Here is a 57,671-nt window from a genome sequence, read left to right on the forward strand (position 1 = left end):
ACTGGTCACTGGTCACTGGTCACTGGTCACTGGTCACTGGTCACTGGTCACTGGTTAGTCAAATCCTAGTTTAAAATAATTGAGAGCGAGACCACCGAATTTAACGACTGAACAGATCCATGGACAATCCAATGCTAGTCAAGTCCACAACTCGGCACATCAGGATTTTTGCTGCTGAGATAGATCCGGATGGAGAGCTGGTTCCCAGCAGTCAGGTTTTAACCCTAGATGTTGACCCAGACAATGAATTTAATTGGAACGAAGATGCTCTCCAAAGAGTGTATCGGAAATTTGATGAATTGGTGGAAACATATAGTGGTGCAGACCTGACAGATTATAACCTACGTCGCATTGGTTCGGATTTGGAACACTTTGTACGAGGTCTTCTGCAAAAAGGCGAAATCAGCTACAGTCTCACCGGACGTGTTGTTAACTACAGCATGGGGCTTCCTCAAGTCGCTACAGAATAGAGGGATTGGGGATTGGCGATTGGCGATTGGCGATTGGCGATTGGCGATTGGCGATTGGCGATTGGCGATTGGCGATTGGCGATTGGCGATTATTATGACCTGTTTCTCTTGTCGTCCCAGTCCTCAGTCCCCAGTCCTCAGTCCCCAGTCCTCAGTCCCCAGTCCCCATCCCCAATGCCCAAAATTCTCAGATTTGTAATTGTCCTGTTAGTATTACAGCCTGCATGGATATTTGTTGTTTTGCTTCACTCTTCGGCAAATGCGGCTGAACTTATAGGACGTGCGATTTTGAGTGCTGATACTTTTGCTCCAGGACCGACGACGGGTTTGTTTAAGAAAACGAACCGCACGACTCCTTTTGTTAATGCACAACCAGTACAGGGTTTTTCAGCAGCGATCGCTCATGTCAAAAAAGGGGTATATCAAGTCATTTCAGATAACGGTTTTGGAGCCAAAGCAAATTCTCCCGACTACGTGTTGCGTATGTATGCTGTGGAACCCAATTTCTCCACAGGTAAAGTTTTTCCCGTTAATATACAAACAGGCGAAAGACTTCAAAGCTTTAATCGTCAGAGTTTTATAGAACTCAATGACAGAAATAGAAAAGTTAACTTCTCTATTGTTGCCGATTTAACGTCGTATCCCGGCAGTACAAATTTAGTTAGTTCAGTTATCAAAGATAATCGCTTGCTAACTGGGGGAGATTTTGACATTGAGTCTTTCCGGCAAATTAACGACGGTACTTTCTGGATTGGAGATGAGTTCGGTCCGTTTTTGTTACACGTGGGAAAAAATGGAGAACTCTTAGACTCGCCGATTCCTTTGCCCATGTTTTTGAAAAATGATAAGTTAAATTTTGTAAAATCTCCAGACCATCCCGATTTTACGAATCTATCTGATGAGAAAGCACGAGTGGCTGCTGCTACCCTTCCTGGTTCCAGGGGGTTTGAAGGTTTGGCGAGCGATAGTAGCGGGACAAAACTTTATGCGATGTTAGAAGGGGCATTAGTGCAAGAGCCGCAAAAAAAACGCTTGTCGATCTATGAATTCGATCTGGCTAGCAAACAGTATACTGGGAGAATTTTTCCTTATCTTTTGGAAAATTCCAGTCACGCCATAGGAGAACTGACAGCTATAAACGATGTGGAATTTATTGTTATAGAACGGGATAACGCTCAAGGAGATCCTAATAAACCAGTATTTAAAACACCTGCTCAATTCAAACGCATTTACAAAATCAATATTACGAAAATGAACAAAGAAGGATTTGTAGAGAAAGAGTTATTAGTAGATTTCTTAAAAATTCGAGACCCTAAAGGAATCGGTGGTGAAGACACTGTAAATGGTATATTTACATTTCCCTTTGTGACTATCGAAACTGTGCTACCCATAGACGACACAACATTGTTAGTCGTAAATGACAATAATTATGCTGATACCAAGGGTCGGAATCCCGATCGGATAGATAACACAGAATTTATCTTAATCAAACTTGACAAGTAAGCTTGTTAATTTTTGATGAAGCTTATTGAATTGGTATCATTTGCTGAAGAAAATTTAGATAAACTTTCGTTAAGATGACTTACCACAGAAATGCTAAGGTTTTGATAATCTAGTAACAATAGCTTAATATCTTGATATTTTTCAACCTACAATCATCACTGGAGAGGTGTCGAAATTAACTTTATGCCTCAGACAACAGGGGTTATGCGAGTAAACTCAGTTCATATTATTGCATACAGTCATGCAGACAGGGTACCTATTCCCATAGTTGGGCAAATTTTTCAGAACACTTTGCACCCTAGTTTTGTCCATAAGTTAAAATCGCGATCCAAAATTGGATATATCAAAAGTGGTAAAAAGTACCGCTATATATGCTGTTGAGAAAATGCCAATAGAGCCGATCGGTGCGAAGACTATGGAAAATGACGCGGCAATGGTCTGCCCAAATGAATCCTGTCAGACTCCAAACTCCCTGACATCAAAGTTCTGCCAAAAATGCTGTACGCTACTGCCTAAGCGCTATCTTTGGGTAGTAGCAGATGATACAAGCTGGGCTCAGCCAAAAGAGTTACTAGCCGATCGCTATTTAGTCATCAGCAAATCGGTTCTTTTGGACACTAAGCCTGGATTACCACCTCACACACCAGATGTAGAAAGTGTACCGGCAGTTAGACCATACTTAAGATTATTTCCCTATAGATTATACGTCCCTCAAGTGTATGGAGTCTTACAAAGAGAAGGAACGCCAAATCAAGAAATCTTACTGCTAGAAAAACCACCACTGTATATTAAAGATACAGCTGATTTGGATGTGCAATTAGAAAGCGAGCTGGTTGCGGCTTGGCAAAATGCAACATCAATGCGCCAACTGAATTGGTTGTGGCAAATAGCTCATTTATGGCAACCCTTAGCTAGCGAGGGCGTAGCCTCAAGTTTACTGACTCCATTCGTGCTGAGAGCAGAAGGTCCGTTGGTAAGGTTACTAGAACTGCGCCATGACAAAAAGACCCCCAGTTTGTCAGAATTAGGGCAATTTTGGCAACAGCAATTGCTCCACAAAGTAAAACCAGCGCTCGCGGAATTTTTCAAGGAAGTCATTCGCTCTTTAATATCCCAAGAGATAAAATCGGGAGAGCAACTCGTTGCTGTTTTAGACAAAGGGCTAGCAGAAGTTGGCAAGTGGCAAAAACCCACAATCAAAATTTCCACAAAAAGCGACATCGGACCCAATCGTCCGCGAAACGAAGATGCTTGCTACCCACCGAGTGGAACAGTTGTCAGCAAACCACCACAACAAACAGCAATCGCGATCGTTTGCGATGGGATTGGCGGACACGAGGGAGGAAGTGTAGCATCCAATTTGGCAATTGAAACAATCCACCAGCAGATGCACGATCTGGTCAATATTCCTCCCGACCACATCAGCCCCGCCAGCCTGCTAGAAGATTTAGAACGAGCAGCAGCAGTCGCTAACGACAAAATTAGCCAACGAAATGACAGCGAACACCGACAAGGGCGTCAGCGCATGGGTACAACCCTAGTGATGGCATTGCCTGTAGCTCACGAAATGTACATTGCTCACGTTGGTGACAGCCGCGCTTATTGGATTACACGAGCTGGCTGCTACCAAGTAACGCTAGACGATGATGTTGCTTCGCGAGAAGTGCGATTGGGCTATGCTACATACCGAGATGCCGTACAACAGGGAGCATCAGGCTCATTGGTACAAGCTTTAGGCATGAGTGCCAGCAGTTCGCTACATCCAACAGCCCAACGGTTTATTATTGATGAAGATAGCGTTTTCTTATTGTGTTCGGATGGGTTGAGCGATTTTGACCGTGTAGAGCAGTACTGGGAAACAGAAATTTTACCAATTTTAGATAGGAATTTGGATATAGCCACTGCGACAGAGAAATTAGTAGAAATCGCCAACAATCAAAATGGACACGATAATGTCACGATTGCTCTAGTCCACTGTCAAGTTCAATACTCAGAGCCACAATCGGCGATTAAACCCACAAGCGTAGACCTCTCTACCATGGGAGTCCACAGTCGCCCAACTGTTTTGCCACAAGAGCGCGATCGCAATCAAAAAACTGAAGTAGCAACTGCCGAGCAGCCTCCTTCATTTAATATTTCACCACATTTGATAGTTCTGCCAATACTACTCTCAGTCGCTGCTTTATTAGGGTTACTGGCATGGCAGCAAAATTGGTTGTCTCTTCTTGCAGGAAAAGTAAACATATCCACACCAGGGGAACCATTGTCTTCTGACTCCAACAGCTCCCTAGATAATGCAACAGTTATTGTGACCAACCGCCAAGAATCTTTTAGGACAAATACACAGCCACAGAGGAATATATCGATTCCCGCTGGCAGTATTTTGCTAGAAATTCCGCCACCCGCAACAACGAACAATCCAGTAGCTCGAGGTTCTACGTTAGTTTATCTAAAAGTTTGTTCTGTTGGGGGAACATCGGATTTGTCAAATTCAGAACCATTACCAGCCGATCCCGATATAGTGGCGAACTCCCCATCCCCACGTCCGAAAAATCCTCTTTTGAAAGGGCAAACCATCAAAATTGATGCCTCCAAATATAAAGATTTAAATTTTCCCAAAGCGACACTAACTGACAAGAAACAATGCCAGCCTCAGTCATCCAAAGCAAAAGCATCCCCGACTGGAGATCTACCAGATGAAACGAAAGCTCCTGTACCTACCGCGTCTGTTCGACCAAAACCAACTACAGGTAATTAGAATTCAACAGAACAGTAGCGCTGAGTCAAAAAATCGATAAACTGGTAGAAGCCTGAAAAATAAGGGTAATAACTTTAGATAAAAAACTTGAAAGGCATTCAGAAATTGCCTTTTAAAATTGTTATTTGAAATTATTGGACTTGACCTGTTTAGATTAACTAAGATAAACGAATCCATGCCATCTTTAAACCTGGCGATCGCCCGCCTCGTTAGTACCGGCACCGACAGTTTTGCCATTTGGGTGGTAAATGCTCCCAACCCAAGTGGCTATGTTTTGCGCGACTGTCTGTGGCCTCCTGTTCTCTCGCAAGCGTGGCAAGAGTGGCAGGCGATGTTTTCCGGTCATAGTCGCTTGGATATTTCCCCAGGAACAACACCGCCACCAAAAACTCCACTTCCTCTAGAGGGGATGACACTGCCAAGCGGTCAAAGTGCCAGTTACAGCAGTCGTTTGATGCAATTCTTGGGCATTAACTTATGGAGTTGGGTGTTTGACGGAGCTATTCTCAATAGCTTTGAACATAGTCGTGGTTTGGCAGCAGGTCAACATACCAGGCTGCACGTCCGGTTGGAAATTCGCGACCCGGATTTGATTGCCTTGCCTTGGGAAATTATGCAGCGAGAAGCAGGTCAATCAGCTATTTCACTTTCGCAACAAATACTCTTTAGCCGCACCACCAGTCAAGTTGAAGCTCTACCATATTTAAAAGCCGATCAAGCTCTTAACATACTTTTAGTTTTAGGTCAAGATGAAAAGCTAGAATTGGAAAAGGAAGCAGCCATTCTAGAACAAACCCTTTCTAATGGTTCTCTCATAGGTAGTCATTACAGTGGCTTTGCACCTTGTATGGTGACAACACTCCTGCAACCAACTCCCCAAGAGTTGATACAAAAACTAGAAACAAGAGCATACAATATCTTGTTTTATGCAGGACACGGGTTACCAGGACCAGATGGAGGATTGCTTTTTTTACAACGACAACCAGATTTAACTCTCAATGGTATGGAGTTGGCACAGGTTCTCAATAGTACAGGAGTAAAATTAGCAGTTTTTAATTCCTGTTGGGGAGCGCAACCCGCTCAAAGCGATCGCCGAGCTATTCCTTACAGCAGTCTAGCAGAAGTCCTCATCCGTCAAGGGGTACCAGCTGTGTTGGCAATGCGCGATGAAATCGCAGACCGCGAAAGTCACACCTTCATTCAAGCATTTGCCCATGCACTGCGATCGCGAAAACTCATTGATGAAGCCGTTGCTGAAGCCAGACAACAATTGCTAACCATATACAAATTTAATCAACCCGCTTGGACTTTACCAGTACTTTACCTACATCCAGACTACAATGGCGAACTCATTAGAAGTTTTGACGAAAGTATTACAGAACTTCCAGAAACTTCTATCCCCGGTATAGCTTCTCTGCTTCCCAATGCTTCTTTGCGATCTCTTTCTCCGGGAGGAAAAAGTTGGTCGCTGCGACCGGGAGTGACTCGTATCGGTCGTACCACAGAAAATGATATTGTAATACCAGAACCTTCGGTTTCTAAAAGGCACGCCGAAATTTTGAGTCGTAATACTTTTACAGGTGCTACCCCAGTACGGACGTATTATCTGCAAGATTTATCCACCTACGGTACAACTTGGATTCTACGTGCCAATGGTTGGCAACAAATCCACCGTCAGGAAGTCCCTTTACAATCCGGGATGCAGTTAAAGTTTGGAAGTACCAAAAGTCAACCTTGGGAATTTACGATTGACAATACTTAAACTCAATGTGAAGTAAGTAAGTCAGCACAATTAAAGTTAACTTACATATTTTCAGTACAGCCAATCACAGGAAAATTCCACAACCGCTCGTGCAAATGTTTTTTCCCAGTCCCCAATCACTAATCCCCAGTCCCCATTCTCAACACAGCATCATTTGCCGGAAAAAAATTCATTTTTTGGTAAATGCTAATTCCTTTTGCGGAAAACACACTGAGGCAGCTGTAGCTCTCATTAACACAACAAAACAACAAGGAAGGCGACAAATGGTTAACAATATCAACGGATCTAACACTTTCAAAACTTCTCAAGTAGAATTAGAACTCCTCCATACACTCCTAGAAGATGAAGATGATACATATCCTTGGAACCCATGTGACGAACAATCAGATGACTACTATTTGCAACTAGAACAGCAGTTCCAAATGGAGGATGTCCTCGATGAAGAACTAGCAATGCGTTCAAAAACTTTTTATAAAAAATTAGATACACTCTGGTCTGGCTTATTTAATACAGAAGACTACAAACATAATACAAAAATTGCCTTTCTGTCAGAACTTCAACAAACTTTACAAGCAAGTTTTGCTAATCGCGTACCTCAAGACTGGCTCAAGAGCATTGCCCAAAAAGCAACCGAGATATTTAATTCCCAACAAACCATTGGCGAACAACTCGTACAATGCGTTCAAACTGTATTACCTCAATGGGATTCTGACGATTTATTTGTTATGGCACGTCCTCTAGCATTTGCAATGAGAAGCGGCGAAACTCAAACTGAAGATTCTGTAATTGATATGGTTGGCAATCGCGAATGGACACAACTCGCGGAAGTAGAAAAAGCCAAAGTTAGTATGGCGATCGCGTATTATGCAATTGGTCAACTCAACAGCATTTCAGTGACCAGTGACCAGTAACCAGTGACCGCTAAGTCGGTTGGCTAAGAGAAGAGTATTATTTTCCGAGAAAACGTGTAGCAAAGTTTTGCGATCGAGTTGGTGACAGTGCGCGAGCTTTAAGAATTGCTGCCATTAAGAAGGCATAAGACAGCACCCCAACAACGACTAATAGAAAACCATTGAGCACGCCTGTTGCATTCCATAAAGCGTGCAATCCAGATGCAGTTAAATAACCAACGAGTAAAATTTGCCAACTTTTAGAGGGTTTGAGAACTGCCAATCCAATAAAGTATCCAAAATAACCGCTATAAGCCATATGTCCGGCAATAGAACCGAGAATCCTTGGAATCAGTAGTTGTAAACCTACGAGTTGACCGGCATCTTGTCCTGATTCTTCTAGAAAAGTTTGAGTAATTTGAGGCACGTATTGTCTGAGAGTTTCTGTCATAGTGAAACCAACAGCTGAAGCTGTCCCCAGTAAAATCCCATCAAGAGGTTCTGAAACACCTACTCTCTCGCGCCATGGTGAAGGTAAAACTTTGCCAATAAAATACGCTCCAAAAATTGGGATTGCTTTGAGCAACTCTTCCATCAAGCCAGCACCAAAAAACATTCGTACTAGCAATTCTGTAAAAGTGACAGATTCTTGTTCTGTTGGCAGATTACCAGGTAAGATACTGCGAAATACAAATATAAATAAATCTAATATAGGAGTTCCCAAATTTCTCAAGGGATATCCCAAAACTTGTGCAGTCGTTAATGACGAAAGCATCAATACCCACCAAGGCTTTTGCTTACCACACAACTGGTAAATAAAGTAGTAAGCAACAAAAGCGATGTAAGTTGCTACGACTTTTTGGTTCATGTTGTTTGGTTGACCGACAGTCGCAAACATCAATACCACGAATACAACCGTGATGATTCCGGGTATGAGATAAGCTTTACGAGTCAGATCTTTACCAGTAGAAATAATAGGAAACAGTTGCGTGAAACTAAGATAGTCTTGGCTTGATGGCGGACTAGGAGGGTTGTAATGAGTCGTTGGCGATTGGTGTTGACTAGCAGGAGGAAGCGGGCTTGCACTTGTTTGAAAAACGACTGTCGATGGGTAGTTAAGTTCGTACTCAAAAAAGAATTCCGGACCGTCTGGTCCCAATGTGATCCGGTCTCCCGACATCAATTGCTGGCAACCCTGCAGCCGTTGTCCGTTAAGATAAGTACCGTTAGCACTATTTAGATCGCAGATAACCCAGTTACATTCTGTATCTGGAGATGAAGAGAGAGGACGAACAACTGCATGGCGACGGGATACCATGCGATAGGTCATGGCATCTAGAACAAGCTGGCAACTTGGGTCTCGTCCAATCACTACTTCTTGGGTGGGAAATAGCGAGTGTTGAACTTCTGACACAAAAGCAGCTCCCTTGCCAGTTACTTGCCGCAGAATTGCTTTCTGTCTTGCATTTTTGCCTGTCATCGAGGAGTTACAGGGTATTTTAATCTATTATCTAAAATAATTCGGCAGTAAAACGAAATTATATCCACATGAATACCAAAAATTCTAAATACAATTTGGCTTACTTCATACAAAGATACTTACCATTAAGTAAGTCATGAAAATTAAAGTGAACTAGTTAGGAGCGTCATTGGTTATTTGTGAGTGAGTAGGTAGGGCTAAAGCCCACCATTCACTATTGGTGGGCTTTAGCCCTACCTACGTGTAATGGTAGTCTTATAACAGTAAGGGAGTAGTCAGGAGCGTTATCGATCGTTTATAAGAGTTTCAACCTAATCCACAGATACGAGTTCTAAATGCTCGACTTTTGTACCCAAAACCTTAAGAAATGCCGCTAACCAACGTGGATGAGCGGGCCAAGCTGGGGCTGTCACTAAATTACCATCAACAACTACTTCATCAACTGGGACATTTACGTAAGTCCCACCAGCAAGGCGTACATCCGGGCTGCAAGCTGGGTATGCAGTGCAATTCTTACCTTGTAAAACATCAGCCGCCGCTAATAACTGTAAACCGTGACAGATAGCAGCAATGGGTTTATTTGTTTCAGCAAAGTGACGGGTGATGGCGATCGCCATAGAATTGAGGCGAACATACTCCGGTGCGCGTCCTCCAGGAATGACCAAGGCATCATACGTGCTAGGATCTACTTCTGCAAAAGTGGCATTTAAGGTAAAGTTATGACCGGGTTTTTCACTGTAAGTTTGGTCTCCTTCAAAATCATGAACAGCCGTCCTAACTTTCTCACCAGCTTTCTTATCGGGGCAAACTGCATGAACCACGTGTCCCACCATTTGCAATGCTTGGAAGGGAACCATTACCTCGTAGTCCTCCACGTAGTCTCCCACTAGCATCAGAAGTTTTTTGGCTGCCATTGTCGGTTTCCCCTGTGTCTGTGTTATTTGTCAATACTATGCTAAATTACATTTAACTGACAACTTGACAAATTGCTCAATCTCTTGCAGGGTATGCATCCTGTTCGCCCAAGTTATGCAGGTTTAATTTCTCTGCTTATTGCTGGCACGAATTATCCAATAACTGATAGACAAAGCCAGAACAGCAAGTCCCAAACCTATAATATCGATACCCGTAACTTTTTCTAAATCGAGAATAATAATCTTTCTGGATACGGCAATTAAAGAAGTCACAATAACTAATTCAACTTGAAAAACGTGCTTCCGAAGATAAGCAGTGATATTCTCTAAAATTTCTAAAGCAATTAAAATATTTAAGAATAACCCAAATATCTTAAATAATGTAGTATTAAACTTTCCGTAAGGAGTATCAAATAGTTCTTTGATAAGAAATACAGCCAAATCTCCAATTGCTACCAGAACAACTACTACCATTAAAAGAGACAAAGCTTTAGAAACTAGCACCTCTATATCTTCAATGAAGTGCATAAAGCTCTCATCTCTTAACGCTTCTTTGATCCGTTTAATAGTTCTCCTCATGTACAGTACCTATTTATATGTGGGGTAAGCTTTAGCGCAGCAATGGTGTATGGTCAGTATTGCCTACTCCATGGTTGTGAAAATTTTATAAAAAATTTAGGATTCCTCTAAGATTCTACGTTGTGTTTTGTCAAAAGCGATCGCAATGCTGACAACTAATCAGCAATGTTATTCATAGAAATAGTTGATGGCAAGACTGCTGAAATTCGTATAGCATCGCTTCAACGGGTGGAAACCAGATCCCCCTCACCTCGATCTGGTGTCAAGGCTTGTGAATGGCTTTGAGCGAGGCTCCGCCTCCCGATAGCCCATAGTGAAGCAGAGCCTCGTAGTCTGCATTCCCAGGCTCCGCCTGAGAACGAGAGACGAGAGAGTATTGAGTTAGAGGTGTTAACTCCCATTTGCAACTTTATATCCTAAAACCGGAAAAGGTGTTGGGAGCGTGAGGTGTACTCGTGTAAGAAACACCCCAGCCACCGCCAAATACAAAGGTATCAGACCCAGCACCACCAACTAAGGTATCAACAACCGAAGTATCCAATTCTTGAAAAGCACCAATCAGGCGATCGCACATTACCACCAGAAAGGTAGTCACTGCCAGTACTTCCGTACAGAGCGTCGTTGCCATCCCCACCATAAAGCTGGTCGTTGCCCGCGCCGCCTAGAATGTAGTAATGTAACCATGAATGTGTTTGCCCAACGGTCGATAGAAATGTCAAATCCATAAACTAACTCTCCTTGCCCTCCTTTGGAACAACTTCAAACAACTCACCCATTCCACACCCAAAAAAATCACATAAAACTGCTAAAGTATCGGCATCATAGCGCTTTGCAATGTTCTCGCACAGTCCTCTAATAGCTGCATTTGTAAGCCCTGTTACCTGAGCCAGTGCAGATCTCGTCATGCCTTGAGCATCAATTAAATCTTGCAAGCGGCAACGAATTTTTACTTTAGACTGCTGCACGGCTCTTCTTTCGTCTCTTTTTGTAAATTTGGGTGGAACGGGAGGGTTCATTAGTACTGCTGTCATACAAAAATCCTTCGTTCCTATTGTCGATTACTAATTTAACATTTTTTTTGATTAATTGTTAAGCCGTTTTAGCGATTAATCGGTAAAATAGAGAAAATGACAAAGGCGATTGCCTGTTCTACTAAGAAGTACGCGATCGCCTTTCAAACAACATATAACTATCTCTTATCATGCCACAACTACAAGCTTTTGCACCAGATGCACAAATTTCTGCTCAACGAGAATTCAACCAATACATCTTCGCCCAAGCCAATGTCATAGCGCCAGAAGCCCCTAGTGATTCTTTTGATAATCTCGCTAGGGCCAGTCAAGATATCCTGACTCATGCCATAATGCTTGCCCAACAAAAGGAGCACTTATCTAAAAAAGAGTATAAAAAATTGCTTAAAAAGTACGGATGGAAAAATGAAGACCGAAAGTATTTGAAAGTAGCTGAAGCCTTCAAGCACTTTGCTGCTCGAGATTTAGCCCAAATCGAGCCAGCAACACTTTTCCGTTTGGCAAATAATCCTCAAAAATATCAAAGCGTTATCGACCAACTGCTATCTGCACCAGAAATTAATCAATCTACCGTGCGGGAACTCATTGCTCAGCAGCGACAACCTAAGGAACCAAAACCAGAACAACCGAGCATCTGGCGACGGACGAAGAATGGGGGGCGTTACTGCCAAATACCACCAATTCACGAAACTGACGATCGCACTGGAACGACCTTGCAAAAGATGATAGATGAGGAAGGGTTGACCGCACAGCAAATTATTGCTGAAGCAGTAGCTCTAAGACAAGCGTACAAGGAAGGGCGGTTGGTGTTGGTGGAGAGTACTGAGCCATCTGATGAAGAAGTTTGGGTTGAGGACTTTAACACGGACGCTCACACTGAGGTGAATGAGGAAAATACGGAAGGTGAATGGACTTTCGAGCCAGAACCGGAAAAAGATGATTTTATGGAAGATGATGATGCCGTCGTTGAACCCGAACTAGAACACAGTACCCAGTCTCCCGTTGAGTTGTTAATTGAAACGTTTCAAACTGCCAACACTTGGGAAGAAATAAGAGTTGCTGTGGATGTTTGTGAAGATTACAAGCAAGAGGCATGGTCGGCTCTAACACCCGTGGAGAAGAAGCGCTTAAGAGGGTTGATGCCAATTGAGGTGAAGAAACTGTCAGAGGCAAAGAAGGCAGGTTTGATTGTTAGTTTTAAAGAATTGAGAGAAGGAGTTTATCAGGTGCGACGAATGGGGAACTTGTTGGGGGAAGTGGTGAGTGCATCGAGGTTGGATGCTTTTTTAAGGCGGTTGCAAGCTGAATAGGAACGCGGCTAAAAAATTTATAATTCTTAATTTTTGACTTCAATGACAAATGGCCAACATCGCTGTAGTAACGATAAAGCATGAATTGTACCAACGCTAGCCATGGCTCAAGCTTATGACCATAAGAAGTAGTGGTAAGTGCATCAAGGTTGGATGCTTTTTTGGCACAATTGAGAAGCAACGGGCAAAGCTTTGCTCTAAGCTGAAACAAAAGTAAAGATGAAGACGATAATAATTGCAACTATTCGTTCGATCGTACATATTTATTCGGCGGTAAAAAATTGACCCGATCTGGAATTAAAAATTAGCGTTTTTGCATGACTCGACAGTCTTGTTTGGATTTTCATTGTAAATCTTACAGCGCTTAGCATCCAAATGAGGTACACCCCCCTTTCATCCCCCCAAGGTATCGGGGGGACAGAGGGGGGTAATTTTTGTACCTCACCAAGTTGAAATTTGCTGTAATATTTCCAGTGGACAATATAGTTGTATGAAAAATCGCATCATTGTAATTCCAATTCCAATTAGCATTTGTAATAAGATGATTTGTTAGCGTATAGAATGAAAGTAAAATAAACCAAAATCAACAAACCTATGCCTTCCCCTACTTTCAGTGATGAAGAAATTGTTCAACGTGGCAAAGAGATTTACGAGAAGCAAATCCGTACCCACGTAGAAACAACAGAAAACATTGGTAAAATTATTTCGATTGATGTTGAATCAGGTGATTACGAAATTGATGATGATTTGCTGACAACGTGTCGTCGCTTGCAGGTTCGACATAATAACGCTGTCCTCTGGACAGAGAGAATTGAATTTAACGCGGTTTATGCAATTGGTGGCACGTTGACAAGGACGACATCGTAATGCATGGAACTGTTGTCGGACTTCAGGCAAGAATCAATATTATTCTCCGTTCTTCAGGGCGATCGGATGTAGAAATAGAGTGCGTTGTCGATACTGGTTTTGAAGGAACTTTAACCTTACCACCTCACATCATTGCATATTCCTCTATTGAAGAAAAACTGTATTTATATTCTAAACGATCTCTCAAGATACACTCTCAGTAAATCTCACTGACTGTGAATCCTGGCTATTGTTGTTTTTTCCCAAGCTTCTCTTGATGCTTAGTTTACTCTTGCTCAGCAACTTTCCGAAAATCTATATAAGCTGAAAAAATTTGCTGTAGACACTCTGCTGGATTTACATCAGGGGCGATCTCGCTCTCCAAAGTATAAAACTTGTATGGAAGATTATAGTTTTATCGTTGAAACCGAACTAGAACAAGGAGCGTTTTATGCTGAACCAGATAGTTGTTGCTGTTTTACTTTTTTCGGCAGTAGCGCAGGCTGCTCCTGTCAATAAAGTTGACTATCGACAGATGTACAGCACGTGCTTGAAAGCGGCTGGTGTTACGAATAATAGTTCAGTGGAGCAATGTTCGCGCCAAACGTTTAAGGCAACGGATCTGGAAATGAATCGCCTCTACGATAAAATTTATCGCCAAATTGTATCTCGGCAGGCAGAAGACGCAAAAAAGTTTGAACTTTCGCAAAAGTTTTGGTTGAGCTATCGAGATACTCATTGCAAATTGGCTGGAGCTTATGTTGGTTCGCCAATGTACTCATACTGTCCAATGCAGTTAAATATTTCACGGGTTGCTGAATTAAGAGAGTTTGCTGGAGAGTGATGGAGGCTCACTCGTCATGAGAGTTTTTTGAGCAAGCGTTCGCCCGATCGCGATTGTGCCGTGCCACTACAAATGAGCAGCAGCTCCTCAAGCAGTGAATGCAATTATTGAATGCTGAGGCTAAAAGGTTCCAAGCAATGGAAACACTTTTTTCTTCAACAACTCCACCAGAGCAGGGTCTATATACTCGTACTCATCAGGAATATCCAGACAAATTACTCGCTTGTTCTTAAGCCAAGGTTGAAATTTGTTTGATAGTTTTCTACTATGGGACTTTTCCATCACAAAAATAATATCTGCCCACTGAATTGCTTCACTGCATAAAGGGATTTCTGCTTCCCGATCCAATCCGGCTGATTCTACTTCTAATCCTTCATATTCACAGAACACTGCTTCGGCTGTCGGACTACGTAAACGATTCTAGCTACAAATAAATAGTAATTTTTTCATTAAATAATTTTAAGACTATTTCATAGTATCTCAAAAAGTGCAATGCTACTCTTAAATAGAACTGGGAAATTGCGATCGCCACGTTCAGCAACAGTGCCGCAGACATTCCCTTTGCCCTGCTCTATTTGCTTGAGCAAGATGGCAAGCATTTACATCAATGTGGAACAACGGGATGGGAGCAAGACTGGTTTGCCCTGTCTGAAAGGATTGATTTAAGTGCTTTAGAGGAACTGGAGAAATTTCCGTTTCCCCAAGCCATTCATACTAAGAAGATTGAGCAAGTCAATGCATTAGCAAGCTACTTTAATCTGTCCAGTCCTGGATTAGAGACGCAACTGCCTGAGACTGCTTTGGTTCTGCCTTACGGCGCTTGGGTGAGAGAATTTCTAGAAACTTGGGCAAAATCTCGAATTACTTAAGGAAACCCAAATTTTACCTAACCTTACCTAACTTTACCTAACTTTTAGCTGTACTGCCCACACCCGATCGCACTCTACAATATCTATAAATTATAAGACCGCACCACTTTTTAAGCAGTGCGGTCTGGTTTACTATAAAGAGTTTTAAATTAGATTTAATTGAGGCTTCACTTGTTATCAGTTAACCTCGGTTTTATTTGTCTGTAAAAAACTACAACACCAAATTCCACCATTCCAGATTTGGCTTAAACATTTCTGAATTAGGCCCTGTTCCAACTGTTGCCTTGGGTTTCTTTGCACCGGAATGAAGAACTTTACGTTGCAACTACAAGTTTGCAGATTGGTGCGATGGCTGAAGTTGATAACTAGCGACTGTTAGATCGACAGTCACTGGAACGATCTGTACTGCACAAGCTTTTAACTCTGGTTGTAAGGAGTCAGGGCAAGATTCTGGATGAGTCAGAGCATTGGCTTCGGCATTATCCGCCCACAATGCACCCCAGTGCATGGGAACGAAGACTGTACCGGGTGCGATCGCACGAGTCACTTTCACTGGAAATTTGGCTTTGCCACGACGCGATCGCACTTCAACAAATTGATTATCGCTTACGTGGAGAGTCGCTGCATCGCGAGGATGAATCTCAATAAACGGTTCGGGATGCATTTGACGAGTTTTTTCAATCCGACCTGTACGGGTTTGGGTATGCCAGTGTCCGTAAAGCCTTCCGGTTGTTAATACAAAAGGATAATTCGGATCTGGGGGTTCTGCCAAACCTCGCGAATGATATGCTCCAAATCGGGCGCGTCCATCTGGGGTAGGGAAACGTAAATCGGTGTAGAGCCTTTTGGAAGGAGTAGGGTTAGTACTAGAACATGGCCATTGAAGTGGACCGTCCGCTTGAAGTCGTTCGTGACTGATAGCTGTCATATCACAAGGGCGATCGCAAGTCAATTTGACAAACTCAGAATAAACTTCACTTGAGTTAGCAAAAGCAAACTCTTTCTTGAAGCCTAGCCTACGTCCAACTTCTGCAAAAATTTCCCAATCTGCTTTGGCTTGTCCCGGTGGCTGACGAAATGCCGCACATAAAGTGACTCTCCGTTCGGAATTGGTCATGACACCAGTTTTCTCACTCCACTGAGCAGCTGGTAACAAGACATGAGCATAAGCTGCAGTTTCTGTTGGATAGTAAGCGTCCTGGTAAACAGTGAAAGGCGATCGCAATAAGGCTGCTTTTGTTCGCTCTAAATCTGGCATACTCACAGCTGGATTGGTAGCAGCAATCCACAATAGCCCGACCACACCATTTTCCAACCCAGTTATCATATCCCAAGCTGTTAAACCGGGTGTTGGAGAAATTCGTCCTGATGGAAGTCCCCACAGTTCCTCAACTTCTGCTCGGTGTTGAGGATTTTTCACCAATCGATAACCCGGTAATAAATGCGCTAAACCTCCCGCTTCGCGCCCCCCCATTGCGTTGGGTTGACCTGTCAGAGAAAACGGTCCCGCCCCTGGCTTACCAATTTGACCTGTCATTAAGTGGAGGTTAATAATTGTTCTAACCTTAGCCGTTCCTTCAGAGGATTGGTTCACACCCATTGACCACAAAGACAGAACTCTCTGAGATTCACCCCAGTAACGCGCTGCTGTTTCTAAATCTTCAACACTAATCCCGCATTGATGAGAAACGATTTCTGGGGAATAATGGCGAATCACTTCTGCGTATGAAGGAAAGTTACTCGTACAATCTTCTATAAATCCGGGATCGATATAGCCCCAACGCATCAATAAATGAGCAATTCCGTTCAATAAGTCGATATCTGTTCCTGGGCGAATCGCTAAATGTAAGTCGGCGGCTTCTGCTGTTGGAGTGCGACGCGGATCGACTACAACCATCTTGACTTTGCGATTCTTTTTGTGGTACTTCTCTAGCCTGTTGAAAATAATGGGGTGGCATTCAGCTGTATTAGTGCCAATTAAAAATGCACAGTCAGTTAATTCTAAATCTTCGTAACAACAGGGAGGACCATCCGAACCAAAGCTTTGAATGTACCCAGCTACCGCACTGGACATACATAAGCGGGAGTTAGCATCCAAGTTATTGCTCCCCAAACATCCTTTTAAAAGTTTTTGGGCAATGTAGTAGTCTTCGGTTTGAAACTGACCGGAACCATACATACAAATAGCTTCTGGTCCTTGAGTGAAGCGTACTGTTTGAATGCGTTTGACGATGAGATCGAATGCTTCATCCCAGGTAGCACGACGAAACTTTTGGTCTAATGATTCTCGCACCATTGGGTAGTGGAGTCTATTTTTATCTAAGGATTCTGCTATGGTGGCTCCTTTAACACATACCATTCCCTGGCTTGATGGGTGTGCTTTATCTCCTCGCACTCGCCACGTAGGATTTCCTTGGCTATCTCTATTAGTTGATTTCCCAAGTTGTGCTGGTGGTGATACTTCTAATCCACAGCCAACACCACAGTAAGGACAAAGAGTTTTGGTAAATTCAGTCATGATAAAAATGAAAATGAACGCTGACGCACGCAGATGGAGTCTACTTATGTTTTCATAAAGTGTATGTTTATATACACTCTATGAAGCCCATCTGCTGGCGGTAAGATAGTACCAATTTGAACAAAGAATGGGACAGATGGTTGGTTGAAATCAAGTCTAGACATGACTTTCTCAATCCAAAATCTAAAATCCACTCATGGTATAACTTCGTTCGTGAAGGGATTTTATTCTTTTGCTAAAGTTCCGGGATTGTGGGCAGTATTTTGAGTTTCTCTCTCTGGAGATTCTCCTTCATAAGCAGCAGCAAAGGAGCCTTTTGGTTCTTTTAAGAAGAACGCACACAGACAAGCGCATATCATCGCTGCTATACCCATTGTGGCAAATAGTGTTGATGGGTTGGTTAAACTGTAAATCGTGAGATAAACTACGCCACCAAAATTACCGTATGCTCCTACATTGCCAGCAATTTGTCCAGTAGCTTCTTTTTTAATCAAGGGGACAATACCGTAGGTTGCACCGCATCCTGCTTGGGCAAAGTATGCTGCAAACATTGTAGCTGCGATCGCAAGTGGTAAAGGCCAACTGCTGTTGATGGAGTGTGCCATCAAATATCCTACAGCAATGCCAACACTAATAAAAGTCATCGTCCATTTGCGAGAGCCAAATTTATCGGAAATTAACCCTCCACTAGGACGAGAAATCAAGTTTAAGAAGGGATAACTAGCAGCTATCATTCCTGCAACTACGTGCTCTAAACCAAAGGTTCTTTCAAAAAATGCAGGGAGCATGGAAACAGCCGCAAGTTCGGAACCAAAGTTTGTAACGTAAGTAAATTCAAGTAAAGCTACTTGACTAAATTGATACCTTTGTGAAGGAGCGTAAGTTTTCTTACCAGCAAGAAGCTCTTTATTCACTTGCCAAGCTTTGTAAGTTTGGTATGCAAATAATCCACCTAAGAGCACCCAAATCATATACATTTGAGCTTGATTGAAAAAGTGAATATTCTTTTGTGTCAAACGCCAAGCAAGTAAACCCAAGGCAAAAATCAAACCAAAATTTGAGAGAATCATTGCCCAGAAGCTTTTCACACTGGTCACTTCTAGAGCACCATTCTTCTTAGGAGTCTTATAGACTTTACCGGGAGGCGTATCTTGGACACTGTTGTAATAGATTGCGCCATAGATAGCAGCGACAATACCTGTTAGGGCGATCGTAAAGCGCCAGTTAGAAGCACCACCAGTCATAAAGCTAGCAGCAACAGCAATCAGAGGTAAGCTAAACTCTGCCCCAAAAGCTCCAAAGTTACCCCAACCACCATAAATACCTTGAGCAATTCCAATCTCTTTAGGAGGGAACCATTCCGACACCATCCGAATACCCACAACAAAGCCTGCACCAACAATACCCATCAGTAGGCGGCTAATAACGAGATGGTGAAAATTCTGTGAGAATGCAGTTGCAAGACAAGGAACAGCCGCAAACATCAGCAGCATTGTGTAGGTAATTTTAGGACCAAAACGATCCAGAAGCATACCAATAATAATGCGTGCTGGAATTGTCAGAGCAAGGTTACAGATACCCAACGTTTTAATTTGCTCTGGTGCAAGATGAAGTTCCTTTCCAATAGTTGTAGCAAAGGGAGCAAAGTTAAACCAACAAACAAAAGTCAGAAAGAAAGCAAACCAAGTTTGGTGTAGGATGCGGTAACGCCCTTGAAACGAAAATAATCCTTTCAGCATGGTAAGAAAATTGTTATGAAAAGTTCTTAGTCACTGGTCACTGGTCACTGGTCACTGATTTAAACTGTTACGGCTTCTAGCAGGCGTGCGTCGAAGTGTTCGATAATGAGTTCGCGTAAAACTGGTAACAAATCTTCGCAGGGAATCCCTTTAGCTACACACGATCCCAGGCGAGCATCTTTGCCCACTGTGCCACCCATATAGATGTCAACGCCTTCCACTGCTTTGCCATTTTTACGAGCTTTGGTTCCCATCAAACCAATATCTGCTACTTGAGGTTGTCCGCAAGAGTTAGGACAGCCTGTCCAATGGATTCGCACGGGATGAGTAACTTCTAACTGCTTTTCGAGTTCTTGAATCATTGCTAATGCACGATTTTTGGTTTCGATAAGAGCAAAGTTACAAAATTGTGCGCCCGTGCAAGATACTAATGCTCTTGTCAGAGGTGCTGGGTTAACACTAAATTTCTCCAGCAGAGGCTCAGTTAATAGGGTTTCCAACCGCGAATCAGAAACGTCTGGGATAATGAAGTTCTCTTCTACTGTCAGGCGAATTTCTCCACTGCCATAAACTTCTGCCAAACGAGCCATTTCAAACATATCTTCGGCATACAACCGACCAACAGGAACGTGCAAGCCTAGATAGTTTAATCCTGGTTGTTTCTGCTTGTAGACTCCGATGTGGTCGCGTTTTTCCCAGTCAATTTCATCCTTTGCTGCTGCACTCACCAATGGTTTGCCTAATTTGCGTTCAACTTCGTCACGGAATTTTTCTATACCCCACTCGTCAATTAACCACATCAAGCGGGATTTTAGACGGTTTGCACGCGAGCCATTGTCGCGAAAAACTTCTAAAACGGCTCTACAAACAGCGACAACATCTTCAGGTGGAACCCAAGCATTTAGCGGAATTGCGGCTTCACAACGTTTGGCAGAGAAAAAGCCTCCAACTAGGATGTTAAAGCCAAAGGCTGGCGATTGCGGACTGGCGATTGGCGATTGGGTTGTTTCTTCCCCAGTCCCCAATCCCCAATCCCTAGTCCCTTCCTGAAAAGCAGGCACAAAAGCCAAATCGTTGATTTCAGCGTGAACTGAGTTATCGCGTCCGCCAGTGATGGCAATGTTGAACTTGCGTGGAAGGTTGGTAAATTCAGGGTTCCCTTCGCCATTGTTGGTGACCATATCTTGAATTTGTTGCACCAACTCTCGGGTATCGAACAATTCCTCTGCATCTAGCCCCGCAACGGGATCGCCAGTGATGTTGCGGACGTTATCCATTCCTGATTGTACGCTGGTTAAGCCGACTGCATGGAACTTGTCAAATATGTCTGGAAGGTCTTCAATCCGAATACCTCTGAGTTGAATATTCTGTCTGGTTGTAATATCTGCACTACCATCGTCACCGTAACGTTGTATGACTTCTGCTAAAACACGCAATTGGTCGCTTGTAATAATACCGTTGGGCATTCGCATCCGCATCATAAACTTGCCTGGAGTGACAGGGCGAAAAAATACGCCTACCCACTTAAGTCTATGATCGCGGTCGGTTTCATCCATTGCTTCCCAACCTAGAGATGCAAATTTCTCGATTTCTGCCTTGACAGCAAGTCCGTCTTTTTCAGCTTTGAATTTTTCAAATTTATTTAAGCTGGCTGTGGAGGTAGATACTTTGTCAGTCATGGTTTCACCCTAATCTATTCAATCAGATACAGTATTAGTCTTGAAAATGCGTACAATAAATATCTATGGATTTTGGTCATTAAATCATGACAAATTCGTCATTTCATACATCTTATATATTTGCCGATTGACTTCAATTATTTATTTCGCTAACTATTTATACCCCCTAATCTAATCGCATCCGAATGTGCAAATCGTATACATTGTTACGGAATTAAAAAAAAAATGAGCAAATTGTATCAATATGATGCAATATATACATCATGCAAGATTTGCATAAAAAGAAGTAGAGAATCAAAGCCCTCCTGAGAAACTCAGTATTTAGGAAATACTGATTTTTTGTCTCACGAGTCATTAAGTTAGATCCCCGAATTCTTAGATAATTCGGGGATCTGAGCCTCAATTGTCACAAATCAAATACAATTGTTTTATCTCATTGATAATTTTTTTTTATCACTAATTATTTTCCAATGCGAAATTTAAAATTCCACTGTTATTCTGCTGCATCATCATGGGCAAATTTGTTGTACAAAAAGTCAAGAGCGTAGTTTCTCAACTCGTAGAATTTAGGATATCTCGACCGATGTCGAGGAAACCAAGTTCGCGTGCTGCTACACCAAATACATTTGTACGACAAACTCTTTCAACGATTTGCAACCAGTTTTTGGGGAATGGAATTAAGTTCCAACGAGCTAACTGGGTCATAATCCACAGCATCTCGCTGGGTTAGGGGTAGTTACTTGTATTAAACTTGAATTGATTGTAGGTTGTCAGTTGTTGGGGTTTTGGGAAATGATTAAAATCGTATACTTGGTTACCAAATCGCTCTTGAGTTGTAAATATAGTATAAATTTAATGCGTTTTTTACATAGTTAAAATTTATAGGTGATGTAAAACAATTAATTTAAACTCAAGCACGTTTAATTAATAGAGTTTCTAGGTCACCCGGTTTCTTATAAGAAATCGGGTTTTGTAATTCTGTATGCAAATGATTACAATAAATCTATTAAATGTATTTGGAAAGTATGGTAATTGTGAATAATATTAATCAGCTAGTGTTACAGGCAGAGGAGGCATATGAAGCAGCAGATTGGTCTTTACTAATTCAAAGTTTGCAACAGTTGACTCTAATAGAAAATTCAGAATATCCTGGAGAAGAGAAAAATCAAGAATATTTGTTAGAACTTGCACTTTCAGCTCTAGAGGGTGGGGACTTTCAGCAACGATGGGAAATTGCTAAAGTATTTTCCCGCTTGGGCAAAATCGCGATCCCCAAACTCATTGCTATTTTACAAGATGAAGATGCAGAGGAAGAATTGCGCTGGTACGCAGCAAGAATTTTAGGCGATTTGAAAAGTCGAGATGCGATCGCGCCTTTGATGGAATTGCTAAAGAACCATGAAAATGAGGAGATAAAGGAAGTAGCTGCAACAGCACTGGGGCAAATAGGTACAATCTCGATCGCTACCTTGACAGAACTGTTAGTAAAAGAAGACATTGGTGAGAATAGTTCCTATCACAATCCAATTCTTACTGAAGAAACCCGTCTTTTAGCGATGAAAGCACTTGCTTGTATTCGACACAAAGAAATTATTCCATCTTTATTAAGTGTGGTACAAGATCCACAGGTGACAATACGAGTGGTAGCGATTGAAGCACTCAGCAGCTTTCACGATCCTCGCGTCCCACCCGTGCTTTTAAATGCTTTGGATGATGTAGCCGCCTCAGTGAGAAAAGAGGCTGTGCTGGGTTTGGGTTTTCGTCGCGATTTGTGTTCGGAGTTAGACTTGGTAGCAAAACTCCAACCAAGGCTGTATGATTTTAACTTGGACGTATGTTGTGCAACAGCGAGCGCTCTTTCTAAAATGGGTGGTGACAGTGCAGCACAACCCTTATTTCAGGTGCTTATATCACCTCATACACCAATCCGGTTGCAATTGGAAGCCATCCGAGCTTTAAGTTGGGTCGGAACATTATCGGGTATAAAGTGTTTGCAACAAGCATTCTATCACTTGGAAGTACCGACTTTGTGGCAAGAAATCGTTACTGTTCTAGGGAGAGTCAGCCATTCAGCACTTAAGGATAAAGCGACAGAAATTTTACTAGAGATTGTTCGAGAAAATCATCCAGCAGTTGAAATTTCGAGTATTAGAAGTGCGATCGCTTTATCTTTAGGTCAATTAGGAAACAAGCAAGCAATTAGTACATTAACACAGATGCAAGCAGATCGAGATGCACAAGTTAGATTGCATGCAATTGCCGCACTGAAAAATTTATCTCTCGACAGTTATGGAGAAAGTCAGGGACAAGATAGAAAGTTATCATAATATAGCCATACTTTATGGAGATCCTGATGAACTCGATTGTCGAAGTTAATGAAGATGGTACGTTATCTTTGCCCAAAGAGATTTTAGAAGCAGTTAAACCTCACAAGCGCTTTGCCATTGAAATCAGAAACGGAAATTTGATTTTATCACCGCAGAATTTATCAGAACCATTTTGGGCAACTGCTACCCCTCAAGAGCGAGCAGAGTACTTGATGCAATGGGTACAGAGCCATAGAGATGGTTCAAACCTACCTGATGAAGCATTACGCCGAGAAAATATGTACGATTGATGGCAACCTATCTTTTAGACACCAATATCTTAATTAAGGATGAGCGATAGTAGTTCTCCTGTTCATCTATTGGCAGGTAGAGCGACTGCAAATCTTCTCTTGCAAGGACATCATGTTTACATCACTAGCCAAAACATTATAGAATTTTGGGCAGTTGCGACTCGTCCCCTTACAGTAAATGGTTTCGGCTGGAGTGTCGAACAAACTAGTACAGAAATAGAGCATATTTTGAATCAATTTCCACTTCTTGAGGAGACTCCACAGGTATTTGCTTATTGGTTAAATTGTGTAACAGCTAACAAAATATCAGGTAAGCGCGTCCACGATGTAAGGCTGATGGCTATCATGCTAGCTCATGGAATAACTCATCTGCTGACTTTTAACGTAGATGATTTTATAAGTGTGGAAGGGATAGCGATCGTACATCCTCAATCAGTCTAAAAATTTCTCGTGAAAAAATTCTTGTAACACACTGTACCAATTCATGCTAAAAAGTACGTTAATTTAATGACAGCCATAAGTGTAATTCAGGCTACATAAAAATGCGACTAGAGCAGTTGCAAGCCTTTCTGGCGATCGCAGAATCTGGCAGTTTCCAAGCAGCAGCACGAAAATGTGGTGTGACCCAATCGACAATCAGTCGTCAAATCCAGGCACTAGAGGAAGATGTGGGATTGGAACTGTTCCATAGAACGAGTCAAGCAAAGTTAACCCTAGCAGGTGAGCGCTTACTTCCCCGCGCTCGTAAAATCTGTCAGGAGTGGCAAAGTGCTACACAAGAGATAAGCGATTTGCTGGCTGGAAAACAGCCAGAACTTTGTGTTGCAGCAATTCACTCATTATGTGCTTATTACTTGCCACCAGTTTTGCAAAAATTCTGTCATGAATATCCAGAAGTGCAATTGCGGGTAACCTCACTAGGGAGTGACCGAGCATTAAAAGTCCTGAAAGATGGATTGGTGGATTTGGCGATTGTTATGAATAATCGCTTTTTGACTGCTGGTAAAGAAATGGTGGTTGAAGTCCTTTATGATGAACCAATAGAAGTTTTAACAGCAACAAGTCATCCCCTAGCACAATATGAAAGTATTCCCTGGTCAGAACTTGTTCGTTACCCGCAAGTCGTCTTTAAGGACGGTTATGGGATGCAACGTTTAGTACAAGATAGATTTGAGAGATTGGAAGCTCGGCTACAAGCAGCTTTAGAAGTTAATACCCTCGATGCTTTCAGGGGAGTGGTGCGTCAAGGAGAACTTGTAGCGTTGCTACCTTATTCAGCCCTTGTTGAAGCTCGCAATGACCCAACTCTTGCTGTACGAACTCTAACCTCCAATACTAATAATGGTTCTGCACCTGACAGTTCTAGTTTTACTCGCCGAGTGGTTATGGTAACAACTCACGATCGCCTGCAAATACCTCCAATCAAAGATTTTTGGCAACTAGTCAAAGAAAGTATTCCCCCACAAGCAGAATCTATCTTGTGGTCTGCTTCGTAACAGTGACCAGTGACCAGTGACCAGTGACCAGTGACCAGTGACCAGTGACCAGTGACAAATGAGTACAGTATTCAGGGAATTACTAAAAAAGGTAGGCAGTGGCGAACATACTTCTGAGAGTTTAACTCGTGCTGAAGCAGCCACGGCAACAAGGATGATGCTACTAGGAGAAGCAACTCCAGCCCAAATAGGAGCGTTTCTGATTGCTCACCGGATTAAACGTCCTACAGCAGAAGAGATAGCGGGTATGTTGGACACATACCATGAATTGGGACCAAAATTACAACCAGTTACTAGCGATAAGCCGGGTACGGCTTGCGCCAAGGGCGAACGCAAAGCGATTGTTTTGGGCATACCTTATGATGGTAGAACTCGCACTGCTCCTATTAGCCCTGTAACAGCTTTGCTACTCGCAGTCTCCGGACAGCCAACAGTCATGCATGGCGGCGATCGCAAACCAACTAAATATGGCTTACCATTGATTGATATTTGGCAAAGATTGGGTGTCGATTGGACTGAGTTGTCATTAGAAAAAACTCAGCACATATTTGAGCAAACGGGAATAGGATTTATTTATACTCCTCATCATTTTCCCTTAACTGAAAGTCTTTGGGAATATCGCGATCAGTTGGGTAAGCGCCCTCCGTTTGCGACGATGGAATTGATTTGGTGTCCTTATGCGGGGAATGCTCATATTATTACCGGATTCGTTCATCCACCTACAGAAGGTTTATTCCAAACAGCGCTAGCGTTACAAGGAATTACTGATTTTACAACAGTAAAGGGTTTGGAAGGGAGTTGTGACTTACCACGCGATCGCACAGCTATCATTGGTTTGGGAGCAACACCCAAAGAAGCGGATACAGTACCCATAGAACGATTGCATTTAACTGCTCGTGATTATGGCTTTGCTATGAAAAATGTACCTTTGGGTTCTTTGGAAGAACTGATTGCGAACATCAAAGAAGTCTTGGATGGTAAACCTTCGGAACTTATGGACACAGCTTTATGGAATGGAGGATTTTACCTCTGGCGTTCTGGAATTTGCTCGGATATGCAAGAGGGTATAGCTAAGGCAAAAAAATTATTAACAAGTGGTGCAGTTGCTGAGAAACTTCAAGAACTTTCTCAAAGAATTTAGTCATTGGTCACTGGTCACTGGTCACTGGTCACTGGTCACTGTTAAAACCAAACCCTCACGAGCTAATATGGCTTTGGGGAATATTGATTGAACTTCTGTTTGCACTTCATCGAGAAAATCATCACAGTCGTCTGGATGATGGTGAGAAATGACAAGCAATTTAGCGTCAAGATTTTGAGCTAAATCAACAGCCGTCTTCCAGTAAATTTCGGCGTGCTGATGGTTTCGTATGGATGGAGGTGTATAGGTTGCGTTAGCAATCAATAAATCTACGTCTTTGGTAAGTTGTGCAATGTGTTCTTTATCTACATCGCTTAAGCTCTGATGTAGATCTGTAATGTAAGCAACATCATAATTTTGCCAAGTCACTCGGTAGCCTACTGATTTTTGATGATGATTAATTAATGCTGTTGCGATCGTAATATCATCTACTTTAAAAACCTTACCTGGAGCAAAATTGTGAAAGTGCAAGTCCGATCGCATAATTTGTAATGGGTAGGGAAAGTGCGGTTGAAGCATTTGATCGCAAAGGCATTGTTTGATAGAGGCTCCATTTAACGCTGCTGTCCCATAAATATGAAAACAATTTTCTGTAATAAATGCAGGTGTAAAAAAAGGAAATCCTTGAATGCGGTTTGATTGGGAGTTGGTGAAGAATACATGAGCTTCTACAGTCTCAGGAAGCCAACTTCTCCCAAGTAAGCGTAAACCAGTACCTCCATCAAAAATTAAACGTTTTTTGCCAACTTGCATCTCTACACAAGCCGTATTACCACCATATCGACTGGTGTTGCTACCTGGGCTGGGAATCAAACCCCGCACGCCCCAAAATTGTACTAAAAAATCCAATGCTGGTTTTTCAACTTCAGTCAGTTGCTCTTGAGTGAGATAGTTTTGCAAAGGCGACAGTTCAGAGTTTGGCATATTTGTCAAAATTAAGTCTTACTGAGCAGATCGTCGTAACGCCGCACTTCCATTAGTCGGTTTTTTTCATCCACAAGGACTACGGTGGGAGAGTGTGTTTTTAACTCTTCCAAACTGAACTGCCCGTAAGACATTATAATCAAGCGATCGCCCATAATGCCTAGACGTGCGGCGGCTCCATTTAACTCAATTGCTCCAGAATTAGCTGGTGCTGGAATCGCATAAGTCGTAAAACGCTCGCCATTGTTTATATTCACTACATGCACGTACTCATAGGGTAAGATACCTGCTTTATCCATTAGAAGGGAATCGATGCTGATACTTCCCACATAGTTGATATTTGCTGCTGTGAGAGTACAATTGTGAATTTTTGCTAAGAGGAGCGTGCGCTGCATTGCAAAACAGTTATGAGGTTTCAGTTATGAGTCTAAATTATACCTTGGCGATTGGGGAACTCGGGGTCCCCTCTGGGGATAAGGGGTAATGGCGATTGGCGACTGGGGATTGGGGACTTAGGTATAAATTTTTCCCTTCTCCCTAGTCACTAGTCACTGGTCAGGTGGTCACTGAGCTTTTTCGCTACCAGCTTTGATACACTTTTCTACCAATGGTGATACTGTATCAACATCTTGCCATCCGAGGATTTCTGTAACCTTTTTCTCCAAATTTTTGTAAGTGCGGAAAAATTCTTCTATTTCAGCCAATCTATGTGGTGCAATGTCTTTTATAGATTTGACGTGAGCGTATCGGGGGTCTTTGTCAGGAACGCAAAGAATTTTTTCATCGCGATCGCCACCATCTATCATCTCTAACATACCAATTGGTCTTGCAGCAATCACGCATCCTGGAAAAGTTGGCTCATCCATAATGACAATGCCATCAAGCGGATCGCCATCATCAGCTAGAGTGTTAGGTACAAAACCATAGTCATAGGGGTACTTTACTGATGAATAAAGAACTCTGTCCAGAGCAAAAGCCTGTAGGTCTTTATCATATTCGTATTTGTTTTTGCTTCCGCCTGCAATTTCAATCAAAACGTTAAGCAGACCTGGTTTGGGCTGAGCTGGAATCCGAGATAAGTCCACGACAACACTCCGTTTACTTACTATAAACAATGAGAGCTATGTGCATAGCTCCCAGTGTAAGATTCTATCCCTAGTAGGTCACAAGAAGAAAGATAAACGGAGAAGAGAGGGTAGAGAGAGTTTCATCATTAACTACTGTAGGGACGCTGTTACCGCCGCATCCTACCAACCATTAACCACTACTTTTGACTCTTTCAATCGCAGGTTGGGGAGAAGTACGGATGTTGTTTGGAGAATAGTGAGCGATAATAAATAGAGGTAATGTCAAAGTCAATAAACCAATCCCAGTTCCCACAATATCTGCCAATCGATGGGAATACGTGTCGCTTTGGTTGACAGATTGAGAATTTGAATTCATAACAGTTGAGGCTAGATACACCACTTGTAGTTTTCCTCTTTTCTAGAGAGGCTTGTTGTTATTTTAGCTATTTTTTTACAGCAATCTCTGTATTTATAAAGAATATCAATCATGTTTAAAACTTGGTATACCTCTTTTTTTGATACAGAAAATACTCGATAAAAAGCTAAAATTGAACATTTTATTTTTTCCCTTGTGTTTAATAGCGCAAAGCAGTAAGGGCTTCTATTGTAATCTTTGCTCTCCGCATCGTCCAGTAATATAGCATTAAAATTTACAACTTTTTATTTTGTGCGTACTGCTCTCAAGAGAGAATCTCGGTGTTTTGTATTTAGCGATCGCTACCCAAACTCACAGTCGTATGGAATATTCGCTTTTCTCCTCAGTTGTCTTTTTCAAGGGAGAGATTTGACGCTCTTATTAATTTCTCTATGTATTTTATTTTTTTAAGTAAAAATACTTAAATTTTTTAGACACTTCAGACTGTGAGAAGCAATATAAGTTTTTTAACAATAAATCAATACCGAACAATTACAGAGAAAATACAAGTGTTGAGAAATTTTTATCAGTAATTTTACTCATAATTTTTTTTCAGATTAAGTGAGAAAATCTGATGAATATACTTGTTAGGAAATAGGGTAATGGGAATTGGACATTGGGTAATAAATGACTTGAATAATGCCCAATTCTCCATGCCCCATGCCCAATTCCCATTGCTCCAAATAAAAAACCGCCACTAGATTAGGGCGGTTTGGTTAAGCAATCGGAGGGTACTTTCAGCTTACTCTGGCAATTTTTTAATTTTTGTAACAGAGTTTGCACTTATGGGCAACGGGCATTGGGCATAGAGCTTTGGATTAAGCTTTGTAGGCACTTATGGGTTCTTTGATAAATTTAATGTAAAGATGTTTGAACGTAGACTTGATAACGCGAGGCATACCAAAGTCAATGGGTATGAACTTATCTGGTAAACGCCAATTGTTCATCTTTAACAAGCCGGGATGCAGATTGGGAAAGTAAATCTCATTAAGTTCGCCAACTAATCCTAACCGCTTGGATGTAGCAACGGTTGGAACTTGTTCTGGTGAGACGTTCAAAATGTCTATCATTGCTCTATCTAAAGCAAAAACATTTGATGATGCTCCTAATATTCCCAATGCGCGGGGTTCTCCTCCACTCGGTCCGTTGCCTTCATGACCGATAATGCCATCTACAATGGTCAAATCCGGATCGATCGTCCTGGCTGTTTCTACCAACATTTCCGCAAATCGGTTTGCGTCTTTGCCTGCTTCCATGTGCCACCAGGCTTTCATTTTACCTGGAACGCAGCCAAACAAGTTTTTGACTCCCAAGGTAAGTACCAACTGAACGTGAGACTTTACCTTGGGTAGGTTAATCGTAACATCTGCTTCCATAGCTTCTTTGGATAACAGCAGATGGTTAAACTCTTCGCTAATTGTTTGATAACGATGTCCGTGAAATTCGACGACTGGCAATTTGAGTTCTTCAAGAACTGGCAGATATCCGCTTGCTACTGCTACTCCTCTAGCACTACCAAAAGCAGGGCTATCACCTAAAAAGGGTTTGCCACCTGCTTCTATAACCATTTGGGCTACGGCATAAACCAGTTCGGGGCGAGTAGTACACTCTTTCCCAGGACGTGCGCCTGTCAGCAAGTTGGGTTTGAGTAAGACTCGGTTCCCCGGTTTCACAAACGCTGTTATTCCTCCCAAGGGTTCTAGCAGTGTTTCTAATGAATCCCGGAGTGTGTCACGTTCGTATGAAGTTGCACGAATTAAGCTGACGGATGGTGTTTGAGTCGGCATAGTTATATTAACAACAAGGAAAGAGTAAAGAAGGAAGACAACATGACTTTTATCTTCCTCCTTTCTTCATTATTCCGACTTGCCGTCCTGTATAGTAAGAGGCACAATGGCACTCATTTGTTCCAGGTTTAATACTTGGGCTAATTCTTCTTCAGTCATTAACCCCCGTTCTAAAACTATCTGGCGTAAAGACTGTCCTGTTTCTAAGGATTCTTTAGCAACAGCCGCCGCATTTAAGTAACCTATATGGGGATTTAAGGCTGTGACTAGAGCTAAACTCCCTTCAGCGTATGCCAAACAACGTTCTCGATTGGCGGTAATTCCTTTGATACAACGTTCGGTTAAAGCAGCAATGGTGTTGCCAAGAATTTCGATGCTGTGAATGAGGTTATAGGCAATGAGGGGCATCATGACGTTGAGTTCTAGTTGTCCTGCTTGTGCAGCTAGAGCGATCGCATTATCGTAACCCATAACCTGAAAGCATACCATTGATGTCATTTCTGCCATCACAGGGTTATACTTCCCTGGCATGATTGAGGAACCCGGTTGAACTGGTGGTAACTGAATTTCTTTTAAACCTGTTTTTGGTCCGGAATCCATCAACCGCAAATCGTGAGATATTTTGATTAGGTCTTGAGCTAAATTGCGTAAAGCACCAGAAACATTGACAAATGGTGCCATACTTTGCATTGCTGCCATCAGGTGTGGTGCTGGTTCTAGGGGAAAGTTCACGATCTCTGAAATCGTTTGGACTACAGATGCTCGATATTGAGGGTGAGTATTTAACCCCGTACCTGCTGCACTGCCTCCCAAACCGAGTATCATTAAGTCGGAAGAAGCTGTGTATATTCGGTTTTGGTGTTCTGTAAGGATGTGCGCCCATGCACGGAAGTTTTCACCCAAGCGCACGGGTACAGCATCTTGCATATGGGTTCTGCCAGATCTGACGACATTTTGAAATTCTTGGGCTTTGTCTTCGAGTGCTGTTATGGCGTTTTCTAATGTTGGGTGTAGTGTTCTTGATAATGCCAGCAATCCACCAATACGAATTGCTGTAGGAATCACATCATTGGTCGATTGACCGTAGTTTACATGGTCATTTGGGCTAACACGTTTGTAATTGCCCTTTTCTTCTCCAAGAATTTCTAGCGCTCGATTCGCTAAAACTTCGTTAATATTCATGTGATGAGAAGTGCCTGCACCTGCTTGGTAAACATCTACTACAAATTGGTCGCGTAATTTACCTGATAGTACTTCATCCGCAGCTTGCACAATTGCCTGACTTATGTCTTGGGGGATACACCCTAGTTTACCGTTGACAATTGCTGTAGCTTTTTTGATGATAATACCCGCGTCTACGTAAGTGGGTAAGGGTTTAATGCCACTTATAGGGAAGTTTTCTGTTGCCCGTAGTGTTTGAATGCCGTAATAAGCGCTACTTGGTATAGAGCGATCGCCCATTGAATCGCGTTCTGTTCTCACGTCTAAATCCATTGGTTGAGTCATGATAAAGTCAGGACAAAGGAGAGTGAAACTGCAAATACTGATTTTTAGTTTGCTTGAGTTTTTCTGTTAGATACAGTAATACAACAGAGTGAACTGAGATATAAAATTCTATGACTTTACCAAACTGGATCACCTTCTCTCGCTTATTAGGGATACCATTTCTGCTGTATCTTTTGTACAGTCCAGAGCCTAAATTGCAATGGATTTGTGTAGCAATTTTTCTGGTTGCTTCTCTGACAGATTGGTTGGATGGTTATTTAGCCCGAAAACTCAATCAAATTAGCGATTTGGGTAAGTTTCTCGATCCGTTGGTAGATAAGTTTTTGGTACTCGCACCTCTACTCGTGTTGATTGAATTAGGAAGGGTTCGGGCTTGGGGTGTTTTTCTGATTTTGGCACGAGAGTTGGCGATCGCAGGTTGGCGCGTGAGTCAACCTAAAGTTACGGGGGCTAATATTTGGGGAAAGCTCAAAACTGTCAGTCAAATTGTAGCGATCGCACTTTTAATTGCTCCTTTACCTGAATGGCGTTTCTTTTCTCTTATCGCTTTTTGGATTTCCGTTACTCTGACGTTAATTTCTGGAGTTATTTATCTTTTGCCATCGAATAACAGCGACACTTCAGATGGTCAGAAAATTATGATTGGGAAATGATTTATAAAGTAAATATTAAGAAGAGTGTCGGTTGGGGAGCTACAAAAAGTGCGGGGGTTTCTCCCGTTAAGTGAAGTGGCGTTTGAGGAATGTAACCCACCAACATTTAACCGAATTATTGGGTGTTTAGAACCATATGCGTGTATAATTCTTAATTAATCATGCTGGTGATTCTAATTCAATAGCTAGACGATAACCCAAACTACTTAAAATGTTCTTGATATTGGCTAACTCAGGATTATTTTTGTTAGACAGTGTTGTCGATAAACTTTCACCATTAGAACTAGTTTTTATCTCTAGTTGTAACCCTTCTTTATTAGCCTCAACTACATCCCGTAGAGCTAAGAGAAACACCTCTGGTGAGGGATCTTCTAAAGCAGCATTTAAGTATTCTTTAGCTTCTTCTGGGTCTTGTAAAGCTTTAAATAAGTTCTGTTGATAACTTCTGCTTCTAGCCATCGTCACGACTCCTATAATCAAGTAAATACTCTTTAGCCTTGGAAATATCCTGAGTTTGGCTCCTTTTATCGCCTCCGCACAACAGGATAATGATTGTGTTACCTTCCCGAGCAAAATAAACCCGGTATCCGGGACCAAAATCAATTCGAGCCTCACTAATCCCATCTCCTACAGGCTTACAATCTCCCATTAAACCTAGCCTAACTCGGTTAATACGGGCACGAATAACTGCACGACCTTTTGTATCCCTTAAAGCGTCCAACCATTCATCAAAGGGGACTCGACCATCAGCCGTCTCGTAAGTCAGAACAATCTTCTCTTGTGCTTCTTCCATTCAAAATGCGATAGCAAAGCTAACGGCACCCATCCGAATCGCGCTACTTAACCAGTGTAGGAGTGAGATCGCTACATCTCAATGTCATTCTAGCAAACAGTACTACCATAGAGGTATGTCACAAATACTACTTTTGACTGAGAAAAGCGCTTTGAGAATCAAGCATACTTCTAATTATTCCTCTTCAGGTACAGGGTTCTTTCTTCTTTAATGAAGGGTGTATTCTCGTTGAAACTTTGTCTGACCTTTTATTCAGTTAAGTGTATCTACCATTTTCATTAAATTGAAGAACGAAAATGATAGGAAGGTAGCCCAGTAATATCGGTTTGCACTTCAAATAAGTCCCCGGAAGAAACACTTTTGTCAATTTCTGCTTGACTAATCCCGACAGAGGCAGTGGTGATGTAAAGCGATTTCAAATCTTCGCCAACGAAAGTGCAATTGGTGGGATATTTCACGGGCAATTCGATCCGCAAAACTTCTTTCCCTGTAGTATCAAAGCGAATTACACATCCTCCTTCCCACATGGCTGACCAAATATACCCTTCACTATCTACGGTCAATCCATCGGGAAAGAATGTTTCGTGAGTGAGATCGACAAATACGCGACGGTTGCTAATATTACCTGTTTGTGCATCAAAGTCGTATGCAAAGATTTTTTGCTGGTCGGAATCGGTTAGGTAAAATATTCTTCCGTTGGAACTCCAACCCAAACCGTTGCTAACTGTCAATCCTGTTTCCATTAAATGGAGTGAGTTATCAGAATCGTAGCGATAAAGACAGGCTTGAGATTTTTCCTGGCTCATGGAACCAAACCAAAAGCGACCTTGAGGATCGCATTTGCCGTCATTAAAGCGGTTATTTGGCTTATCTGTCTCAACTTGGATGATGGGTGTAATTTCTCCTGTCTGGGTGTTAAGAAATGCTAAGCGATCGCGTTGCGCCATAATGAGTCGATTTGCTCCAGCAAGGGCTACACAACCCACAACATCTCCAACATCAAAAAATGAGTTTTGCCCGGTAGCAGGGTTAAATTGATGGACTCTGTAGTTATAAATATCGACCCAGTAAAGCAGCTTTTGTGTTGTATCCCAAACTGGGCTTTCTCCTAACCGGGCGCGACAGGTTAAAACGTTTTTTGGTTGGTATTGAGGTTTATTCATAATTGCTAACGGGCGAGACGCCCGTTCCACAAGAGATTTATGTTTCACAAGAGATTTATGTTCCACAAGAGATTTATGTTTCACAAGAGATTTATGTTCCACAAGAGATTTATGTTCCACAAGAGATTTATGTTCCACAAGAGACTTTTGTTTCACAAGAGACTTTTGTTTCACAAGAGACTTTTGTTTCACAAGAGACTTTTGTTTCACAAGAAATTTATGAAGACTTGAGAATCTCTTCATCAACAGAAAAATCGATTTCCGTGCGATCGCGACCTGAAACTAGATAATCATTGTGGTAAGAGTCCTTGAGACCGGAAACTAAGTCATATTCGGGTTGCCAGTTTAATTGTGTTTTTGCTTTCTCCACAGAAGCAAAAAAGTGCTGTAGGCGCAAGGGAAAGGCTTTGCGTTTGCCGAAATCAAATTTTTTGGGATCGTAATGTACAATTTTGAGTTCATTAGGTTCTTTGCCTGCTGCTACAGTACAGGCGCGGGCTAAGCCGTCAAATGTCACGTAGCGATCGCCTGATAGGTTGTAAATTTGTTTCACAGCGTTGGGATTGCCCAAAACTTTGGTCATTGCTGTTGCTAAGTCTTTAACGTGTCCGAATTGGGTAATGTGTAAGCCATTACCTGGGATGGGGATGGGACGATTGCGAACGATTCTGTCAAAAAACCAAGCTTCGAGGTCGTTATAATTTAAAGCACCGTAAATATACGTAGGGCGAATGGAGGTGAAAGGCAATCCCAGTTGTGTTAAATACGCTTCTGTTTCGTGCTTACCAAGATGGCGACTTTTAGGATCGATTGTATCCCCTTCTACATGAGGCAGTTGGTCGGATTTCAGATACACTCCAGCAGAACTCATGTATACAAAATGTTGTATGCGATCTTGAAAAATTTCCGCAAGTGGTTGAGTATCAGAAAGTTCCCTTCCGTTATTGTCAAAAATGGCATCAAAATTTTCGTGGGATAATTTCTCCTTGAGTTGAGTAGCATCAGTGCGATCGCCTGTAATTTGTCCTACCCCTTCGGTGGGTACCGGACGATTACCGCGATTGAACAGAACGACTTCATGCCCCTGTTCCACCAGTTGTTTAGTGAGGTAAACACCAATGAACCGAGTGCCACCCACAATAAGAATTCGCATAAATTATTATTTCCTTCGTCAGTTAATTTATGGAGTGACCCAATTTGAGAGTAACAGGTTGTGGTGTTTCCCTGGAACCTCTGTTGAGAGAATTACGTCTTTTGGTGACAATAGGAAGTATGAAAGATAAAGGATAGAAGTATGAAGGATAAAGGATAAAGCATGAAAAATTCTTACTTCGTTACTTCATCCTCTAGGTGACTGACCGAAGCGTGTTCTCTACCAAATACTCATAGTTAGTTGTGTCTTTGAAGTATGCTTTGATTCATGAATGGCTGACACCGAAAGCCACTGGTGGTTCGGAACTTGTTGTGCAAGAGGTTCTCGATCGCGTTGATGCTGATTTATACGCTCTCATCGACTTTGAATCCATCAATCCCGAAAGCTATTTATACAAACGGAAAATTGGCACAACATTTCTTCAGCATCTCCCATTTGCCCGACAAGGTGTACAAAAATACTTACCTTTGTTGCCACTAGCCATAGAACAGCTAGACTTGCGGGAATATGACGTTATTCTGTCTTCATCTCACGCTGTTGCTAAAGGAGTCCTGACCACACCCGATCAAGTACACATTTGTTACTGTCACAGTCCCATGCGTTATGCCTGGGATCTCACCTTCGATTATCTAAATCACAGTAAGCTAGGTAGTGGTATCCCTGGTTGGTTAACACGCTATTTGCTGCATGGTTTACGCCAATGGGATGTATCGACAGCAAATCGTGTGGATTACTTTATTGCTAACTCCAAACATACAGCTCGCCGTATTTGGCGCTGCTATCGACGAGAAGCGGAAGTTATTTACCCACCAGTTAATGTCGATCGCTGTCCATTTTTGCCAGATAAGGAGGATTTTTACCTAATCGTTTCCCGGTTGGTAACTTATAAACAAGTATCGTTGATAGTCAGGGCATTTAATAAACTGCAACTACCGTTAGTCATAATTGGAACAGGACCAGAGATGAAAACGATCCGCAGGATAGCAAATAGCAATATACAAGTACTGGGCTGGCAACCCGATGATGTTGTGAAAAAGTATATGGCAAACGCCAAAGGATTTGTATATGCAGCCTGTGAAGATTTTGGGATTGCTTTAGTAGAGGCGCAAGCCTGCGGCACCCCAGTTATCGCTTATGGTGCGGGAGGAGCACTGGAAACAGTGCGAGATTTTCGTGACTTTGGTGATACGGGAACTGGTATATTTTTCAAGGAACAAACTGAAGCCGCATTAGTAGACGCAGTAGAAACCTTTGAAGCGTATCAAGGGAAATTCAACCCCGAGTATGCCCGAGTTCACGCTACCCAGTTTTCCCCGCAAATCTTTGCCGAGCGCTACCTAGGCTTCTTAAATACGTGTTTAGAAAAAAGACCATTACCCAATTGATGGTCTTGTTTTGCTAAGGATTGGCAAATTGCCAATCCATAGGAACTCCTTTTAGCTTTAAGATTGGGACTATGTGTGGTGTGGATTGTTAAGGAGTATGATGACTGCCCAGAGCTCACTCCTCTCCGGGAAACGCTCGCGTACCTTCTTTAAACGCGGTCAACCAAAAAAGACGCCTCGAATAAAACCCAAAGGTTTGTCTTTCCAGGCTTTAAACGGAGAGTTTGCCAAGCGACTATTCGACATTGTGTTTTCGCTATTGGTACTTATTTTATTTTCCCCTGTGTATTTACTCTTGGGCTTGCTGATTGCTTTGAGCTCGGATGGTCCAATTTTTTATATTCAGGAAAGGGTCGGTAAAAATTACAAACCTTTTAATTGTATTAAATTCCGAACAATGGTAACCAATGCCGATGAAGTCCTAGTTCAAATAATGGAAACATCGCCTCATCTGCGAGACGAGTTTGAGACAAATTTTAAGCTCAAACACGATCCCAGAATTACCAAGATTGGTCGTTTCTTACGAATTACTAGCTTGGATGAATTTCCTCAGTTCTGGAATGTACTAAAAGGAGATATGAGTGTTGTAGGACCGCGACCTTTAGTAGAAGAAGAGTTACCGAAATATGGTTGTTACATAGACCAGATTCTTACAATCAGACCGGGAATTACTGGGCTGTGGCAAGTCTCCGGACGCAATGATATTCCTTATCCGCGACGGATTCAAATAGATCTGCATTATGTCAAATTCCGTAACTTGTGGTTGGATTTGTGGATAATTTTTAAAACTATCGGCGTTGTCGTTATTCCTAAAAATAATGGAGCCTATTAATATTGCGTCGATCTAGCTAATACCCTAAATAAATTACACAGTCAAAAGTCAAAATTGGATGAGGAACTTTTTTTGGCTTTTGACTTTTTGCTGTGCAGTTTTTTTGCCGCTCCCCGACTTCTTAAAGAAGTTGGGGATCTTTCATGAATTTTTACAACTCAAATTTTCATACAATCTTAATAAGAATCGATTATATATGAATTTTAAATGAAGATTACAAAAACATTACAAAAACGATAGAAATTTTTTCGTTAAGTTGGATAAGCCTCACAGCGAGCATTCAATTCAGCAGATTCACTTATGTCGAGCGGCTAAAGTGCCAGTGGGATTCGTAGGTTTCCCATTGGGCAATTGGACAAATACCTGTTAGGTTATACCAGGGTTTTCTGTAAACATTTCAGCAGTCACAACAAGGAAAAGTTAAGCATGACGCAACGGAAGCGAGCGTTAATTACTGGTATTACTGGTCAGGATGGTTCATACCTGAGCGAATTTTTGCTAGAGCAAGGTTATGAAGTTCACGGTATCATCCGTCGAACTTCAACTTTCAACACAGACCGTATCGATCACTTATATGAAGACCCTCACAAAGAGGGAGTGAAGTTACTTCTCCATTATGGCGACTTAACAGACGGGACGACTTTGCGCCGGATTCTGGAAGAAGTTCAGCCAGTGGAAATTTATAATTTGGGCGCTCAATCCCACGTTCGGGTTAGCTTTGATTCGCCAGAATATACGGTTGATTCAGTGGGAATGGGAACCTTACGTCTGTTAGAAGCAATTCGCGACTATCAGCACCGGACAGGGATTCAAGTGAGATTTTACCAAGCAGGTTCTTCGGAAATGTACGGTTTGGTACAAGAAATTCCACAGAAAGAAACGACACGGTTTTATCCCCGCAGCCCTTACGCCTGTGCTAAGGTTTACGCTCACTGGCAAACAGTTAATTACCGCGAATCCTTCGGCATGTTTGCTTGTAATGGTATTTTGTTCAATCATGAGTCCCCCAGACGCGGTGAAACTTTTGTGACGCGCAAAATAACAATGGCGGTTGCTAGAATTTTTGCGGGCAGACAGAAAAAGTTATACATGGGGAATCTGGATGCAAAGCGGGATTGGGGTTATGCTAAAGATTACGTAAGAGCTATGTGGTTGATGCTACAGCAATCGGAGCCTGATGATTACACGATCGCAACGGGGGAAACTCATTCGGTACGAGAGTTTTTAGAACTGGCATTTGGTTATGTCAATCTGAATTGGCAAGACTACGTAGAGTTTGATGAGCGCTATCTTCGTCCGGCGGAAGTGGATTTATTGATTGGGGATTCGACGAAAGCACGGCAAAAGTTAAACTGGACTCCATCGGTAACATTTGAGCAACTGGTTGCCATTATGGTGGAAGCTGACTTGCAAGCAATAGGTCTCAACTCGCCTAATGGTAAAGTCGCAAAGGTGTTGCAAGACAATGCTATGATTCGGCAAGAACTGGGTGTGCTCCATTTCTAATCGGCCATTAGTAATGAGCGATCGCTTTTTCTACTATGAGGACAAAAAATGAGCACCTTAGAACTTAAGAACAAACGCATTCTCGTGACTGGTGGAGCCGGTTTCTTGGGGCGTCAAGTCATTGACCAACTTTGTAAAGCTGGGGCTGACCAAAATAAGATTACAGTGACGCGATCGCGTGAATGCGACTTGCGGACATGGGAAAATTGTCAAAGAGCAGTCGATCAACAAGATATTATCATACACCTAGCCGCCCATGTTGGTGGAATAGGTCTTAACCGTGAAAAACCAGCTGAATTGTTCTACGACAACTTAATGATGGGTACGCAGTTAATTCATGCTGCTTATCAAGCTGGAGTAGAAAAATTTATCTGTGTTGGTACCATTTGTGCCTACCCCAAATTTACCCCAGTTCCATTTAAAGAAGATGACCTGTGGAATGGCTACCCAGAGGAAACAAACGCCCCTTATGGAATCGCCAAAAAAGCCCTTCTCGTTCAACTGCAAGCGTACCGCCAACAATATAACTTTAATGGTATTTACCTGTTGCCAGTGAACTTATACGGACCCGAAGACAACTTTGACCCCAGAAGTTCTCATGTTATCCCAGCGTTAATTCGCAAAGTTTATGAAGCGCAGATAAAAGGAGAAAAGAAACTTCCAGTTTGGGGTGACGGTAGTCCAACTCGTGAGTTTTTATATTCAGAAGACGCAGCACGAGGGATCGTCATAGGTACCCAATACTACAATGATTCCGAACCCGTCAACTTGGGAACGGGTTATGAAATTTCCATACGCGACTTAATTCATCTTATATGTGAGTTAATGGAATTTGAAGGCGAAATAGTTTGGGAAACAGATAAACCTAACGGTCAACCCCGACGTTGTTTAGATACAGAACGAGCCAAGAAAGCCTTTGGTTTCACTGCCCAAGTGGACTTTAAGCAAGGGCTGAAAAATACAATTGACTGGTGGCGTAAAAACGCTGCTTAATATCGTGAAAAGTTAGATCCCTTAGATCCCCAACTTCCGCCTCACCCTCGTTCCCAGGCTCTGCCTGGGAATGCCTCACCGGAGGCTCCGCCTCCCGTATTCAGCTAACAGAAGTATCAAAAAATAAATCTACATAAACGCCAAAGTGGTCAGTAACCGGATGACCATTAGTTTTATAAGCTTGCCATTTGTTCGTATTTTGTACTCTTTTTGCCCAATCCAAACTCAGGCAAATATGGTCAATATTATAGCCAAGTTCATGATTAGCAGTCACGCAAACTAAGTTGCTTTGCTCCAACCCTTGACGAAGCATTTCTCGTCCTTTAGGAGTTCCATAGCTAAAAGGCTGACTCAAAGCTTCATTAAAGTCACCAGCGACACATAAAGGCAAAAGTTTGTTCAATTTTCTCCAATCTCGACTATGACTTTGAATAGATTCATAATGGCGTTCCCAAATTTTTGCCTTCCCATTTAGAACATCATCATGAGCATAAGTGATAATTGTTCCATACACTAACAAGTTTCCTATAGGAGTGAGAATTTCCGCACAAACACTAATCCAAGGGTCATAGGTTTGCCAATGTCGTATAATAGGCAAACGAGACCAAATAGTTGTATATTTAAAACCATCCCATTCCGGTTTGGAATAACTAGCAGCTTGAAAATATTGCTCTCCTGGATTAATAGCATCATTAGTTTCTGTCAAAATCCAGATATCAGCATTAATTTCTTGTATTTTTTCAAGAATAATTGGATTTTTACTCCATCCATTGGGTTTGGGTTTCTCCAAATTCCAAGTAGCAATTCTTAGTGAAGCAAGCATAAATGAGTTGATAACTGAGAGTCTTGATGATAAGTTACCCATTTTGCAAAGAAGATATGCGAACTCATTGTAATTTTTTAGGACTTACGCAAAGCCCCCCTTTTTAAGGGGGGTTGGGGGGATCTGCAACACGTGAAATACCCGCAATGCTTTTGAAGTTGCGTAAGTCCTATTTTTATCAAATATTCTGATTTATTTGCAACTCACACTGCTGAAAAACATAATTAACTGCAGCAAATAACTTATCTAAATCTTGAATTACATAAATATTTTTATTTCTAGTAAAAACATCAGCAGTCAACTTGCCAAACTGCCAGATTTTACCATTAGAAACAATACCAAAAACATTCATTTGAAAATCATTATTGATTCGCTGTACTGCTATCATTTCAGCTAAGCACTGACCCCAACCTTCTTCAAATTTATCTTGCTTTGCTTCAACAGTTAAAAAATAGGGTTTATCAAAAACAATCGTTGCTAAAGGATTTCGCTGTGTCACCGTGTAGTCTGGAACACCAGACAAATCTTCATCGTAAGCTAATGTTTCATGACTCCAAAGTGTTAATTGGCTTCGATAAATTTTCCAGACATCTTTCAAGACTGGATAAATCAGATTTTCACAAATAGCATCTTCGGAATTATCAATAACTCCATCTGTAAATAACAAATCTAATTCTTCTTGGAAAGATTCTTTTACAGCAAAATCGACTTCCATTATAAAATTAGATTGTATGTACTTAATTTGAAACTTTTTAACAACTGCACTAATACTTTTGTAATTGCTAAATGCCATTACAATTTACCTTCCGTTGAAAATGTCACAGTCTAAACATCAGTAATATAGCCAGCTATAGGAATCATAAATGATTTCTGAAAAATTTAGGCACTGTAGGTAGGGCTAAAGCCGACTAAAGACATGGAATGCGATTGCCTTCCTCCTGGCTAACGGTACAAGCGATGCTGCTGCACGCTCATTCCATAAATTCCATAACATTTTCCAACCATGCTGATTCATAAAGGCGTCCTAGACTTTGCTCTGTAATGACACGTTTGGCGTCAGGAATATCTAAAATTCTCATAACTTGAGCATCAGCTCTACCCTCAACGCGATAAGTTACAGCAGTTTTCACCTAAATGAACCACACCGTTGGTAGGGGCGCAAGGCCGCCGCGCCCCTACGACTGTGGTCTATTTACCTGAAAATGGCTGTAATGAAGCATATTCTAGAGTTTGTTGGTTTACAAGCCTCAATAATTGCGAAGAATGAGTGGTTGCTGTCATCTGAGTTGTTCCATAAGACACGTTGCGCTCAATGAGTTGTAACAATTCAGAAGACTTATATCCTACTGGTGGAGTTAGGCAAGTATCGCCTGGGGATATAGAGATTCTCAACCCACAACCTTATAACGACTGATTCCGTATGATTTTAGAGCGGACACTTTTTTGCTCACCACGTGGACGGTTACTTTCCATGTTTGACCTATAATAGTTGTATCTTGGGGTACAAGTTGGGGATGGAATTGCTGTGGTGTGAGATTTTTAATGAAAAAAACGGAATTAAGGCGAACGCAACTCAAAAAACGTCAGTCCATGTCTGTAGCAGAGTGGAAACAAAAGAGCGATCGCATTTGCCAAAACCTCCTACAGACATCTATTTTTGCTCAGTCAAAAACAATACTTGCTTATTTCAGCTTTCGTCAAGAACCAAATCTCAGCTTTCTATTTACAGACACTTCTCGCTGTTGGGGATTTCCTCGGTGCGTTGATAATGCACTGATTTGGCATTGTTGGATGCCTAACGATCTTGTAAAAACTGGTACTTATGGAATTATTGAACCATCACCCAACGCTTCCACCATAAACCCCATAGAAGTGGATTTAATTCTTGTACCCTGTGTTGCTTGTGACTATCAAGGTTACCGCTTGGGTTATGGCGGTGGATATTATGACCGATTGTTGAGTTCTTCTGAATGGGAAAAGATACCAACCATAGGAATTGTATTTGAATTTGCTTATATGCCCCAATTACCTGTAGACCCTTGGGATAAGCCTTTACAAGGAGTTTGTACAGAATTCAGCCACAAGCCCACGTGCCAAGGCATAGAGTAACAAGCCTACAGCCAGCAGTGGTTTGCGTCCTAGTTAGCATTATATGTTTCCGTCTGGGAATTCATCTGCTTTCTAAATTCTCTTAGAACTTTACTGCTGCCATCTTGAAACGCCTGCTTTACCAACTTAGGAATTAACTCAAGAATTGGTAAGCCGGGAAAGGTAGGGCTAGTAGTAGATTCTACATATTTGCCATTTGTGAGGACATTAATCGTAAATTTTTCCTGAGTATAGATCCAGACTTCAGGAACTGCCAAAGCTTCGTAGGCATCAAGGGTAGTAATAGAAGTTACATCCGCTTCAATTGCCAAGTCAGGGGTGGATCGATTGTCAGATCGATTCTCATACGATCGCGAACTTTACGAGCATTTTGAATGTAAAAACAGGTATCGGGTTCAAGTCCTACAGCATTTGCTTTTTTTCTAAATGTCGTTGAGCCAAAATCTTCCCAATCTTGCTCTTGAACATCAAGTAAAATTTTCACGATATCTCCAATAATTCTATGGGGTCTTTCACGAGCAGGTAGGGGTGACATTATTTCTAAAATTCCTTGGCTGTAAGCAATTCTAGTTTTTATTCCCGTTGCTTCTCGTTCCTCTAAAATGGCTTCAAATTGCTCCCAGGTTATATCATGGATGGCGATCTTACTACCTGGGTTTAACTGAATATTTTTGATAGGAATTGTGACGGATATTGCAGCTGCCATAAACTTGAATCTGACTATTATCTACGATCTTAATACCAATTCAAAAAATTTTTGCTACACATCATGGGGTGAAACACCGTTTCAAACTACCAACCATTTGAACCACTAAACGTTTGAAGCCGAAGATTTGCCTAATGTAACTGTAATTATTTACTGCTAGTTGAGACTGTAGCTGCATCTACCGGAGGTCTACGTAATTTCTTGCGCCGAACCTCTATACGCTCATGGTTCTCATACAAAAAGTCTTCTAAGTTTTCTACACTGACTTGTACAGTCTCTCCGTTTTTGAGGTATATAGTTGGCATAGCATTTTGCTAAAAGTATTGACCTTATTTTATTCATATTCAGGGAAAAGTTGCACCGATGTGAAAGTTCAATTAGGAGCATCTCCTAAAGGCGAATAGCTAAAAGACTTGAAGATCTGGGGCTGGGGACTCAAAAACAAAGCCCTCAGGGTGCGCTTTACATTCCTGCATTTCCCTACTCTACTAACGGTGTAGACTCAAATCGGTTTCTTGCGGTATGCTATAACTTATACTTCTTCATCAATGGTACAGCCATTCTATTGACCAGCACTCCTAAAAATCGCCATACCAGTTGTCGCCACCAAGGTAAATGCTGATAAAAAACAGCACTGTACTCAATGTTGCTAATAAATCCTCTAAATCTTTTAAAAGAAGCTGCACCAGAACTTTGATGCAATACGATCCCTTTTTCTATGGCTTCCACTGTTAATAGAGCCGATAACATTCGATATAGCCCAACTTCTTGAGGTAAGGTCGTGTCATATCCTAAAATTGGTGTAGTCATCACTCCATTGACTTCATAGAACCCGATCGCTCCATCAATTTTTCCGGCTTTTCTCAAGGCTTTGATTTGTAAAGCTTTATTTTCAAGAGCAAGTGCTAAGAAGCGATCGTTAAACTGAGGGTTGTGATAAGAGTATTTTTCTAAATACAAAGCATTATATAATTCTACCAAACGGGGAATATCTTCTGAAGAAATTTGACTGCTATCGATCGCTTCATAACCTTGCTGCTGAATAAGTTTTAAATCTTGCTTTAATCGCCATCTCATTTTTGTCCGCATTGCCGATTGGTCTTTGGGATTAAAAAGGTAAATTTGCCTGCTACCTATCATGTGATAGCTGTTGTTTTTAAAGGCATTGAATAAGTCATCGCTGACAAAAGTATTAATGGAACGAAAAATGATAGCATGAGTTGGAAAATATTTTTTTAAAGTTTTAGTGATTTCAGTAATTTGTTCTGAAGATAAATCTGGATATAAATTTGTTGAGAGTAGTAAATTATGGACAATAACAACTCGATTGATTTGACCCAAATTGAAAAATAAACCAAATATATTGATAATAATTTCTAAATTTTTTTCTAGAAAAGGATTTTTTAAAGTTTTTAGTTCTTCTTTAGAATAGGTTACATAATGATTGTAAGGAGAACAAACATAGCAATTTTCTAATTCTTTAGAATTAACAGTAACTGGTAACACTAAATCATCGATCGCTAATGCTAAAAGCTGGCTATTGACATTGTCAATAAAGTGGGATGAACCAGCTTTCATTATAGGTAACCAGTAGTTTTTTGCGAGGATGGCTACCTCTGATGTTGAATAAGATAAATTATCTATTGTATCTTTATCGTAAAGATGAATGTCAGCAGTCATAATTTAGGATCTATAGAAAATTCTCGTTGAACGCGCCTGAGTTTTTTATGATGTACGGTTCTTGTTTCGTATTTTTTATAACAAATCTCTGGGATTTGGCAATGTTTTTGTTCAAATAACTCTAGTAAATTTTTATAAACTGTTGCTTGACTCTCTTGGATAAATGCTAAAGGTACTTTTAAAGAAACTTCTATAAGATTAGGATTTTTCTGAACGACAGCATATTCTTGAATGTTCTCTGAAGCAATAATAATTGCCTTGCGAATAAAATCTGGAAATATTGGTACTAATTTTTCTTCATTTTCGTGAGGTAAATAAAAAATATCATCCCGCCGTCCTTCAACACTATGGATAGCTGTTAAAACCGAACCACAGGGACAAGGTTGTTGACATTCAGTTAAAATATCATCTAGACGATAACGAATAATCGGTTGAGTTGTGCGGTTAAAGTCAGTAATAATTGGCATGAACTTACCCGCATTGCGATCGATATACTCTTTTTGAATCGCTAAAATATCTTCATTAAGGTGTAAAGTTCCATATTCGCAAGTTCTTCCCAAAAATCCTTCAGTACATTGGTAGAGTTGATGAACTGTTTGCTGAAAAGAATCACGAATATAAGCTTCATCTAAAGGATCTAAAACTTCTGCAACTGAAACCACTCTGTTGGGGGCTATCTTTAAATCTCCTTGGACTCGAGCATCTGCTAACAGACGTAGCATAGATGGTGGTGCTACTAGAATACTTGGTACATATTGATTTAAGCGTTCAATATGACTTTCGACAGAATTGAATAAATCAAAATACTCAAACTGGATGCGTTGTCTGTTAACAGTTTCATAAAGATTGCTATTTGCTCGAAGAAAAAAAGCAATACGTTGGGAAGTCAAAATTGATTGAGGTAGTGCTTTTGCTAAAATCGTACCAGCCCAAGCTTGCTGTTCTTTTTGGCTGACTATAAATAAGCCACGATTCCCACTGGTTCCGGAAGAAAGACCAACAGTGAAGCCTTGAAGTGTTGAGTTGAAGTTTCGTGTTTTCTCTGCTTCTAATGCTACTGTTAGCGCTTCGGATTTTTTGATACCTACTGTATTCAGTTTGTCAAAATTTGCCATTGCGATCGCTTTATCAATGATGGGAAATTCTTGCCAGTTATGAAGGTTTAACCCTTGGTAGTAATGGCGGTAAAAGGGTGATTTTGGCAGGATTTTTTGAAGGAATTTCTGGACTTTTTTGTCTTGCCATGTTAAGAGCGATCGGCGGTTGCGGAAGGGTTGTCTGTATTTGGTTTGTAGGTAATACCAAAGGATTCTGAGAAGACTGTTCATTGTATTTGAATGATAATTTTTTTTGAACCGCAAAGACGGGAAGAGCGCAAAGAGAAGAAGAGGAGTTTTAAGATTACCTCTGTCCTTTTCCTCTTTCTTCGTGCTCTTCGCGTCTTTGCGGTTTATTTAAATCAGTAGTCTTGGGAAGGGAAAGGAGTAACATTTGCCAAGTATCTGCACAATGAGTGGGAATAATCTTGAGATTTGGATTTAACTTATGCAATTGATGAATTCTTTGCAGTGTATCTACATACTGGCGCTTATTGGAAAAGATAAGATTAGCAATAGGATGGGGTTGAAGGAATTCTTGATAAGCACGGCTTAACCAACAGGCATCGGCAATGAGAAAATAATCTTGATGGTCAACGTCTGTAAAAAATAATCCAAGTTGACCGATTGCGTGTCCGGGTAATTCAACGCCTATGAGGGTACTATCTCCGCATAAGTCAAAGCCGGTGTTGAAACTTCCATACTCTAGTGATAATGATATTTTTGTTTTCTCCTCGACAAATACGACCCGTTGCTCAAAATCTGGCGGTAGCAATCCAGGTAGAAAACCTGCTTTGAGAGCTGCTGTATTGCGGAGAGACTTGACAGCTTCATAAGCGGATTTAAAACATATAAATTGAGCATTTGGAAAGTCTCGCAAGCCACCGATATGATCTGCGTGAAAGTGAGAAATAATGATATACCGAACACTATCTGGAGAAACACCATAATTGGTTAATTGATGGACGGCGCTATCCTCTGGCTGTAAATATACTGGCGTCGTTAGAGCGTAAAGACTAAAGGGAAAAGAGCGGGTTTCTTGAAAAAAGCGGTCTGAATAGCCAGTGTCAAATAAAATAGCACCAAAATTGGGGTGTGAGATGAGGGCAAAAATTGAAGGAAAATTCGTAGTTTTCCAACGCCCATCTCTGATGACAATAGCTTCAGGATGCGTACAATACCCGGCTTGAAAAAACTTCACTTTAAGAGACATTATCTTATTTTGGATTTTAGATTTTGGATTTTGGATTGGTTATTCAATGTTGGGTTTCGTTCCTCAACCCAACCTACTGACTTCCACCATTGGGCAAAAATGTTCAACCCCTCTTCAATACTGACTCTTGGTTGATAGCCTAATTCTGTTCTTGCTGCTGTAATATCTAATGTTTGGCTAAAAGCTAACACTCCAACTTTATAACGGGTGAGTACGGGTTCTTTTCCAAAGAAAATACTTTTTGATAAAAATTCCATTGCTGTGGCTGCTAGGTTCGCAGTTTGATAGGGTATTGGTTTGAATTTCAGGGGATAACCAAGTTGATGAGACAGCATTTCTAGTAAATTTTTCAACTCCATTGGTTGTCCGTTGGTAATGTTAAATTTTTTACCTAATAATTTATCTGGAGCATTTTGACAAAGCAACAAAGCATCAACGACATTGTCAACATAGGTCACATCAATGCAAGCTTTACCTTGATTGATTAAAGGAATACCAGTCCGCGAACTTGCTTGAAGCAATCTTGGAAAAATAGCTGTATCGCCAGGACCAACAATGCTGCGAGGTCGGATGCTAATAACAGGTAAACCTTGCTGGTGTGCGCGGTCAATTTCTTGTTCTGCTAAAAGTTTTGTTTCAGCGTAGGCGTTAGCTGGTATCTTGGGTAATGGATCGTTTTCAGGAATGTTAAAGCGATCGCAAAAATTAAAATAAATACTGGGAGTTGAAACGTGAATCAGTCTTTTGACTCCCGACTCCTGACACCCTTGGATAATATGCTGAGTTGCTAAAACATTAGAATCATAAAAATCCCGATATTTTCCCCAAGGTGACGATAGGGCTGCACAATGAAACACGTAATCCTGTCCTTGACACGCTGTAATTGTTGCTTCTTTGTCCCGCAAATCCACTGGCAAAAATTTGAATCCTTCTGCTTCCAATTGTTTACCAATGTTTTGATTGCGTCCTAATATACTGACGTTATGACCGAGGGATTTCAACCTCAACGCCAGATGCTTTCCTAAAAAGCCAGTACCACCAGTCACAAGAACATTCATATCAGTTTTCCATAATCTAGCTTAAGAACCCTATCCGCCAGATGAAAATAGCGGTCATCATGGCTAATCGCCAATACTGTTTTACCTTTACTTTTCAGTTCTGGTAGTAACTGAGTATAAAAGATTTCTTTAAATACAGGGTCTTGATCTGACGCCCATTCGTCAAATACATAAAAAGGACGATCTTCTAAGTAAGCAGTCAGTAAAGCAAGCCGCTTGCGCTGTCCTTGGGACAAAGCAGTTGTCGAAAACTTTCCTTCCTTAACTTTTACCTTACTGTCAAGGTGGAGTTTAACAAGGTAATCTTGTATCTGGTTATCTAACTTGGTGTAATCTAAACCTAGCAGTTTATCAAAAAGATAAAAGTCTGAAAAAACCGCAGAAAAGTGTTGGCGATACCAGTCTCTATTTCGCTCTTCCACAAGCTTACCATCAACAAAGATTTTTCCTGTCTCTGGAACATATAGACCGGTAATCAGTTTAGCAAAAGTAGATTTACCACTACCATTTCCTCCCACCAAAAATACCAATTCTTGAGGAGAAAAAGTTAAATCAATGGAACCAAGAGTAAAATGGTTCTCTTCTTGTTCTCCCCAGTAAGCATGGGAAATACCTTCAAGTTTCAACTGCTTAAATTTAATAGGAGATATAGCCTGGGAAGTTTTGGGTGAATGGAATTCACTACTATACAATCGAAGTCCCTTCGGGTATCTCCTCCGGAGACGCTGAGTCGCAGGCGCGACACGCTTCGCGAACGCGAACGCAGTCCCCTGCGGAGGGAAACCCTCCTTCAGGGCTGTCTCACCGCCTGCGCGGACTAATAAAGTTAACCCGCGCAGGCGGGTTTTGCTTGTATAGCCACGAATTCTATTCGTTGGGGCTGGTTCGCGCTCGGATTTCTCCGACTCCGACATTTCCTCAGAACGACTAGCCAATGCTAAACTAATAGACTCAATCTTTTGTAAAGCAATACTCGCTTTACTTAAACGAGGAAGTATGCTTGTAATAGCATCTAAAGGAACTACCAAAAAAATAATAGTTAAAGCATAACCAGACAAAATACTTTGGTCAATTTGCATCACTCTTGGTAATCCAAAGTCAACCAACCCAATAACAATAAATAACAAAAGTTGACTCCAAGTTAACCCAATTGTGAAGGAAGTCATCCCATCAATGTTATAACGACGGGAACGAGCAATAGTGCATTCCAATTCTTCAGCAAAGAAAGCTTCGCGTCTTCTTTGATTTAGCTTGAGTTCTTTTGTTCCCTCAGTAATGGCGCGAAAGTGACTAAAAAGTTTATCTTGTTCCCCCCGTGCGAGTTCTAAAGAGTGCTTGGCTTTTTGAGTGACTATCTCATAGCTCAATATTGCTATAACTAAAAAAGCAACAAACCCTAAAAAGACTATCCAAGAAAGATATATCATATAAATTAAACAACCAATGACCACAGCAGTTGCAATACAGAGGCTGGGAATAAAAGCTACAGCTTCAGAGACTGCTTGTACGTCATCTGTTAAGGTAGCAAGCAAACGCGAAGTTCCTAACTCTTCTATATAGCGTAAAGGGGATGCTACAATCTGACGACACAAAAGCAATCGGGTGTTGAATATGACTTTCTGGGAAAGGCGAATTAAACACAATTCTGAGATAAATCGGCTTGTGACTGCAATCGGGACAAGCCCAACAAAACTCCAGATGATAATGGATGAGAAATTTGTGTTACTGTTAATAGCGCTGTTAATTAAAGCAATAATTCTGGCGCTACAAGCACCACTAACTAAACCTGTAAATATTGCGATCGCAACAATTACTTTCGATGATTTTAAAAGAAGATAGATAACATTCATTGTCTGGGGGATAAATTGATAAGTTCACGCCAAGGCGCTAAGAGGATGTCAACAGAAGTATCAGATTTAATGCACGCTCCCCCCTAGCCCCCCTTAAAAAGGGAGAAAATACTCTCAAATTCCTCCTTTTTCAGGGAGAAAATACTCTCAAATTCCCCCTTTTTCAGGGAGAAAATACTCTCAAATTCCCCCTTTTTCAGGAGGATTTAGGGGGATCTGTAAAACTTTGGTACATCACTAAAAACTTTTCAGACATCCTTTAAAAAAAGAAATTAGATAAATTTTAGTAAATATATTATACTGATTTTGCCGTTGAGATGCGTGCGAAGACAGCGCTACTACAAACCTATAACTTTTTGTCTTTGTGTGAGACCCGAAATAATTGATAAATCTGTTTTTTAAACCTTCATTTTAATTATTTTCTCAAATACTGATGGTTCATTTAGCTTTTCTCCTTGTTTCAATAAATACAAAAGATGAGGTCTAATAACATCTATTTCTGTAAGTACAAATTTTTCTCCTTGAAATCGATTGATATTCCAAGTCTGTAATTGTAAAATTGCCTTATCTTGTCGTGTAGCAAAAGAAAAAAGTGGTTTGGCAATAGCTTTTAAAAACCAGTCGGGTAACCAAGAGCGAAAAGTCACAATACTATAAGCTCTTATTAAATTTTCTTTAACAGGAGTTAAGAAAAGAGAAATAAATAATTGATCGCGATCGCAATCCGTACAATATTCTAATTGAGCAATACTCGGCAAAATAAAGCGACCAATAGAAATCACTTTCTTACATCCCGGTGCTAATAATTTGTAAATTAACCCAGAAATAGTTTCTTCATTGAGGTAAACAGCCTCTACCATGTTCTCAGAGCGGGTTATTTTAACAGTAATTTCTTTACGTTGATTATCTGTTCTAATTAAACCAGAGTGAACAAAATGAGTATGGGTTGCATCCAGAAAATTTTCGGCTGCATTTTCCAAAGTTGTTTTACATTCCATTTGTTTAGTGAATGTGGAAAACCCTTTTTGCTTTAAACAGGGAAATTCATAAGGCTGAGATTTGGGTAGTTCATCAGCTTTACAATAAACCCAAATAAAACCATCTTGCTCAAGAACAGGATAAGCAACAGCATTTCTATTTCGGTCTTCATTCCAATTACAAAGTCCCGGTATTTCTCGACAAATACCTTGCTCATCAAAACACCAACCATGATATTTACAAATAAGATAATTATTTTTCACCCAACCTTTTGAAAGAGGAATATTGCGATGCGGACATTTATCCAAAAAAGCAGAAGGTTTACCATCGATTCCTCGAAAAATAGCTAAGGGAATACCTAATACAGTTCTTGCTATAGGCTTTTGATTTAACTCGCGAGAAGTACACGCTATATACCAATTTTGAAACAAAAAATTCTCCATTACCCTTCTCTCTTTTAATAATAGGGACGGGTAAGATGCTTATCCCACAAGCAACAGAAATTCATGCATTTGTGAAGTGGGTGTCCCGCCTGTCCTTTTGACTGTTGCAACATATAAACTTAACCAATCTCCTCACCATCCCATTCAATATCTTGAGTAGACACTTGCTGAAGAGTCAATCCACTTTGGTGGCTCATTTGTATGAACTGAAAAAGTACTATCCATAAATAGAAAGAAGGTAAAGGATCTGATAGACGAAAAACAACATCTTTAGTCTTCATAAACATTTTTAACCAACTAAAAAATCTCCCCGAACTAATAGCTGAAGCCAAACCATAGACAATCATAGCCATTGCGATCGCAGTTCTTTGTCCAATTTTAGGTTGAATAATAGTTTGTGTCTGATTAAAAAAAGCTTTCTCCAATCCGTCCGATACCTCAAATAAATGAATAGCACTAATAGCCCTAGGATTGCATTCTAAAGGATATAACATTCCATCATCTGACTCTATAAAATCAAAAGCAATCTGACCCGTAAATTTTTCTGCTTCCACAAAAGTTTTTACCCATTCTAAAAGCCCTGAATGTTCTATAGATTCAAAATAAATACAGGAACCTTTACCAGCTGTAAATATAGTAGGATAAACGGCGTGAGCTACTATTTTACCTTGTTGAGCAATACTATAAGTACAATAATGCTTTCCCGAAATAAATTCTTGAGCAACCCAAGCTTTATTTGAATGAATTTCTAAAGACGGTATTTCATTAATAGGCTTGGATAATACACGAACATGACTGGCAAATCGAGAATAAACAGGCTTTAAGACTATCTTTTGTGGATTTGGCAAATCTAAAATATCTAATAAGTCTTGATGAGAGTTGACTAACCAAGTTTCTGGTGCTAATAAGCCTAACTGTTGTACGCGATTGATAAATTGCCATTTGTTATGCAGTCCTTTCAGTTTTTCCAATGGTTCAGCAAAAACCTGACAATAAGAACTTAATAGAGAAAGCTGACTAGAAATATAAAAAATTTCTTCACAAGTTGGTATCAACAAGCCGATCTTTTCTTGTTTGATTATTTCTAATAAAGCATTAATATAACCCGTTAGATTAATTTTTGGAGGCGGAACCAAAAAGTTTTTGATAACAGCACGAGAAGCCGTACAAAGATGATACTTTAAGCTGTCAGCTACAAAAACTCTGTAACCTGCAGCTGATAGCAATCTAGCTAAATCTAATGTGACTGGGGCGCGACCCCCTGTCAGCAAAATATTAGTATTCAAGGATTATACCTCCAATCGAAAATCCTGCTGATGTCCCTAAAAGCATAATGCGATCGCCACGCTGAATTTTCCCTTGAACAATAGATTCATGGAACGCCATCGGAACAGATGCAGCTATAGTATTACCATGATTGTGAGCAATGACCATAACTTTTTCTTCGGGAAGATCCAATTGTTTACGCATAAGACGCATTGCCATTAAACTTGCTTGATGGGGAATCACCATTTTTATATCCGCCATCTTTAACCCTGCATCCTGAAGCAAATGCTGGACAAAATTTGGTGTGACTTCAGACGCAAGCCTATAAACAGCTTTGCCATCCATTTTAAAAAGAAAATCATCTAAATTTTCGGCATAATCTTTGGGATGATGTTTGTTCCCCCCACCTTTACATTCTGTGAAGCGTGCGCCTCGGCTGTAGGTTTCTATTCGAGCAGATAATATTTTGCAATCCTCTTGTTCGTCAGACTTCGCAATTATCGCCGCCGCCGCACCATCTCCAAACAAGGTACAACTTTCTTTATCTTCCCAATTTAAACCTGTTGCAACTTCTGTAGCGACAATCAATACTTTTTGATATCTTCCTGCTTGAATAAGATAAGATATAGTGTCTAAGCCGACGATAAAACTCAGACAGGTAGAGTTAATATCAAAAGCAGGAATGCCAGAGTCAAGCGCCCCAAGTTGTTCTTGAATCAGTGCAGCCGTACAGGGAATTGCTTGTTCTGGAATACCACTCGTACAAATCAAGCAATCAATATCGTGAAAAGATAAACCAGCTGCTTCTAAGGCATTTTTAGCAGCATAAGCCCCCATCAGTGATGCTGTTTCATCTTCAACAAAATGGCGGACAAGCACACCCGATTTTTTCTCAATCCATCCCGGATCTAAACCAAGGCTGAATTCCAGTTCTTTTGCTGTCACTTGTTTTTTAGGTAGATATTTTCCTGTAGATAGGATTTTAATTTTTCTCATATTCATACTCGTAATTTTTCCTCATCCGATTAGATCCTCCCACCTCGATCCGGTGGCTCCGCCTGGGAATGACTTCATGGAGGCTCGCCTCGCACTCTCGAATGCGGGAGGCGGAGCCTCTCCGTCTACATTCCCAGCCAGAGGCTGGGAACGAGAGTTAAGAGAGTAGCGGATGAGGGCTTGGGGGATCTAGAAGTCGAAGACCAAGGCTATAATTCTTTAAATCTATGAAGGTTTCAATATAACCTAAGAAAAATTAGATGCAAAATCAGTCGTTAATAATTTGTTTGTATATTTTTGTTGCAACCATAACTTGAAAATGACACAATCCAAACTCCAAAATCAGTTCGGGACATATGGGCTATTGGGAGCCATAGCACTAGCAACTTTGTTCCCCCTATTTTGGCTAATCAGTACAGCGCTAAAATCCCCAACAGAAAATATCTTTCAGTCTCCACCCCAGTTACTCCCAAGCCAACCCACTCTCAATAACTTTGTTACGGTTTGGCAAACAAATCCTTTTGGACAGTACTTATTTAACAGTACTTTAGTCGCAGTGCTAACTGTGGGTCTAAATTTAGTTTTTTGCGCTTTAGCTGCTTACCCACTCGCAAGATTGTCGTTTCCTGGAAGAGATTGGATTTTTGTGGCGATCGTCTCCACTATTATGATTCCCTTCCAAATTGTCATGATTCCCCTTTATATTCTGACAGTTCAGTTGGGTTTAAGAAATTCTTATTTGGGAATAATTTTTCCTGGCTTAGCTTCTGCTTTTGGAATTTTTCTATTGCGACAAGCTTTTATGAGCGTTCCTAAAGAAATGGAAGAAGCAGCACGCATGGACGGCTGTTCGGAGTTAGGTATATGGTGGCATATCATGCTTCCTGCAATTCGCCCAGCATTGGTAACTTTGGCAATTTTTGTCTTTATTGGTTCTTGGAGTGATTTTCTTTGGCCTCTCATTGTCATCCAAGACGAAAGTCTTTACACTCTTCCTTTAGGTGTAGCAAAGTTGGCTGGTACATTTTCCCTAGATTGGCGGTTAGTAGCAGCAGGATCTGTTATTTCTATTGCTCCCGTACTGGTCTTGTTTCTGTTTTTACAACGTTATATTGTTCCCACAGAAACTGGTAGCGGCGTTAAGGGATAATTTATCATTTGTCACTGGTCACTGGTCACTGGTCAGGTGGTCATTGTGTAATGAATTGGGAATAATAAATCTGGTGTTTAAGATTTAGTCATATGCTTAGTATTCCTGGGTATTCTATTAACGAAGAACTCTACAACAGTTCCAGAACGATAGTCTACCGAGCTTTTCGAGAGACTGACTCTTTATCCGTAGTCATCAAACTACTGAAAAATCCTTATCCTAGCTTCTCGGAACTCGTACAGTTTCGCAATCAGTACACCATTGTTAAGAATCTCAACTCACCTCTCATTGTTCAAACTTATAGCTTAGAACCATATCAAAATCGCTATGTGTTGGTTATGGAAGACTTTGGGGGAATTTCTCTCAAAGAATATTTCAATTATGTAGAAACGTTAAATTTAACGTTTCTACAAGATTTTTTACAAATAGCGATCGCTCTAGCCGATACCTTAAATATTCTCTATCAAGAGCGCATTATTCATAAAGATATTAAACCCAGAAATATTTTAATTAATCCTCAAACCAAACAAGTTAAATTAATCGACTTTAGTATTGCATCTTTACTACCAAGAGAAACCCAAACACTCATCAGTCTCAATGTTTTAGAAGGAACTTTAGCATACATTTCTCCAGAACAGACAGGAAGAATGAATCGAGGGATTGACTATCGGACTGATTTTTATTCTTTAGGTGTCACTTTCTACGAATTACTTACAGGTGAGTTACCCTTTCCATCAAACGATCCCATGGAGTTGGTGCATTGTCATATTGCTCAAATCGCACCTTTATTACATGACTACCAACAAATTCCGCCTGTACTCTCGTCAATCGTCAACAAATTGATGGCAAAAAATGCCGAAGACCGCTATCAAAGTGCGTTGGGACTAAAATTTGATTTAGAGAACTGTTTATATCAACTCAAAGCAACTGGTAGGATGGAGAGTTTTAAAATTGCTGAGAAGGATGTGTGCGATCGCTTGAGCGTTCCCGACAAACTCTATGGTAGAAAATCCGAAGTTCAAACCTTATTAGATGCCTTTGACCGTGTCAGCAACGGTGCTTCAGAATTGATGCTGGTGGCAGGTTTTTCCGGGGTCGGTAAAACCGCAGTTGTCAATGAAGTTCATAAACCTATTATTCGGCAACGAGGTGCTTTTATCAAAGGCAAATATGACCAATTTAATCGCCATATTCCCTTTTCGGCATTTGTGCAAGCCTTCCGGGATTTAATGAGGCAATTATTAACAGAAAGCGATGCAAAAATTCAGTTATGGAAAAGCAAAATATTAGAGGCTTTAGGGGAAAGCGGACAGGTCATTATTGAAGTCATACCCGAATTAGAACGAATTATCAATCAACAACCACAGTACCGGAACTATCAGGAATATCTGCCCAAAATCGCTTTCATTTATTATTCCAGAAATTTGTCCAAATATTTACAAGTCCAGAACATCCGTTAGTAATATTTTTAGATGATTTGCAGTGGGCAGATTCTGCGTCTTTACAATTGATGCAATTTCTGATGTGTGAATCAGCAGGGAGTTATTTATTATTAATTGGTGCTTATCGAGATAATGAAGTTTCTCCCACCCATCCTTTAGTGTTAAGTTTAGCAGAAATCCGAAAAGCCTCAACTCAAATAAATACGATTTCCCTCACTCCACTGAGTCACTCTAGTT

Annotated in this window: 56 protein-coding genes and 3 pseudogenes (1 of these 59 running past the window's edge); 23 read left to right on the plus strand and 36 right to left on the minus strand. The window is 41.0% G+C overall.

Going from position 1 to position 57,671, the window contains the following annotated elements; translation table 11 throughout:
• Positions 1–119 precede the first annotated feature (119 nt).
• The 5 genes from ACKTT2_RS18505 to ACKTT2_RS18525 all read left to right on the plus strand — a co-directional run bounded on the left by ACKTT2_RS18505 (position 120) and on the right by ACKTT2_RS18525 (position 7,404).
• Entirely contained in the window at positions 120–470 is a 351-nt protein-coding gene (locus tag ACKTT2_RS18505) for an NAD(P)H-quinone oxidoreductase subunit M (RefSeq protein ID WP_407889540.1), read from the plus strand.
• 12 nt (positions 471–482) lie between these two features.
• Positions 483–1,973, plus strand: coding sequence for an esterase-like activity of phytase family protein (locus ACKTT2_RS18510; RefSeq protein WP_407889542.1), 1,491 nt, complete (start codon positions 483–485; stop codon positions 1,971–1,973).
• Positions 1,974–2,388: 415 nt separating this feature from the next.
• Positions 2,389–4,731: a PP2C family protein-serine/threonine phosphatase gene (locus ACKTT2_RS18515; RefSeq protein ID WP_407889650.1), complete on the plus strand. Its 2,343-nt coding sequence runs from the start codon at positions 2,389–2,391 to the stop codon at positions 4,729–4,731.
• A 175-nt stretch (positions 4,732–4,906) separates the two neighbouring features.
• Complete coding sequence (locus ACKTT2_RS18520; protein ID WP_407889544.1) at positions 4,907–6,493, plus strand: CHAT domain-containing protein; 1,587 nt, start codon at positions 4,907–4,909, stop codon at positions 6,491–6,493.
• A gap of 263 nt (positions 6,494–6,756) precedes the next feature.
• Positions 6,757–7,404, plus strand: a complete 648-nt coding sequence (locus ACKTT2_RS18525; RefSeq protein WP_407889547.1) for a hypothetical protein — start codon at positions 6,757–6,759, stop codon at positions 7,402–7,404.
• Positions 7,405–7,441: 37 nt separating this feature from the next.
• Here the strand turns inward: ACKTT2_RS18525 and ACKTT2_RS18530 are convergent, their stop codons facing one another.
• From ACKTT2_RS18530 to ACKTT2_RS18550, 5 genes are all read right to left on the minus strand, one after another.
• Positions 7,442–8,863 (minus strand): PrsW family glutamic-type intramembrane protease, encoded by a 1,422-nt coding sequence (locus ACKTT2_RS18530; protein WP_407889549.1) that lies wholly within the window; start codon positions 8,861–8,863, stop codon positions 7,442–7,444.
• A 311-nt stretch (positions 8,864–9,174) separates the two neighbouring features.
• Positions 9,175–9,777, minus strand: coding sequence for a DJ-1/PfpI family protein (locus ACKTT2_RS18535; protein WP_407889551.1), 603 nt, complete (start codon positions 9,775–9,777; stop codon positions 9,175–9,177).
• A gap of 123 nt (positions 9,778–9,900) precedes the next feature.
• Positions 9,901–10,356, minus strand: coding sequence for a phosphate-starvation-inducible PsiE family protein (locus tag ACKTT2_RS18540; protein WP_407889553.1), 456 nt, complete (start codon positions 10,354–10,356; stop codon positions 9,901–9,903).
• A 521-nt stretch (positions 10,357–10,877) separates the two neighbouring features.
• Positions 10,878–11,081: a hypothetical protein gene (locus tag ACKTT2_RS18545; RefSeq protein WP_407889555.1), complete on the minus strand. Its 204-nt coding sequence runs from the start codon at positions 11,079–11,081 to the stop codon at positions 10,878–10,880.
• A 3-nt stretch (positions 11,082–11,084) separates the two neighbouring features.
• Positions 11,085–11,387, minus strand: a complete 303-nt coding sequence (locus ACKTT2_RS18550; protein WP_407889557.1) for a helix-turn-helix domain-containing protein — start codon at positions 11,385–11,387, stop codon at positions 11,085–11,087.
• 170 nt (positions 11,388–11,557) lie between these two features.
• On the opposite strand from ACKTT2_RS18550, the gene ACKTT2_RS18555 reads away from it, so the two are divergent.
• The 4 genes from ACKTT2_RS18555 to ACKTT2_RS18570 all read left to right on the plus strand — a co-directional run bounded on the left by ACKTT2_RS18555 (position 11,558) and on the right by ACKTT2_RS18570 (position 14,387).
• Positions 11,558–12,697: an Alr2735 family protein gene (locus ACKTT2_RS18555; RefSeq protein WP_407889559.1), complete on the plus strand. Its 1,140-nt coding sequence runs from the start codon at positions 11,558–11,560 to the stop codon at positions 12,695–12,697.
• A 594-nt stretch (positions 12,698–13,291) separates the two neighbouring features.
• Positions 13,292–13,564, plus strand: coding sequence for a hypothetical protein (locus ACKTT2_RS18560; protein ID WP_407889561.1), 273 nt, complete (start codon positions 13,292–13,294; stop codon positions 13,562–13,564).
• Entirely contained in the window at positions 13,564–13,767 is a 204-nt protein-coding gene (locus tag ACKTT2_RS18565) for a hypothetical protein (RefSeq protein ID WP_407889563.1), read from the plus strand. Before ACKTT2_RS18560 ends, ACKTT2_RS18565 begins: the two co-directional genes overlap by 1 nt.
• 227 nt (positions 13,768–13,994) lie before the next feature.
• Entirely contained in the window at positions 13,995–14,387 is a 393-nt protein-coding gene (locus ACKTT2_RS18570; RefSeq protein ID WP_407889565.1) for a lysozyme inhibitor LprI family protein, read from the plus strand.
• 120 nt (positions 14,388–14,507) lie between these two features.
• Here the strand turns inward: ACKTT2_RS18570 and ACKTT2_RS18575 are convergent, their stop codons facing one another.
• Positions 14,508–14,777: a phosphotyrosine protein phosphatase gene (locus ACKTT2_RS18575; RefSeq protein WP_407889567.1), complete on the minus strand. Its 270-nt coding sequence runs from the start codon at positions 14,775–14,777 to the stop codon at positions 14,508–14,510.
• A 185-nt stretch (positions 14,778–14,962) separates the two neighbouring features.
• Here ACKTT2_RS18575 and ACKTT2_RS18580 point away from each other — a divergent pair, with 185 nt between their 5' ends.
• On the plus strand, positions 14,963–15,256 hold the full coding sequence (locus tag ACKTT2_RS18580; RefSeq protein ID WP_407889569.1) for a hypothetical protein: 294 nt from the start codon (positions 14,963–14,965) through the stop codon (positions 15,254–15,256).
• Between the two features lie 325 nt (positions 15,257–15,581).
• Here the strand turns inward: ACKTT2_RS18580 and ACKTT2_RS18585 are convergent, their stop codons facing one another.
• The 5 genes and pseudogenes from ACKTT2_RS18585 to ACKTT2_RS18605 form a co-directional block, all read right to left on the minus strand.
• The gene (locus tag ACKTT2_RS18585) at positions 15,582–17,774 is read right to left on the minus strand and encodes a molybdopterin oxidoreductase family protein (RefSeq protein ID WP_407889571.1); all 2,193 of its coding nucleotides are present in this window, start codon (positions 17,772–17,774) and stop codon (positions 15,582–15,584) included.
• A gap of 224 nt (positions 17,775–17,998) precedes the next feature.
• Positions 17,999–19,513: a NarK family nitrate/nitrite MFS transporter gene (locus ACKTT2_RS18590; RefSeq protein WP_407889573.1), complete on the minus strand. Its 1,515-nt coding sequence runs from the start codon at positions 19,511–19,513 to the stop codon at positions 17,999–18,001.
• A gap of 59 nt (positions 19,514–19,572) precedes the next feature.
• Positions 19,573–21,192: a ferredoxin--nitrite reductase gene (locus ACKTT2_RS18595; RefSeq protein WP_407889575.1), complete on the minus strand. Its 1,620-nt coding sequence runs from the start codon at positions 21,190–21,192 to the stop codon at positions 19,573–19,575.
• A 493-nt stretch (positions 21,193–21,685) separates the two neighbouring features.
• A pseudogene (locus ACKTT2_RS18600) lies at positions 21,686–21,784 on the minus strand (bacitracin ABC transporter ATP-binding protein); the annotation flags it as partial.
• Positions 21,766–21,975, minus strand: a pseudogene (locus tag ACKTT2_RS18605) (nitrate ABC transporter ATP-binding protein); the annotation flags it as partial. The pseudogenes ACKTT2_RS18605 and ACKTT2_RS18600, both read right to left, overlap by 19 nt.
• 242 nt (positions 21,976–22,217) lie before the next feature.
• Between ACKTT2_RS18605 and ACKTT2_RS18610 the strand changes: the two are divergent.
• The 5 genes from ACKTT2_RS18610 to ACKTT2_RS18630 all read left to right on the plus strand — a co-directional run bounded on the left by ACKTT2_RS18610 (position 22,218) and on the right by ACKTT2_RS18630 (position 26,446).
• Positions 22,218–23,519 carry a HEAT repeat domain-containing protein gene (locus ACKTT2_RS18610; protein WP_407889577.1) on the plus strand — a complete coding sequence of 434 codons (1,302 nt, stop codon included), beginning with the start codon at positions 22,218–22,220 and terminating at the stop codon, positions 23,517–23,519.
• 26 nt (positions 23,520–23,545) lie between these two features.
• On the plus strand, positions 23,546–23,809 hold the full coding sequence (locus ACKTT2_RS18615; protein ID WP_407889579.1) for a hypothetical protein: 264 nt from the start codon (positions 23,546–23,548) through the stop codon (positions 23,807–23,809).
• Positions 23,810–23,848: 39 nt separating this feature from the next.
• Positions 23,849–24,250, plus strand: coding sequence for a type II toxin-antitoxin system VapC family toxin (locus ACKTT2_RS18620; RefSeq protein WP_407889581.1), 402 nt, complete (start codon positions 23,849–23,851; stop codon positions 24,248–24,250).
• Positions 24,251–24,351: 101 nt separating this feature from the next.
• A complete protein-coding gene (locus ACKTT2_RS18625) occupies positions 24,352–25,305 on the plus strand; it encodes a LysR family transcriptional regulator (protein ID WP_407889583.1) in 954 nt (317 codons plus the stop codon).
• A gap of 58 nt (positions 25,306–25,363) precedes the next feature.
• Positions 25,364–26,446 (plus strand): anthranilate phosphoribosyltransferase family protein, encoded by a 1,083-nt coding sequence (locus ACKTT2_RS18630; protein ID WP_407889585.1) that lies wholly within the window; start codon positions 25,364–25,366, stop codon positions 26,444–26,446.
• A gap of 21 nt (positions 26,447–26,467) precedes the next feature.
• On the opposite strand, the gene ACKTT2_RS18635 is transcribed toward ACKTT2_RS18630, so the two are convergent.
• The 6 genes from ACKTT2_RS18635 to ACKTT2_RS18660 form a co-directional block, all read right to left on the minus strand.
• Positions 26,468–27,370 carry an MBL fold metallo-hydrolase gene (locus ACKTT2_RS18635; RefSeq protein WP_407889587.1) on the minus strand — a complete coding sequence of 301 codons (903 nt, stop codon included), beginning with the start codon at positions 27,368–27,370 and terminating at the stop codon, positions 26,468–26,470.
• An 11-nt stretch (positions 27,371–27,381) separates the two neighbouring features.
• Positions 27,382–27,765 carry an aspartate 1-decarboxylase gene (panD, locus tag ACKTT2_RS18640; RefSeq protein WP_407889589.1) on the minus strand — a complete coding sequence of 128 codons (384 nt, stop codon included), beginning with the start codon at positions 27,763–27,765 and terminating at the stop codon, positions 27,382–27,384.
• Positions 27,766–27,933: 168 nt separating this feature from the next.
• The gene (locus ACKTT2_RS18645) at positions 27,934–28,455 is read right to left on the minus strand and encodes an inorganic diphosphatase (protein ID WP_407889591.1); all 522 of its coding nucleotides are present in this window, start codon (positions 28,453–28,455) and stop codon (positions 27,934–27,936) included.
• A gap of 172 nt (positions 28,456–28,627) precedes the next feature.
• Positions 28,628–28,813, minus strand: a complete 186-nt coding sequence (locus tag ACKTT2_RS18650) for a TLTLP motif-containing protein (RefSeq protein ID WP_407889593.1) — start codon at positions 28,811–28,813, stop codon at positions 28,628–28,630.
• Positions 28,814–29,670: 857 nt separating this feature from the next.
• The gene (locus tag ACKTT2_RS18655) at positions 29,671–30,639 is read right to left on the minus strand and encodes an Npun_F2552 family protein (RefSeq protein ID WP_407889595.1); all 969 of its coding nucleotides are present in this window, start codon (positions 30,637–30,639) and stop codon (positions 29,671–29,673) included.
• Positions 30,640–30,708: 69 nt separating this feature from the next.
• Positions 30,709–32,145 carry an aspartate ammonia-lyase gene (locus ACKTT2_RS18660; RefSeq protein ID WP_407889597.1) on the minus strand — a complete coding sequence of 479 codons (1,437 nt, stop codon included), beginning with the start codon at positions 32,143–32,145 and terminating at the stop codon, positions 30,709–30,711.
• A 110-nt stretch (positions 32,146–32,255) separates the two neighbouring features.
• Here ACKTT2_RS18660 and pgsA point away from each other — a divergent pair, with 110 nt between their 5' ends.
• Positions 32,256–32,798 (plus strand): CDP-diacylglycerol--glycerol-3-phosphate 3-phosphatidyltransferase, encoded by a 543-nt coding sequence (gene pgsA / locus ACKTT2_RS18665; RefSeq protein ID WP_407889599.1) that lies wholly within the window; start codon positions 32,256–32,258, stop codon positions 32,796–32,798.
• A gap of 159 nt (positions 32,799–32,957) precedes the next feature.
• Here the strand turns inward: pgsA and ACKTT2_RS18670 are convergent, their stop codons facing one another.
• The 4 genes from ACKTT2_RS18670 to ACKTT2_RS18685 form a co-directional block, all read right to left on the minus strand.
• On the minus strand, positions 32,958–33,257 hold the full coding sequence (locus ACKTT2_RS18670) for a helix-turn-helix domain-containing transcriptional regulator (RefSeq protein ID WP_407889601.1): 300 nt from the start codon (positions 33,255–33,257) through the stop codon (positions 32,958–32,960).
• Positions 33,250–33,591: a type II toxin-antitoxin system RelE/ParE family toxin gene (locus tag ACKTT2_RS18675; protein WP_407889603.1), complete on the minus strand. Its 342-nt coding sequence runs from the start codon at positions 33,589–33,591 to the stop codon at positions 33,250–33,252. Before ACKTT2_RS18675 ends, ACKTT2_RS18670 begins: the two co-directional genes overlap by 8 nt.
• Before the next feature lie 278 nt (positions 33,592–33,869).
• Positions 33,870–34,754 carry an SMP-30/gluconolactonase/LRE family protein gene (locus ACKTT2_RS18680; RefSeq protein WP_407889652.1) on the minus strand — a complete coding sequence of 295 codons (885 nt, stop codon included), beginning with the start codon at positions 34,752–34,754 and terminating at the stop codon, positions 33,870–33,872.
• A gap of 217 nt (positions 34,755–34,971) precedes the next feature.
• A complete protein-coding gene (locus ACKTT2_RS18685) occupies positions 34,972–35,907 on the minus strand; it encodes an NAD-dependent epimerase/dehydratase family protein (protein WP_407889606.1) in 936 nt (311 codons plus the stop codon).
• A gap of 242 nt (positions 35,908–36,149) precedes the next feature.
• On the opposite strand from ACKTT2_RS18685, the gene ACKTT2_RS18690 reads away from it, so the two are divergent.
• The 4 genes from ACKTT2_RS18690 to ACKTT2_RS18705 all read left to right on the plus strand — a co-directional run bounded on the left by ACKTT2_RS18690 (position 36,150) and on the right by ACKTT2_RS18705 (position 40,623).
• Positions 36,150–37,292 carry a glycosyltransferase gene (locus ACKTT2_RS18690; RefSeq protein ID WP_407889608.1) on the plus strand — a complete coding sequence of 381 codons (1,143 nt, stop codon included), beginning with the start codon at positions 36,150–36,152 and terminating at the stop codon, positions 37,290–37,292.
• A gap of 100 nt (positions 37,293–37,392) precedes the next feature.
• Complete coding sequence (locus ACKTT2_RS18695) at positions 37,393–38,124, plus strand: undecaprenyl-phosphate galactose phosphotransferase family protein (protein WP_407889654.1); 732 nt, start codon at positions 37,393–37,395, stop codon at positions 38,122–38,124.
• A 426-nt stretch (positions 38,125–38,550) separates the two neighbouring features.
• Complete coding sequence (gene gmd / locus ACKTT2_RS18700) at positions 38,551–39,630, plus strand: GDP-mannose 4,6-dehydratase (RefSeq protein ID WP_407889610.1); 1,080 nt, start codon at positions 38,551–38,553, stop codon at positions 39,628–39,630.
• Positions 39,631–39,678: 48 nt separating this feature from the next.
• Entirely contained in the window at positions 39,679–40,623 is a 945-nt protein-coding gene (locus ACKTT2_RS18705) for a GDP-L-fucose synthase family protein (RefSeq protein WP_407889612.1), read from the plus strand.
• Between the two features lie 100 nt (positions 40,624–40,723).
• Here ACKTT2_RS18705 and ACKTT2_RS18710 read toward each other — a convergent pair whose 3' ends face one another.
• From ACKTT2_RS18710 to ACKTT2_RS18725, 4 genes are all read right to left on the minus strand, one after another.
• Complete coding sequence (locus ACKTT2_RS18710; protein ID WP_407889614.1) at positions 40,724–41,446, minus strand: endonuclease/exonuclease/phosphatase family protein; 723 nt, start codon at positions 41,444–41,446, stop codon at positions 40,724–40,726.
• A gap of 178 nt (positions 41,447–41,624) precedes the next feature.
• Positions 41,625–42,239 carry a hypothetical protein gene (locus ACKTT2_RS18715; protein ID WP_407889616.1) on the minus strand — a complete coding sequence of 205 codons (615 nt, stop codon included), beginning with the start codon at positions 42,237–42,239 and terminating at the stop codon, positions 41,625–41,627.
• A 178-nt stretch (positions 42,240–42,417) separates the two neighbouring features.
• Positions 42,418–42,576 carry a hypothetical protein gene (locus tag ACKTT2_RS18720; protein ID WP_407889618.1) on the minus strand — a complete coding sequence of 53 codons (159 nt, stop codon included), beginning with the start codon at positions 42,574–42,576 and terminating at the stop codon, positions 42,418–42,420.
• Between the two features lie 58 nt (positions 42,577–42,634).
• Complete coding sequence (locus tag ACKTT2_RS18725; protein ID WP_407889621.1) at positions 42,635–42,838, minus strand: hypothetical protein; 204 nt, start codon at positions 42,836–42,838, stop codon at positions 42,635–42,637.
• Between the two features lie 150 nt (positions 42,839–42,988).
• Between ACKTT2_RS18725 and ACKTT2_RS18730 the strand changes: the two genes are divergently transcribed.
• Entirely contained in the window at positions 42,989–43,555 is a 567-nt protein-coding gene (locus tag ACKTT2_RS18730) for a 5-formyltetrahydrofolate cyclo-ligase (protein ID WP_407889623.1), read from the plus strand.
• A 29-nt stretch (positions 43,556–43,584) separates the two neighbouring features.
• On the opposite strand, the gene ACKTT2_RS18735 is transcribed toward ACKTT2_RS18730, so the two are convergent.
• The 11 genes from ACKTT2_RS18735 to ACKTT2_RS18785 all read right to left on the minus strand — a co-directional run bounded on the left by ACKTT2_RS18735 (position 43,585) and on the right by ACKTT2_RS18785 (position 54,842).
• A complete protein-coding gene (locus tag ACKTT2_RS18735; RefSeq protein ID WP_407889625.1) occupies positions 43,585–43,866 on the minus strand; it encodes a hypothetical protein in 282 nt (93 codons plus the stop codon).
• Positions 43,845–44,261 carry a Uma2 family endonuclease gene (locus tag ACKTT2_RS18740; protein WP_407889627.1) on the minus strand — a complete coding sequence of 139 codons (417 nt, stop codon included), beginning with the start codon at positions 44,259–44,261 and terminating at the stop codon, positions 43,845–43,847. The genes ACKTT2_RS18735 and ACKTT2_RS18740 overlap by 22 nt, the downstream gene beginning before the upstream one ends.
• 146 nt (positions 44,262–44,407) lie before the next feature.
• On the minus strand, positions 44,408–44,566 hold the full coding sequence (locus ACKTT2_RS18745) for a hypothetical protein (RefSeq protein ID WP_407889629.1): 159 nt from the start codon (positions 44,564–44,566) through the stop codon (positions 44,408–44,410).
• 220 nt (positions 44,567–44,786) lie between these two features.
• Entirely contained in the window at positions 44,787–45,941 is a 1,155-nt protein-coding gene (locus tag ACKTT2_RS18750; RefSeq protein ID WP_407889631.1) for a hypothetical protein, read from the minus strand.
• Complete coding sequence (locus ACKTT2_RS18755) at positions 45,938–47,269, minus strand: F390 synthetase-related protein (RefSeq protein WP_407889633.1); 1,332 nt, start codon at positions 47,267–47,269, stop codon at positions 45,938–45,940. Before ACKTT2_RS18755 ends, ACKTT2_RS18750 begins: the two co-directional genes overlap by 4 nt.
• A 73-nt stretch (positions 47,270–47,342) precedes the next feature.
• Positions 47,343–48,251 (minus strand): MBL fold metallo-hydrolase, encoded by a 909-nt coding sequence (locus tag ACKTT2_RS18760; RefSeq protein WP_407889635.1) that lies wholly within the window; start codon positions 48,249–48,251, stop codon positions 47,343–47,345.
• On the minus strand, positions 48,251–49,309 hold the full coding sequence (locus tag ACKTT2_RS18765) for an NAD-dependent epimerase/dehydratase family protein (protein ID WP_407889637.1): 1,059 nt from the start codon (positions 49,307–49,309) through the stop codon (positions 48,251–48,253). The genes ACKTT2_RS18760 and ACKTT2_RS18765 overlap by 1 nt, the downstream gene beginning before the upstream one ends.
• Positions 49,306–51,159, minus strand: a complete 1,854-nt coding sequence (locus tag ACKTT2_RS18770) for an ATP-binding cassette domain-containing protein (protein ID WP_407889640.1) — start codon at positions 51,157–51,159, stop codon at positions 49,306–49,308. Before ACKTT2_RS18770 ends, ACKTT2_RS18765 begins: the two co-directional genes overlap by 4 nt.
• Before the next feature lie 398 nt (positions 51,160–51,557).
• Positions 51,558–52,568, minus strand: coding sequence for a Rieske 2Fe-2S domain-containing protein (locus tag ACKTT2_RS18775; protein WP_407889642.1), 1,011 nt, complete (start codon positions 52,566–52,568; stop codon positions 51,558–51,560).
• A 131-nt stretch (positions 52,569–52,699) separates the two neighbouring features.
• On the minus strand, positions 52,700–53,866 hold the full coding sequence (locus ACKTT2_RS18780) for an ATP-grasp domain-containing protein (protein WP_407889644.1): 1,167 nt from the start codon (positions 53,864–53,866) through the stop codon (positions 52,700–52,702).
• On the minus strand, positions 53,856–54,842 hold the full coding sequence (locus ACKTT2_RS18785) for a beta-ketoacyl-ACP synthase III (RefSeq protein ID WP_407889646.1): 987 nt from the start codon (positions 54,840–54,842) through the stop codon (positions 53,856–53,858). Before ACKTT2_RS18785 ends, ACKTT2_RS18780 begins: the two co-directional genes overlap by 11 nt.
• Positions 54,843–55,161: 319 nt before the next feature.
• Between ACKTT2_RS18785 and ACKTT2_RS18790 the strand changes: the two genes are divergently transcribed.
• Both ACKTT2_RS18790 and ACKTT2_RS18795 read left to right on the plus strand, forming a co-directional pair.
• On the plus strand, positions 55,162–55,992 hold the full coding sequence (locus ACKTT2_RS18790; protein WP_407889648.1) for a carbohydrate ABC transporter permease: 831 nt from the start codon (positions 55,162–55,164) through the stop codon (positions 55,990–55,992).
• A gap of 92 nt (positions 55,993–56,084) precedes the next feature.
• A pseudogene (locus ACKTT2_RS18795) lies at positions 56,085–57,671 on the plus strand (ATP-binding protein) (its annotated part continues 1,209 nt past the right edge of the window); the annotation flags it as partial.

Source organism: Scytonema hankhaensis NUACC26 (assembly GCF_045865695.1).
Taxonomy (GTDB): domain Bacteria; phylum Cyanobacteriota; class Cyanobacteriia; order Cyanobacteriales; family Nostocaceae; genus Scytonema.

Coding starts and splice junctions, on each gene's coding strand:
- ACKTT2_RS18505 (WP_407889540.1), top strand. CDS start 120: ATGGACAATCCAATGCTAGTCAAGTCCACAACTCGGCACATCAGGATT.
- ACKTT2_RS18515 (WP_407889650.1), top strand. CDS start 2,389: ATGGAAAATGACGCGGCAATGGTCTGCCCAAATGAATCCTGTCAGACT.
- ACKTT2_RS18520 (WP_407889544.1), top strand. CDS start 4,907: ATGCCATCTTTAAACCTGGCGATCGCCCGCCTCGTTAGTACCGGCACC.
- ACKTT2_RS18525 (WP_407889547.1), top strand. CDS start 6,757: ATGGTTAACAATATCAACGGATCTAACACTTTCAAAACTTCTCAAGTA.
- ACKTT2_RS18530 (WP_407889549.1), bottom strand. CDS start 8,863: ATGACAGGCAAAAATGCAAGACAGAAAGCAATTCTGCGGCAAGTAACT.
- ACKTT2_RS18535 (WP_407889551.1), bottom strand. CDS start 9,777: ATGGCAGCCAAAAAACTTCTGATGCTAGTGGGAGACTACGTGGAGGAC.
- ACKTT2_RS18540 (WP_407889553.1), bottom strand. CDS start 10,356: ATGAGGAGAACTATTAAACGGATCAAAGAAGCGTTAAGAGATGAGAGC.
- ACKTT2_RS18545 (WP_407889555.1), bottom strand. CDS start 11,081: ATGGATTTGACATTTCTATCGACCGTTGGGCAAACACATTCATGGTTA.
- ACKTT2_RS18550 (WP_407889557.1), bottom strand. CDS start 11,387: ATGACAGCAGTACTAATGAACCCTCCCGTTCCACCCAAATTTACAAAA.
- ACKTT2_RS18555 (WP_407889559.1), top strand. CDS start 11,558: ATGCCACAACTACAAGCTTTTGCACCAGATGCACAAATTTCTGCTCAA.
- ACKTT2_RS18560 (WP_407889561.1), top strand. CDS start 13,292: ATGCCTTCCCCTACTTTCAGTGATGAAGAAATTGTTCAACGTGGCAAA.
- ACKTT2_RS18565 (WP_407889563.1), top strand. CDS start 13,564: ATGCATGGAACTGTTGTCGGACTTCAGGCAAGAATCAATATTATTCTC.
- ACKTT2_RS18570 (WP_407889565.1), top strand. CDS start 13,995: ATGCTGAACCAGATAGTTGTTGCTGTTTTACTTTTTTCGGCAGTAGCG.
- ACKTT2_RS18585 (WP_407889571.1), bottom strand. CDS start 17,774: ATGACTGAATTTACCAAAACTCTTTGTCCTTACTGTGGTGTTGGCTGT.
- ACKTT2_RS18590 (WP_407889573.1), bottom strand. CDS start 19,513: ATGCTGAAAGGATTATTTTCGTTTCAAGGGCGTTACCGCATCCTACAC.
- ACKTT2_RS18595 (WP_407889575.1), bottom strand. CDS start 21,192: ATGACTGACAAAGTATCTACCTCCACAGCCAGCTTAAATAAATTTGAA.
- ACKTT2_RS18610 (WP_407889577.1), top strand. CDS start 22,218: ATGGTAATTGTGAATAATATTAATCAGCTAGTGTTACAGGCAGAGGAG.
- ACKTT2_RS18615 (WP_407889579.1), top strand. CDS start 23,546: ATGAACTCGATTGTCGAAGTTAATGAAGATGGTACGTTATCTTTGCCC.
- ACKTT2_RS18620 (WP_407889581.1), top strand. CDS start 23,849: ATGAGCGATAGTAGTTCTCCTGTTCATCTATTGGCAGGTAGAGCGACT.
- ACKTT2_RS18625 (WP_407889583.1), top strand. CDS start 24,352: ATGCGACTAGAGCAGTTGCAAGCCTTTCTGGCGATCGCAGAATCTGGC.
- ACKTT2_RS18630 (WP_407889585.1), top strand. CDS start 25,364: ATGAGTACAGTATTCAGGGAATTACTAAAAAAGGTAGGCAGTGGCGAA.
- ACKTT2_RS18635 (WP_407889587.1), bottom strand. CDS start 27,370: ATGCCAAACTCTGAACTGTCGCCTTTGCAAAACTATCTCACTCAAGAG.
- panD (WP_407889589.1), bottom strand. CDS start 27,765: ATGCAGCGCACGCTCCTCTTAGCAAAAATTCACAATTGTACTCTCACA.
- ACKTT2_RS18650 (WP_407889593.1), bottom strand. CDS start 28,813: ATGAATTCAAATTCTCAATCTGTCAACCAAAGCGACACGTATTCCCAT.
- ACKTT2_RS18655 (WP_407889595.1), bottom strand. CDS start 30,639: ATGCCGACTCAAACACCATCCGTCAGCTTAATTCGTGCAACTTCATAC.
- ACKTT2_RS18660 (WP_407889597.1), bottom strand. CDS start 32,145: ATGACTCAACCAATGGATTTAGACGTGAGAACAGAACGCGATTCAATG.
- pgsA (WP_407889599.1), top strand. CDS start 32,256: ATGACTTTACCAAACTGGATCACCTTCTCTCGCTTATTAGGGATACCA.
- ACKTT2_RS18670 (WP_407889601.1), bottom strand. CDS start 33,257: ATGGCTAGAAGCAGAAGTTATCAACAGAACTTATTTAAAGCTTTACAA.
- ACKTT2_RS18675 (WP_407889603.1), bottom strand. CDS start 33,591: ATGGAAGAAGCACAAGAGAAGATTGTTCTGACTTACGAGACGGCTGAT.
- ACKTT2_RS18680 (WP_407889652.1), bottom strand. CDS start 34,754: ATGAATAAACCTCAATACCAACCAAAAAACGTTTTAACCTGTCGCGCC.
- ACKTT2_RS18685 (WP_407889606.1), bottom strand. CDS start 35,907: ATGCGAATTCTTATTGTGGGTGGCACTCGGTTCATTGGTGTTTACCTC.
- ACKTT2_RS18695 (WP_407889654.1), top strand. CDS start 37,393: ATGACTGCCCAGAGCTCACTCCTCTCCGGGAAACGCTCGCGTACCTTC.
- gmd (WP_407889610.1), top strand. CDS start 38,551: ATGACGCAACGGAAGCGAGCGTTAATTACTGGTATTACTGGTCAGGAT.
- ACKTT2_RS18705 (WP_407889612.1), top strand. CDS start 39,679: ATGAGCACCTTAGAACTTAAGAACAAACGCATTCTCGTGACTGGTGGA.
- ACKTT2_RS18710 (WP_407889614.1), bottom strand. CDS start 41,446: ATGCTTGCTTCACTAAGAATTGCTACTTGGAATTTGGAGAAACCCAAA.
- ACKTT2_RS18715 (WP_407889616.1), bottom strand. CDS start 42,239: ATGGCATTTAGCAATTACAAAAGTATTAGTGCAGTTGTTAAAAAGTTT.
- ACKTT2_RS18730 (WP_407889623.1), top strand. CDS start 42,989: ATGAAAAAAACGGAATTAAGGCGAACGCAACTCAAAAAACGTCAGTCC.
- ACKTT2_RS18740 (WP_407889627.1), bottom strand. CDS start 44,261: ATGGCAGCTGCAATATCCGTCACAATTCCTATCAAAAATATTCAGTTA.
- ACKTT2_RS18745 (WP_407889629.1), bottom strand. CDS start 44,566: ATGCCAACTATATACCTCAAAAACGGAGAGACTGTACAAGTCAGTGTA.
- ACKTT2_RS18750 (WP_407889631.1), bottom strand. CDS start 45,941: ATGACTGCTGACATTCATCTTTACGATAAAGATACAATAGATAATTTA.
- ACKTT2_RS18755 (WP_407889633.1), bottom strand. CDS start 47,269: ATGAACAGTCTTCTCAGAATCCTTTGGTATTACCTACAAACCAAATAC.
- ACKTT2_RS18760 (WP_407889635.1), bottom strand. CDS start 48,251: ATGTCTCTTAAAGTGAAGTTTTTTCAAGCCGGGTATTGTACGCATCCT.
- ACKTT2_RS18765 (WP_407889637.1), bottom strand. CDS start 49,309: ATGAATGTTCTTGTGACTGGTGGTACTGGCTTTTTAGGAAAGCATCTG.
- ACKTT2_RS18770 (WP_407889640.1), bottom strand. CDS start 51,159: ATGAATGTTATCTATCTTCTTTTAAAATCATCGAAAGTAATTGTTGCG.
- ACKTT2_RS18785 (WP_407889646.1), bottom strand. CDS start 54,842: ATGAGAAAAATTAAAATCCTATCTACAGGAAAATATCTACCTAAAAAA.
- ACKTT2_RS18790 (WP_407889648.1), top strand. CDS start 55,162: ATGACACAATCCAAACTCCAAAATCAGTTCGGGACATATGGGCTATTG.